This window comes from Paraburkholderia sp. CNPSo 3076, assembly GCF_026343935.1.
Lineage (GTDB): Bacteria > Pseudomonadota > Gammaproteobacteria > Burkholderiales > Burkholderiaceae > Paraburkholderia > Paraburkholderia nodosa.
The window spans coordinates 1-55,559 of record NZ_JAPMAL010000029.1; the positions used below are offsets into that span (position 1 = coordinate 1).

53 protein-coding genes and 2 tRNA genes (1 of these 55 running past the window's edge) are annotated in these 55,559 nt (G+C 66.4%); 23 read left to right on the forward strand and 32 right to left on the reverse strand.

Annotation, left to right across the window (positions count from 1 at the left end):
- Together M3A49_RS29790 and M3A49_RS29795 are read left to right on the forward strand one after the other, a co-directional pair.
- On the forward strand, positions 1-625 hold a 625-nt coding region (locus M3A49_RS29790; RefSeq protein ID WP_266232206.1), incomplete at its 5' end, for an electron transfer flavoprotein subunit alpha/FixB family protein.
- Between the two features lie 132 nt (positions 626-757).
- The gene (locus M3A49_RS29795; protein ID WP_266232207.1) at positions 758-2,545 is read left to right on the forward strand and encodes an acyl-CoA dehydrogenase; all 1,788 of its coding nucleotides are present in this window, start codon (positions 758-760) and stop codon (positions 2,543-2,545) included.
- Between the two features lie 81 nt (positions 2,546-2,626).
- On the opposite strand, the gene M3A49_RS29800 is transcribed toward M3A49_RS29795, so the two are convergent.
- Positions 2,627-3,913: a D-amino acid dehydrogenase gene (locus M3A49_RS29800; protein ID WP_266232208.1), complete on the reverse strand. Its 1,287-nt coding sequence runs from the start codon at positions 3,911-3,913 to the stop codon at positions 2,627-2,629.
- A 177-nt stretch (positions 3,914-4,090) separates the two neighbouring features.
- Between M3A49_RS29800 and M3A49_RS29805 the strand changes: the two genes are divergently transcribed.
- Positions 4,091-4,579, forward strand: a complete 489-nt coding sequence (locus M3A49_RS29805) for an Lrp/AsnC ligand binding domain-containing protein (protein WP_042261052.1) — start codon at positions 4,091-4,093, stop codon at positions 4,577-4,579.
- 129 nt (positions 4,580-4,708) lie between these two features.
- Positions 4,709-5,857 carry a PA0069 family radical SAM protein gene (locus tag M3A49_RS29810; protein WP_266232209.1) on the forward strand — a complete coding sequence of 383 codons (1,149 nt, stop codon included), beginning with the start codon at positions 4,709-4,711 and terminating at the stop codon, positions 5,855-5,857.
- A 15-nt stretch (positions 5,858-5,872) separates the two neighbouring features.
- On the opposite strand, the gene M3A49_RS29815 is transcribed toward M3A49_RS29810, so the two are convergent.
- A complete protein-coding gene (locus tag M3A49_RS29815) occupies positions 5,873-6,346 on the reverse strand; it encodes an NINE protein (protein ID WP_266232210.1) in 474 nt (157 codons plus the stop codon).
- A 153-nt stretch (positions 6,347-6,499) separates the two neighbouring features.
- A complete protein-coding gene (locus tag M3A49_RS29820) occupies positions 6,500-7,579 on the reverse strand; it encodes a PQQ-dependent sugar dehydrogenase (protein WP_266232273.1) in 1,080 nt (359 codons plus the stop codon).
- Positions 7,580-7,888: 309 nt separating this feature from the next.
- Between M3A49_RS29820 and rpsP the strand changes: the two genes are divergently transcribed.
- The 6 genes from rpsP (at position 7,889) to M3A49_RS29850 (ending at position 12,271) form a co-directional block, all read left to right on the forward strand.
- Positions 7,889-8,152: a 30S ribosomal protein S16 gene (rpsP, locus tag M3A49_RS29825; RefSeq protein WP_266232211.1), complete on the forward strand. Its 264-nt coding sequence runs from the start codon at positions 7,889-7,891 to the stop codon at positions 8,150-8,152.
- A 97-nt stretch (positions 8,153-8,249) separates the two neighbouring features.
- On the forward strand, positions 8,250-8,993 hold the full coding sequence (gene rimM / locus M3A49_RS29830) for a ribosome maturation factor RimM (protein WP_266232212.1): 744 nt from the start codon (positions 8,250-8,252) through the stop codon (positions 8,991-8,993).
- Between the two features lie 67 nt (positions 8,994-9,060).
- A complete protein-coding gene (gene trmD / locus M3A49_RS29835) occupies positions 9,061-9,828 on the forward strand; it encodes a tRNA (guanosine(37)-N1)-methyltransferase TrmD (RefSeq protein ID WP_266232213.1) in 768 nt (255 codons plus the stop codon).
- Between the two features lie 149 nt (positions 9,829-9,977).
- Positions 9,978-10,373 carry a 50S ribosomal protein L19 gene (gene rplS, locus M3A49_RS29840; protein ID WP_028206741.1) on the forward strand — a complete coding sequence of 132 codons (396 nt, stop codon included), beginning with the start codon at positions 9,978-9,980 and terminating at the stop codon, positions 10,371-10,373.
- 86 nt (positions 10,374-10,459) lie between these two features.
- The gene (locus tag M3A49_RS29845; RefSeq protein ID WP_266232214.1) at positions 10,460-11,182 is read left to right on the forward strand and encodes a CoA pyrophosphatase; all 723 of its coding nucleotides are present in this window, start codon (positions 10,460-10,462) and stop codon (positions 11,180-11,182) included.
- A 150-nt stretch (positions 11,183-11,332) separates the two neighbouring features.
- On the forward strand, positions 11,333-12,271 hold the full coding sequence (locus tag M3A49_RS29850) for a CobD/CbiB family protein (protein ID WP_266232215.1): 939 nt from the start codon (positions 11,333-11,335) through the stop codon (positions 12,269-12,271).
- 76 nt (positions 12,272-12,347) lie between these two features.
- Here the strand turns inward: M3A49_RS29850 and M3A49_RS29855 are convergent, their stop codons facing one another.
- Genes M3A49_RS29855 through M3A49_RS29865 form a run of 3 tightly spaced genes read right to left on the reverse strand, consistent with a single transcriptional unit; the run spans position 12,348 to position 14,911 of the window.
- On the reverse strand, positions 12,348-12,671 hold the full coding sequence (locus tag M3A49_RS29855) for a DUF2007 domain-containing protein (RefSeq protein WP_028206738.1): 324 nt from the start codon (positions 12,669-12,671) through the stop codon (positions 12,348-12,350).
- 24 nt (positions 12,672-12,695) lie between these two features.
- Positions 12,696-13,637, reverse strand: coding sequence for a ribosome small subunit-dependent GTPase A (gene rsgA / locus M3A49_RS29860; protein WP_266232216.1), 942 nt, complete (start codon positions 13,635-13,637; stop codon positions 12,696-12,698).
- Positions 13,634-14,911: a M48 family metallopeptidase gene (locus M3A49_RS29865; RefSeq protein ID WP_266232217.1), complete on the reverse strand. Its 1,278-nt coding sequence runs from the start codon at positions 14,909-14,911 to the stop codon at positions 13,634-13,636. The genes rsgA and M3A49_RS29865 overlap by 4 nt, the downstream gene beginning before the upstream one ends.
- Positions 14,912-15,023: 112 nt before the next feature.
- On the opposite strand from M3A49_RS29865, the gene orn reads away from it, so the two are divergent.
- Positions 15,024-15,653 (forward strand): oligoribonuclease, encoded by a 630-nt coding sequence (orn, locus tag M3A49_RS29870; protein WP_254358025.1) that lies wholly within the window; start codon positions 15,024-15,026, stop codon positions 15,651-15,653.
- A 65-nt stretch (positions 15,654-15,718) separates the two neighbouring features.
- Here the strand turns inward: orn and mog are convergent, their stop codons facing one another.
- Both mog and yjgA read right to left on the reverse strand, forming a co-directional pair.
- Complete coding sequence (gene mog / locus M3A49_RS29875; protein ID WP_266232218.1) at positions 15,719-16,342, reverse strand: molybdopterin adenylyltransferase; 624 nt, start codon at positions 16,340-16,342, stop codon at positions 15,719-15,721.
- Complete coding sequence (gene yjgA, locus M3A49_RS29880; RefSeq protein ID WP_302057141.1) at positions 16,329-16,943, reverse strand: ribosome biogenesis factor YjgA; 615 nt, start codon at positions 16,941-16,943, stop codon at positions 16,329-16,331. Before yjgA ends, mog begins: the two co-directional genes overlap by 14 nt.
- A gap of 254 nt (positions 16,944-17,197) precedes the next feature.
- On the opposite strand from yjgA, the gene pmbA reads away from it, so the two are divergent.
- A complete protein-coding gene (gene pmbA / locus M3A49_RS29885) occupies positions 17,198-18,568 on the forward strand; it encodes a metalloprotease PmbA (protein WP_266232219.1) in 1,371 nt (456 codons plus the stop codon).
- Between the two features lie 121 nt (positions 18,569-18,689).
- On the opposite strand, the gene M3A49_RS29890 is transcribed toward pmbA, so the two are convergent.
- The 9 genes from M3A49_RS29890 to M3A49_RS29930 all read right to left on the reverse strand — a co-directional run bounded on the left by M3A49_RS29890 (position 18,690) and on the right by M3A49_RS29930 (position 27,565).
- Positions 18,690-19,187, reverse strand: a complete 498-nt coding sequence (locus M3A49_RS29890; RefSeq protein WP_028206731.1) for a dihydrofolate reductase — start codon at positions 19,185-19,187, stop codon at positions 18,690-18,692.
- A 96-nt stretch (positions 19,188-19,283) separates the two neighbouring features.
- The gene (locus tag M3A49_RS29895) at positions 19,284-20,810 is read right to left on the reverse strand and encodes a sigma-54-dependent transcriptional regulator (RefSeq protein ID WP_266232220.1); all 1,527 of its coding nucleotides are present in this window, start codon (positions 20,808-20,810) and stop codon (positions 19,284-19,286) included.
- Between the two features lie 16 nt (positions 20,811-20,826).
- Entirely contained in the window at positions 20,827-22,305 is a 1,479-nt protein-coding gene (locus tag M3A49_RS29900) for a hypothetical protein (RefSeq protein ID WP_416339041.1), read from the reverse strand.
- A 165-nt stretch (positions 22,306-22,470) separates the two neighbouring features.
- Positions 22,471-23,316: a peptidase C39 gene (locus M3A49_RS29905; RefSeq protein ID WP_266232222.1), complete on the reverse strand. Its 846-nt coding sequence runs from the start codon at positions 23,314-23,316 to the stop codon at positions 22,471-22,473.
- 13 nt (positions 23,317-23,329) lie between these two features.
- Positions 23,330-24,052: a C39 family peptidase gene (locus M3A49_RS29910; RefSeq protein ID WP_416339035.1), complete on the reverse strand. Its 723-nt coding sequence runs from the start codon at positions 24,050-24,052 to the stop codon at positions 23,330-23,332.
- A gap of 115 nt (positions 24,053-24,167) precedes the next feature.
- Complete coding sequence (locus tag M3A49_RS29915; protein WP_266232223.1) at positions 24,168-25,745, reverse strand: cell wall anchor protein; 1,578 nt, start codon at positions 25,743-25,745, stop codon at positions 24,168-24,170.
- A 27-nt stretch (positions 25,746-25,772) separates the two neighbouring features.
- Positions 25,773-26,402: a hypothetical protein gene (locus M3A49_RS29920; protein ID WP_266232224.1), complete on the reverse strand. Its 630-nt coding sequence runs from the start codon at positions 26,400-26,402 to the stop codon at positions 25,773-25,775.
- Positions 26,399-26,899: a hypothetical protein gene (locus M3A49_RS29925; protein ID WP_266232225.1), complete on the reverse strand. Its 501-nt coding sequence runs from the start codon at positions 26,897-26,899 to the stop codon at positions 26,399-26,401. Before M3A49_RS29925 ends, M3A49_RS29920 begins: the two co-directional genes overlap by 4 nt.
- Before the next feature lie 120 nt (positions 26,900-27,019).
- Positions 27,020-27,565: a hypothetical protein gene (locus M3A49_RS29930; protein ID WP_266232226.1), complete on the reverse strand. Its 546-nt coding sequence runs from the start codon at positions 27,563-27,565 to the stop codon at positions 27,020-27,022.
- A gap of 547 nt (positions 27,566-28,112) precedes the next feature.
- On the opposite strand from M3A49_RS29930, the gene M3A49_RS29935 reads away from it, so the two are divergent.
- Both M3A49_RS29935 and M3A49_RS29940 read left to right on the forward strand, forming a co-directional pair.
- Positions 28,113-29,498, forward strand: coding sequence for a sigma-54 dependent transcriptional regulator (locus M3A49_RS29935; RefSeq protein ID WP_266232227.1), 1,386 nt, complete (start codon positions 28,113-28,115; stop codon positions 29,496-29,498).
- 311 nt (positions 29,499-29,809) lie between these two features.
- On the forward strand, positions 29,810-30,781 hold the full coding sequence (locus M3A49_RS29940; protein WP_266232228.1) for a thymidylate synthase: 972 nt from the start codon (positions 29,810-29,812) through the stop codon (positions 30,779-30,781).
- A 96-nt stretch (positions 30,782-30,877) separates the two neighbouring features.
- Here the strand turns inward: M3A49_RS29940 and M3A49_RS29945 are convergent, their stop codons facing one another.
- The gene (locus tag M3A49_RS29945; RefSeq protein WP_416339036.1) at positions 30,878-33,472 is read right to left on the reverse strand and encodes a DUF6600 domain-containing protein; all 2,595 of its coding nucleotides are present in this window, start codon (positions 33,470-33,472) and stop codon (positions 30,878-30,880) included.
- Between the two features lie 229 nt (positions 33,473-33,701).
- On the reverse strand, positions 33,702-34,424 hold the full coding sequence (locus M3A49_RS29950; protein WP_254354965.1) for an ArsR/SmtB family transcription factor: 723 nt from the start codon (positions 34,422-34,424) through the stop codon (positions 33,702-33,704).
- Between the two features lie 215 nt (positions 34,425-34,639).
- On the opposite strand from M3A49_RS29950, the gene M3A49_RS29955 reads away from it, so the two are divergent.
- From M3A49_RS29955 to M3A49_RS29965, 3 genes are all read left to right on the forward strand, one after another.
- Positions 34,640-34,786 (forward strand): hypothetical protein, encoded by a 147-nt coding sequence (locus M3A49_RS29955; protein WP_254354964.1) that lies wholly within the window; start codon positions 34,640-34,642, stop codon positions 34,784-34,786.
- Between the two features lie 102 nt (positions 34,787-34,888).
- Positions 34,889-35,926 carry a GlxA family transcriptional regulator gene (locus M3A49_RS29960; protein ID WP_266232230.1) on the forward strand — a complete coding sequence of 346 codons (1,038 nt, stop codon included), beginning with the start codon at positions 34,889-34,891 and terminating at the stop codon, positions 35,924-35,926.
- Positions 35,927-36,052: 126 nt separating this feature from the next.
- Positions 36,053-36,556, forward strand: a complete 504-nt coding sequence (locus M3A49_RS29965; protein ID WP_069262939.1) for an acyl-CoA thioesterase — start codon at positions 36,053-36,055, stop codon at positions 36,554-36,556.
- A gap of 106 nt (positions 36,557-36,662) precedes the next feature.
- Here M3A49_RS29965 and fumC read toward each other — a convergent pair whose 3' ends face one another.
- The 5 genes from fumC to M3A49_RS29990 form a co-directional block, all read right to left on the reverse strand.
- The gene (gene fumC / locus M3A49_RS29970) at positions 36,663-38,072 is read right to left on the reverse strand and encodes a class II fumarate hydratase (RefSeq protein WP_266232231.1); all 1,410 of its coding nucleotides are present in this window, start codon (positions 38,070-38,072) and stop codon (positions 36,663-36,665) included.
- A gap of 238 nt (positions 38,073-38,310) precedes the next feature.
- Positions 38,311-39,933, reverse strand: coding sequence for a phospholipase D family protein (locus M3A49_RS29975; protein ID WP_266232276.1), 1,623 nt, complete (start codon positions 39,931-39,933; stop codon positions 38,311-38,313).
- Positions 39,934-40,167: 234 nt separating this feature from the next.
- On the reverse strand, positions 40,168-41,130 hold the full coding sequence (gene panS / locus M3A49_RS29980) for a ketopantoate/pantoate/pantothenate transporter PanS (protein WP_266232232.1): 963 nt from the start codon (positions 41,128-41,130) through the stop codon (positions 40,168-40,170).
- Positions 41,131-41,489: 359 nt separating this feature from the next.
- A complete protein-coding gene (locus M3A49_RS29985) occupies positions 41,490-42,896 on the reverse strand; it encodes an MATE family efflux transporter (protein WP_266232233.1) in 1,407 nt (468 codons plus the stop codon).
- A gap of 146 nt (positions 42,897-43,042) precedes the next feature.
- Positions 43,043-43,264, reverse strand: a complete 222-nt coding sequence (locus M3A49_RS29990; RefSeq protein WP_028206712.1) for an RNA-binding S4 domain-containing protein — start codon at positions 43,262-43,264, stop codon at positions 43,043-43,045.
- A gap of 309 nt (positions 43,265-43,573) precedes the next feature.
- On the opposite strand from M3A49_RS29990, the gene M3A49_RS29995 reads away from it, so the two are divergent.
- Positions 43,574-44,086, forward strand: a complete 513-nt coding sequence (locus M3A49_RS29995; protein ID WP_266232234.1) for a hypothetical protein — start codon at positions 43,574-43,576, stop codon at positions 44,084-44,086.
- A 168-nt stretch (positions 44,087-44,254) separates the two neighbouring features.
- On the forward strand, positions 44,255-46,513 hold the full coding sequence (locus M3A49_RS30000) for an ATP-dependent helicase (protein WP_266232235.1): 2,259 nt from the start codon (positions 44,255-44,257) through the stop codon (positions 46,511-46,513).
- Between the two features lie 34 nt (positions 46,514-46,547).
- Here M3A49_RS30000 and M3A49_RS30005 read toward each other — a convergent pair whose 3' ends face one another.
- The 8 genes from M3A49_RS30005 to fdxA form a co-directional block, all read right to left on the reverse strand.
- Complete coding sequence (locus tag M3A49_RS30005; protein ID WP_254354957.1) at positions 46,548-47,309, reverse strand: DUF4088 family protein; 762 nt, start codon at positions 47,307-47,309, stop codon at positions 46,548-46,550.
- A gap of 134 nt (positions 47,310-47,443) precedes the next feature.
- Complete coding sequence (locus M3A49_RS30010) at positions 47,444-47,767, reverse strand: AzlD domain-containing protein (protein ID WP_158758285.1); 324 nt, start codon at positions 47,765-47,767, stop codon at positions 47,444-47,446.
- Entirely contained in the window at positions 47,764-48,483 is a 720-nt protein-coding gene (locus M3A49_RS30015; RefSeq protein WP_254354975.1) for an AzlC family ABC transporter permease, read from the reverse strand. Before M3A49_RS30015 ends, M3A49_RS30010 begins: the two co-directional genes overlap by 4 nt.
- 147 nt (positions 48,484-48,630) lie before the next feature.
- Entirely contained in the window at positions 48,631-49,578 is a 948-nt protein-coding gene (locus M3A49_RS30020; protein WP_266232236.1) for an AraC family transcriptional regulator, read from the reverse strand.
- A gap of 28 nt (positions 49,579-49,606) precedes the next feature.
- A complete protein-coding gene (locus M3A49_RS30025) occupies positions 49,607-50,098 on the reverse strand; it encodes a CreA family protein (protein ID WP_028206707.1) in 492 nt (163 codons plus the stop codon).
- Between the two features lie 108 nt (positions 50,099-50,206).
- Positions 50,207-50,282: transfer RNA gene (locus M3A49_RS30030), tRNA-Asn, on the reverse strand.
- Positions 50,283-50,364: 82 nt separating this feature from the next.
- Positions 50,365-50,440 (reverse strand) — tRNA-Asn (locus M3A49_RS30035).
- Between the two features lie 144 nt (positions 50,441-50,584).
- Complete coding sequence (gene fdxA / locus M3A49_RS30040) at positions 50,585-50,908, reverse strand: ferredoxin FdxA (RefSeq protein ID WP_028206706.1); 324 nt, start codon at positions 50,906-50,908, stop codon at positions 50,585-50,587.
- Between the two features lie 326 nt (positions 50,909-51,234).
- Here fdxA and pncB point away from each other — a divergent pair, with 326 nt between their 5' ends.
- The 4 genes from pncB to M3A49_RS30060 form a co-directional block, all read left to right on the forward strand.
- Positions 51,235-52,437, forward strand: a complete 1,203-nt coding sequence (gene pncB, locus M3A49_RS30045) for a nicotinate phosphoribosyltransferase (RefSeq protein ID WP_254354954.1) — start codon at positions 51,235-51,237, stop codon at positions 52,435-52,437.
- A 93-nt stretch (positions 52,438-52,530) separates the two neighbouring features.
- Entirely contained in the window at positions 52,531-53,193 is a 663-nt protein-coding gene (locus tag M3A49_RS30050) for a LutC/YkgG family protein (protein WP_254354953.1), read from the forward strand.
- On the forward strand, positions 53,183-54,619 hold the full coding sequence (locus M3A49_RS30055) for a sodium:proton antiporter (protein ID WP_266232237.1): 1,437 nt from the start codon (positions 53,183-53,185) through the stop codon (positions 54,617-54,619). Before M3A49_RS30050 ends, M3A49_RS30055 begins: the two co-directional genes overlap by 11 nt.
- A 105-nt stretch (positions 54,620-54,724) precedes the next feature.
- Positions 54,725-55,559 carry the 5' portion of a 2-hydroxyacid dehydrogenase gene (locus M3A49_RS30060; RefSeq protein ID WP_266232238.1) on the forward strand. Its footprint extends 155 nt past the window's final position, so the window shows 835 of its 990 coding nt (coding positions 1-835); it begins with the start codon at positions 54,725-54,727; its stop codon lies beyond the right edge, outside the window.

A 55,559-nucleotide genomic window follows, 5' to 3' on the forward strand; every position in this document is an offset into this window, starting at 1 on the left:
GAAGCTCGACGTTGCGCAGATCAGCGATATCACGGCAGTCGACAGCGCCGACACGTTCGAGCGTCCGATCTACGCAGGCAACGCGATCGCAATCGTCCAGTCGAGCGACCCGATCAAGGTGATCACGGTCCGCACGACCGGTTTCGATCCCGTCGCAACCGAAGGCGGCAGCGCAGCCATCGAGAAGATCGAAGCGGCGGCAGACAGCGGCCTCTCGAAGTTCGTGAGCCGTGAAGTGACGAAGCTCGACCGTCCGGAACTCACGAGCGCGAAGGTCATCGTCTCGGGTGGCCGGGGTCTGGGCAGCGGCGAGAATTTCGCGTTGGTTCTGGAACCGCTCGCGGACAAGCTCAACGCCGCACTCGGCGCCTCGCGCGCAGCCGTCGACGCTGGCTACGTGCCGAACGACTATCAGGTCGGTCAAACCGGCAAGATCGTCGCGCCGCAACTGTACGTGGCGGTCGGCATCTCGGGCGCGATCCAGCACCTGGCTGGCATGAAGGACTCGAAGGTCATCGTCGCGATCAACAAGGACGAAGAAGCACCGATCTTCAGCGTGGCCGACTACGGTCTGGTGGGCGACCTGTTCACGGTCGTGCCGGAACTCGTGAAGGAACTCGGCTGAATCCGGCCGGTGTATCCAGCGACGAGCGCCGCGAATCATGATTGAGCGCGCGGCGTGAGACGAAGCAACAAAGGGGCGCCGCGGCGCCCCTTTGTCATTTGAGGAACCGCATACCGACAGGAGGAGACTGAAATGTACCAGGCACCCACGAGCGACATGCTGTTCGTCATGAAGGAACTGGCCGGCCTCGAAGCCATCGCGAAGCTGCCGGGCGGCGAAGACGCCACGCCCGAAACGGTCGAAGCGGTGCTGCACGAAGCCGCGAAGCTATGCGGCGAAGTGCTCGAGCCGCTGAACGCCGAAGGCGACCGCAATCCGAGCCGCTGGGAAAACGGCAACGTGCACGCCACGCCCGGTTTCAAGGCCGCATTCCGGCAATACGTGGAAGGCGGCTGGCAAGGCGTGCAGCATCCTCAGGAATACGAAGGACAGGGCTTGCCGAAGCTCGTCGGCACGCCGTGCGTGGAAATGCTCAACGCGGCAAATCTCTCGTTCGCGCTGTGTCCGCTGCTCACCGACGGCGCCATCGAAGCGCTCCTCACCGCTGGCAGCGAAGCGCAAAAGCAGCGCTTCGTGCCGAAGCTCATTACCGGCGACTGGACCGGCACGATGAACCTCACCGAGCCGCAGGCGGGCTCCGATCTCGCCGCCGTGCGCACGCGCGCCGAGCCGCAAGGCGACGGCACGTACAGGGTGTTCGGCACGAAGATCTTCATCACGTGGGGCGAGCACGACATGGCGGAGAACATCGTCCATCTCGTGCTCGCGCGCACGCCCACGGCGCCCGAAGGCGTGAAGGGCATCTCGCTCTTCATCGTGCCGAAGTTCCTCGTGAACGACGATGGAACGCTGGGCGCGCGCAACGATGTGCACTGCGTGTCAATCGAACACAAGCTCGGCATCAAGGCGAGTCCGACCGCCGTGCTGCAGTTCGGCGACCATGGCGGCGCGATTGGCCAGTTGATCGGCGACGAGAATCGCGGCCTCGAATACATGTTCATCATGATGAACGCGGCGCGTTTCGCGGTGGGCATGCAGGGCGTGGCCATCTCCGATCGCGCGTACCAGAAGGCGCTCGCCTATGCGAAGGAGCGCGTGCAGAGCCGCCCGGTGGACGGTTCCGCGAAAGCGGCGGTGAGCATCATCCATCACCCCGACGTGCGCCGCATGCTCGCCACGATGCGTGCGCTCACCGAAGCCGCGCGTGCGCTCGCTTACGTGGCGGCGGGCGAGAGCGACCGCGCGCATGGCGACCCCGACGAGGCGGCCCGTGCGCGGCATCAGGCGCGCTACGAGTATCTCGTGCCGATCGTGAAGGGCTGGAGCACCGAACTGGCGCTCGAAGTGACGAGCCTCGGCGTGCAGGTGCATGGCGGCATGGGCTTCATCGAGGAAACGGGCGCGGCGCAGTTCTATCGCGACGCGCGCATTCTGCCGATCTACGAGGGCACCACGGCGATCCAGGCGAACGACCTCATCGGGCGCAAGACGTTGCGCGACGGCGGCGCGGCGGCAAAGGCGCTGCTTGCCGATATCGCGCAGACCGTCGACGCGCTAGCCGGACAACAAGGCGCGGCGTTCGAATCGATGCACAAGCATCTCGCGGCAGGCAAGGAGGCGCTGGCGTCGGCCGTGGACTTCGTGCTCGCGAAGGCGAAAAGCGATCCGAACGCGGTGTTCGCGGGCAGCGTGCCGTATCTGAAGCTGGCGGGCATCGTGCTGGGCGGCTGGCAGATGGCGCGCGCCATGCTCGCCTCGCAGCGCCTCATGCAGGCGGACCCGAAGTTTCATGGCGCGAAGATCGCCACGGCGCAGTTCTTCGCGCAACACGTCTTGCCGCAGGCGGTGGCGCTCGAAGCGGCGATCGTCAGCGCAAACGGCAGCGAGGGCGTGCTGGCGCTGGCGGAGGATCAGTTCTGACGCCGCCGCGCGCCAACCTGAGCGAGAAATGAAACACGGCGCCCTGGAGGCGCCGTGTTCGTTCACGCAGCGTGACTGGCTTCAGGCATAAGCCGGGCGATGCGAGCCCTGCGTGTCGCCGAGATAGCGGTGCACCGAAAGATCGTCGGCGCGGATGGCAGGTTGCTTGCCCGAGATCAGGTCGGCGAGCAACTGGCCCGAGCCGCACGACATCGTCCAGCCGAGCGTGCCGTGACCCGTGTTCAGGAACAGGTTCGAGATCGGCGAGCGGCCGACGACCGGCGTGCCGTCCGGCGTCATCGGGCGCAGGCCGGTCCAGAAGGTGGCCTTCGTCGTATCGCCGCCGCCCGGGAACAGGTCGTTGACGCACATTTCGAGCGTTTCGCGGCGCGCTTGCTTGAGCGTCTTGTCGAAGCCGACGATCTCGGCCATGCCGCCCACGCGGATGCGGTCGTCAAAACGCGTGATCGCGATCTTGTAGGTTTCGTCGAGCACGGTCGAAATCGGCGCGGCACTCGCATTCACGATCGGCGCCGTGATCGAATAGCCCTTGAGCGGATAGACCGGAATCTTCATGAGGCCCGCGAGCATCTTCGTCGAGAAGGAGCCGAGTGCGACCACGAACGAATCAGCACGCACCAGCTCGCTGCCGCATTGCACGCCCGCGATACGCTCGCCCTGCATGGCGAGGCCGTCGATCGGCGTGTTGTAGCGGAATTTCACGCCCAGCTGTTCGGCCATCGCGGCAAGACGCGTGGTGAACATCTGGCAATCGCCGGTTTCGTCGCCCGGCAGACGCAGGCCGCCTGTGAGCTTGCCCGACACCGCGGCGAGCGCGGGTTCGGCGCGGCCGAGTTCGGCGGCGGTCAGCAGTTCGTATGGAACGTTCGCGTCTTCGAGCACGGCGATGTCCTTCGCCGCGCCTTCGAACTGCTGCTGCGTGCGGAACACCTGGAGCGTGCCGCCCGTGCGGCCTTCATACTGAATGCCCGTGTCGGCGCGCAGCGCCTGCAGGCAGTCGCGGCTGTATTCCGCGAGGCGCACCATGCGGCCCTTGTTAAGCGCGTAGCGTTCGGGCGTGCAGTTCTGCAGCATCTGCCACATCCACTGCAGCTGGAATTTGGTGCCGTCCAGACGAATGGCGAGCGGCGCGTGCTTCTCGAACATCCACTTGATCGCCTTGAGCGGGACGCCAGGCGCTGCCCACGGCGCGGCGTAGCCCGGCGAAATCTGGCCGGCGTTCGCAAAACTGGTTTCGAGTGCGGGACCGGCCTCGCGGTCGATCACCGTGACTTCGTGGCCCGCGCGGGCGAGATACCAGGCGCTGGCCACCCCGACCACACCACTGCCCAACACGACGACTCGCATAGCTGCTCCATATAGATTCGTTGAGCTACGCCGCGTTGCCGGGACCCTCGAAGCGGGTGTTGTGGCACCCATAGGGGAGAAGGCATGAAAATTCGGCTATAGCCAGTATTTGTAGCTATGCTATTGTTGTCCGTCCAGGTTTTGTTATCGTATTTTTCGGATTTTCGGGAAGAAATCATGAGAACGCAGCGCCAACCGGTCCGCGCGCTCGACCGGCTCGATCACCGCATCCTGAAACTGCTCCAGGAAGACGGCCGCATGGCCATGAAGGACCTCGCGGAGCAGGTCGGGCTCTCGGTCACGCCGTGCATCGAGCGGGTGAAGCGCATGGAGCGCGACGGCGTGATCACGGGCTACTTCGCACGCGTGAATCCCTCGGTGCTGGGCGCGGCGCTGCTCGTGTTCGTGGAGATCACGCTCGACCACAAGAGCGGCAACATGTTCGACCAGTTCCGCCGCGAGGTGCAGAAGATTCCCGAAGTGCTCGAATGCCATCTCGTCTCGGGCGACTTCGACTATCTCATCAAGGCGCGCATTGGCGAGATGGCCGACTACCGCAAGCTGCTCGGCGACATCCTGCTGCAACTGCCAGGCGCTGTGCAGTCGAAGAGCTACGTGGTGATGGAAGAGATCAAGGAGACGCTGACCATCGCCGTGGGTGAATGACCAGGGTCACTGTGGCGGCTGAAAGCGCCCCGTTTTTAGGACTCGACAACGCGGGTCGATACTGTATATTTATACAGTATCGACCCGCGTTTTTCCTGTCCGCGTTTACAAGCCCATTTCGCTCCAGCCGTGACCGACTCCCATCACCCCGATCCCGACGCCTGGTATCCCGTTGCGCCGCCCACGGCGCGCAAGGGGCGCGGTGCGGTCACGAACCTGCAGGGGCGCTACGAAGTCGACCAGCGCGAAGCGTTCGACGACGGCTGGCAACACGTGGACGGCGGCGGGGAAGACCATGGCGATGAACCCGGCGAGCCCAGGCTGCGCACCGAAGTCTTCGAAGAGCGCGCGAAAAGCATCCTCACGCGCAACCAGTCGCCGGACATTCCGTTCAACGTCTCGCTCAATCCTTACCGCGGCTGCGAGCACGGCTGCATCTATTGCTTCGCGCGGCCCACGCACAGCTATCTCGGCCTCTCGCCGGGGCTCGATTTCGAGAGCCGTATCTACGCCAAGGTCAATGCGGCGGAGTTGCTCGCGCGGGAAATCGCCAAGCCGTCGTACGAGCCCGAGCCGATCGCGCTGGGCGTGAACACCGACGCCTGGCAACCGGTGGAGCGCGACCTGCGCATCACGCGCCGCGTGGTCGAAGTGCTGGCCGAGCGGCAGCATCCGTTCGCGGCCATCACGAAATCCTCGCTGATCGAGCGCGATCTCGACTTGCTCGCGCCGATGGCCGCGCGCCAGCAATTCATGGCGGCGATCACGATCACCACACTCGACGCCGAGATCGCCCGCTCGCTCGAACCGCGTGCGGCGACACCCGCGCGGCGGCTGCGCACCATCCGCACGCTGGCCGAAGCCGGCGTGCCAGTGGGCGTGAGCATCGCACCGGTGATTCCGTTCGTGACCGAGCCCGACATGGAGCGCGTGCTCGAAGCCTGCGCCGAGGCCGGTGCGACAAGCGCGAGTTACATCGTGCTGCGCCTGCCATGGGAGGTCGCGCCGCTCTTCCAGGAGTGGCTGGCGGCGCACTTCCCGCAGCGCGCCGAGCGCGTGATGAGCCGCGTGCGCGACATGCGCGGCGGCAAGGACTACGAGTCGACGTTTTCGCAGCGCATGAAGGGCACGGGGCTGTGGGCCGACCTGCTCAAGCAGCGCTTTCACAATGCCGTGCGGCGCCTCGGGCTCAACGAGCGGCGCCACGGCATTCTGGACATGTCGGCGTTCGTGCAGTCGAAGACCGTGCGCGAGAAGCCGCAGCTCGACCTGTTCTGAGCCGTTACGCGCGATTTACTGCGAGAGCGCCTTTGCGGCCTCGACCTGCGACTCGAAGTACGTTTGAAACGAGAGCGCGAGTCCCGTCATCAGCAGGAACGCGCCAATCAGCAGCGAGAAGATCACGACGAAGATCACCGTCCAGCCCGAGCGGCTCGTGCGGCCTTGCTCCACGAACGCGGCGTTGAACTGAGCGTCCCATTTGGCGTCGGGGCGCAGCCCGTAGACGATCGCCGCGAGGAACGCCGAGAAGACCGACACCGCGCCGATCACGGCGAGCACCCAGCCGGGAATCGAGGCGCGTTCGGTTGCGACGAGCAGCATCACGCCAGGAATGCCGATGAGCGTGCCGACCAAATGCGCCCAGCCCCACACATCGCGCGGGCCGTACAGATAGAAGCGGTGCGCGCCGAGGCTGCCAAACAGGAAGGCGAGGGCGGCGGTGAGCGTCTTGGAGCGAAAGCGTGCGAGGTTCTTGTCGTTGGGCATGGGCTCGGGCGGAACGTGGACGTTTGGCCGTCATGGGCGCATCACGTCAAACGCACACGGGCCGCCGGGCATTGTATGCCGCACGCCGGGCTCGCAGCACAAGCGCACGCTTATGCCCGGCACCATGTCTGCAGCTTCAACGTGGCGGTCGCGTCACGGTTTCGTATAAGTCACGCGATAAATCGCGCCCGCATAGTCGTCGCTGACAAGGAGCGATCCGTCGGGCAGCGGCAGCACGTCGGCGGGGCGGCCCCATTGGGTCTCATCGGCGTTGAGCCAGCCCTGCGCGAACACTTCCTGGCGCGCGTTCGTGCCGTCCGGGTTGGCGCTCACGCGCACCACGCGATAGCCGACCTTCTTGCTGCGGTTCCACGAGCCGTGCTCGGCGATGAAAATGCTGTTCCTGTAGTCGGCCGGGAACATCGAACCGGTATAGAAGCGCATGCCGAGCGACGCCACGTGCGCGCCGAGTTTGAGGACCGGCGGCGTGAAGCCGCTGCACGGATGACCTGCGCCGAACTCGGGGTCGGCGACATTGCCGCCGTGACAATAGGGAAAGCCGAAGTCCTCGCCCACATGCGCAAGGCGGTTGAGCTTGTCGTCGGGGATGTCGTCGCCGAGCATGTCGCGGCCGTTGTCGGTGAACCAGAGGTCGTGCGTCTGCGGATGCCACGCGAAGCCGACCGTGTTGCGCACGCCGCGGGCGATGGTCTCGTAGTGCGAACCGTCGGGGTCCATGCGCCCGATCATCGCGAAATGCACGCGCTGCGGGTCGCTGGCCGGCAGGCAGACGTTGCACGGTGCACCTTGCGGCACGTAGAGCTTGCCGTCGGGGCCGAAGGCGATGAACTTCCAGCCGTGGTGGCGCTCAGTGGGCAGCGAATCCGTGACGACGACGGCTTTGGGCGGATCGTCGAGATGACGGTCGATGTCGCCGAGCCGCACGATCGACGACACCGCTGAGATATACAATGCGCCGTTGCGCCAGGCCACGCCCACCGGCATCGTCAGTCCCGAGGCCACGATGTGGCGCTTGATGGCCTTGCCGTCCTTGAGTTCGAGCGCGTAGACGTCACCGCCCATACTCCCTGCATACAGGAGGGTGCCGTTGCCCGACAGCGTCATTTCGCGTGCGCCGGGGACATCGGCGGAGAGCACCTCGATGTGAAAGCCCGGCGGCAGCTTGATGCGGTCGATGGGAAGCGCCGCGTGAGCGAACGGTGCCGCGAGCAGGGCGGCGGCAAAGGCGAGCCACGCCGCTGTGAAGTGTCTGGCCGACTCGCGAGACGCCGGAAAACGGGAGCTGTCACCCACGCCGCCGCTCCCACCGCGACACAGCCATTGCACGAGTCGTCTGAAAGTCGCCACAATTCGCTCCAGGGCCCGCCCACCGTGGGCATGAGCTGCAGTTTGACCGCCGTGTCTTGCCGCTCTTTCTGCGCGCCGGCGCGCAATTTCCCGTTAAGTGTTTGTTATGCCTCCGGTTTCGGGCTATAATCGCACGTTTCAGTAGTCCCGAACCCCGGTTTTCAAGGATTTAGTATGGTCATCATCCGTCTGGCACGCGGCGGCTCGAAGAAGCGCCCGTTCTACAACATCGTCGCAACCGACTCGCGCAACCGTCGCGACGGCCGTTTCATCGAGCGCGTGGGCTTCTACAACCCGGTCGCTTCGAAGGGTGAAACGCTGCGTATCGCTCAAGATCGCGTGACGTACTGGAAGGAAAACGGCGCGCAAATGTCGCCGGCCGTCGAGCGCCTCGTGAAGGAAGCGCAAAAGACCGCCGCCGCTGCGCCGGCTGCTTAAGTCTTTAAGCGTCTTTTCAGTCTGTTGTCTGTGTTTTACCCGCGTACGCGCTGCCTGATCTGCGTGTGCGATATCAAGCTGGTCGCAAGGGGTGCCGATGTCCGCGCATGACGCTAAATCTGCCGTAGAGGCGAACGACGCGTCGGAAAGCGGGGCGCCCGAAGCTGCGACCGGCAAGGCCGCGGCTCGCGGCGCGCCGTCGTTTGGTGCGTTCGTGCGCAAGCCTGCGCGCGAGAGTGCCGCGAAAGCTGCACCCGCAACCGGGAGCCTGCGCGCCGAAACCGAAGCGAGCTGGCCGGCCGACGCCGTTGAAGTCGGCGCCGTGATCGACGCCTATGGCCTCAAGGGCTGGCTGAAGATCGCGCCGCACGCGCAGGGCGGCCGCGCGCTGCTTTCCGCTAAACGCTGGTGGCTCCTCAAGGGCCGCGAGGGTCAGGCGCATCGCGAGCGTCATTCCGCGGTGCGCGTGAGCGCCAAGGTTCATGGTGACAGCGTCGTTGGCGAGCTTTCGGGCCTGGCCGACCGCGATGCCGCGCTGCTATTGCGCGGCGTACGCGTGTACGTGAGCCGGGCCGAATTCCCGGCGCCCGCAGCCGATGAATATTACTGGGTCGACCTGATCGGCCTCGATGTCGCCAGTGAGGCGGGCGTCGAGCTCGGCAAGGTCGCCGACCTGATCGACAATGGCGCGCAATCGGTGTTGCGTGTCACCTATGCGTCCACGGACAAGGATGGCAAGCCGGCCACCGGCGAGCGCCTGATCCCGTTTGTGGGTGTGTTCGTGAAGACGGTGGACCTGGCGGCGAAGCGTATCGTCGTCGACTGGGAAGCCGACTACTAGGCACCGCGGCAACGCTGTGGCAACCCCGCCGCGCGCCTTGATTCAACTTCGCTGAACGGAGAGAGCGATGCAGTTCGATGTCGTCACGCTCTTTCCCGAGATGTTCCGCGCGCTGACCGACTGGGGTATTACCAGCCGGGCGGCGAAGCAGCAGCGTTACACGTTGCGTACGTGGAATCCGCGTGATTTCACGACCGACAACTACCGTACGATCGACGACCGCCCTTACGGCGGCGGCCCCGGCATGGTCATGCTGGCGAGGCCGCTCGAAGCGGCGATCGACGCGGCGAAGGCCGCGCAGGCGCAAGCCGGCGTGAGCACCCCGCGGGTGCTGCTGATGTCGCCGCAAGGCAAGCCGCTCACGCACGAACGCGTCATGCAGTTCGCGCAGGAGCCGGGTCTCGTGATGTTGTGCGGCCGCTACGAAGCGATCGACCAGCGTCTCGTCGACCGCTGCGTGGACGAAGAAGTGAGCCTCGGCGACTTCGTGCTCTCGGGGGGCGAATTGCCCGCGATGGCCTTGATGGACGCCGTGGTGCGCAACCTGCCGGGCGTGCTGGGCGATGCGCTTTCGGCGGTGCAGGACAGCTTCGTCGACGGTTTGCTCGACTGTCCGCATTTCACGCGCCCCGAGGAATACGACGGCGTGCGCGTGCCCGATGTGCTGCTTGGCGGCCATCATGCGGAAATCGAGCAATGGCGTCGCCGCGAGGCGTTGCGCAACACGTGGAACAAGCGGCCCGATCTGATCGCGCGGGCCAGAAAGAACAAGATGTTGAGCCGGGCCGACGAGGCGTGGCTCGCTAGTCTCGCGAAGGGCTCGAACGAAGCGTAAGGCTTCGGGCGTGCGCGACAAGGGGCGCAAAAGGCGGTGCCGCTTCATGCGTGAACGGCGCCAGTTGTGAATCCATCCTCTATCGGGGCCGTAGTGCAGCAACCCTGCACAGGTACGAACGCCGACAAGATGGCATACGGAGTCAATCCATGAATCTGATTGAAAAACTCGAGCAGGAAGAAATCCAGCGCGTGCTGGGCGAGAAGACCATCCCCGAATTCGCTCCCGGCGATACGGTGATCGTCAACGTGAACGTGGTTGAAGGTAACCGCAAGCGCGTTCAGGCATACGAAGGCGTCGTGATCGCGAAGCGTAACCGCGGCCTGAACTCGTCGTTCATCGTGCGCAAGATCTCGTCGGGCGAAGGCGTCGAGCGTACATTCCAGACGTACTCGCCGCTGCTGGCCAGCATCGTGGTGAAGCGCCGCGGCGACGTGCGTCGCGCGAAGCTGTACTACCTGCGCAACCTGTCGGGCAAGAAGGCACGTATCAAGGAAAAGCTGGTGTCGAAAGACCGCGCAGCAGCTCCGGCCGACCAGGCGTAAAAGCTGTAAGAAAGAAGCACCCTCCGGGGTGCTTTTTTCTTTTTGGCCGCAAAATAATCTCGTGTACGTGTAATCCGAGACGCCCGTTGATCCGCCCAGTATTTGAACCCGAAAGCCTGCCCATCGAATCGACGGGCGCAAGCCTTCCGCAGATCGCTGCGGAGCGCCTGACCGCCGCCGGCTTGCGCACGCGCTTCGAGCAGCGCCTGCCGTGGGACCCCGAACCGCAGGAAGCTCGTCTGGCCGAGATGCGCGATCCGCGCGAGGCCGCCGTGCTCATGCCTATCGCCTTGCGCCCGGGCGGTTTGACCGTGCTGCTCACCCAGCGCGCCGACAACCTCAGCAATCACGCGGGCCAGGTGAGCTTTCCCGGCGGCAGCCGCGAACCTTCCGACCCCACGCCCATCGCCGCCGCGCTGCGCGAGGCGCACGAGGAAGTGAACCTCGACCCCGCGCGTGTCGAGGTGCTCGGCGCATTGCCCGAGTACCTCACTGGCACCGGCTTCAGGGTCACGCCCGTGGTCGGTCTCGTGCACGAGCCGTTCAGTCTCGCGGCGGACTCGCTCGAAGTGGCGAGCATCTTCGAGGTGCCGCTCAGCTTTCTCATGAACCCGGTGCATCACCAGGTGCGCGTGCTCCGTTGGGAAGGCGGCGAGCGGCGCTTTTACGCGATGCCGTATCCGGACCGCCATTCACCGGACCTCAACGTGCCCGAGCCCGTCGTCGCTTCCGGCGTCGGGTCCTCGCATTTCATCTGGGGGGCGACGGCGGGGATGCTGCGCAACTTCTACCGTTTCCTGCTCGCGTAACACGTCTGGCGGCGCGTGCAAGCGCCGCCGCGCACTGTTGCGAGTTTGCCGCCCGAATTGCCGGCGATGGTCAGGCACATCTGGCCCTGTGATATCGTTGCAACACTTTCATAAAACCCCTTTCGCAACCCGATCTGCACGGCGCGTCGCATGACCTTCTTTTCCGTATTGCTGGCTCTCGTCATCGAACAGGTGCGGGCGCTGTCGCCCAATAATCCGGTCATGGCGCTCGTGCGCCTCAATGCGGAATGGGCCGCTCACGGCTTCGACGCCGGCAAGCAGAAGCATGGGCTCATCGCCTGGCTCGTGGTCGTGCTGCCGTGGACGCTCGCCACGGCCCTCGTCTACTACGTGCTGTACCACATCAGCTTCGTGCTGGCGTTCCTGTGGAACGTGGTGGTCGTGTACTTCACGCTCGGCTTTCGGCAGTTCAGCCACTATTTCACCGACATCCATCTCGCGCTGAACAACGACGACGTGCCGCGCGCGCGTGAAATCCTCCACGAATGGACCGGCATCGACGCCGTGGACATGCCCGTGAGCGAGATCGTGCGCCACACGCTGATTCACGCGGTGATCGCGTCGCACCGGCACGTGTTCGGCGTGTTCTTCTGGTTTCTCGTGCCGATCGGGCCCGCGGGCGCCGTGCTGTACCGCATCGCCGAATATCTCGCGCGCGAGTGGGCGCGTCCCGACGAGGACCGTACCGAGGCGTTCTCGAACTTCGCACAGCATGTGTTTTTCGTGATTGACTGGGTGCCGGCGCGGCTCACGTCGCTGGGCTTTGCGATCGTCGGCAACTTCGAGGACGCGATCTACTCCTGGCGCAACCATACGAACCAGTGGCCCGACACCAACGAAGGCGTGCTGCTCGCCACCGGCAGCGGCGCGCTGGGCGCGCGGCTTTCGGGCCCGCTCGCCGAGCAGTCCAGCGTCGATGTGCTCGCGCAGCCGGGCGAGGGCGGTCCGTACACGGTTGGCGACGACTGCACGCCGCGCACGCTGCAGTCGGCCGTGGGCCTCGTGTGGCGCGCCGTGATCCTGTGGATGATCCTGCTGCTCATGCTGACGATCGCCGTCTGGCTCTGAGCGCCGCAGCGCTGAGCCGTTTAAATGCAAATGGGCCGATTCTAGCGGCCCATTTACGTTTGGGTCAGCAGCTACGTCACTCGTCGCGCACGTCGCGATCGCGTCCGCAATTCCAGCACACGGTGAACTGCGCTTCGAGCACCTCGCCGCAGCGCGCGCAACGCCACGTGGGCGAGCCCGGCGGCGGGCCGTTCACTGCTTCGTCGATCAAACGCCGGGCGAGCTTCTCGTCGCGCTCGTCCACGAGCCACAGTTCGGGCGCGCACTGCTCGGCCGGAATCTCGCCCATCGCGCCGCTCAGGTAGCGGTTATGCAGCTCGCACGGCACGCCCGCCGTCGCCAGGATGTTCATCCAGTGCTGGGCGATCAGCAGATTCGGCGCGCGCACGAGCTTGAGCATAGGGCGATGGGGGCAGGCGGCGCGTCAGCGCACGATCTGGCTGATCTCGTGCATGAGCTGCGCGTACAGCGCCTGGCGCTCGGGCGCGATGCGGCGGTCGTCGACGGCTTCCAGAATCGCGCAGCCCGGCTCGTGCAGGTGATGGCAGTTGTAGAAGCGGCAGTGCGCGAGCAGCGGACGGAACTCGGGGAACGCGCGCTCGAGCTTGCCTTCGGTGAGGTGATAGAGGCCGAACTCCTGGAAGCCCGGCGAGTCGATCAGCGCGCCGCCCTCGGGGAGCGTGTAGAGCCGCGTGAACGTCGTGGTGTGGCGGCCGCTGTTGAGCGCCGTCGAGATCTCGCGCGTCGCCGCTTCGGCGTCGGGAATCAGCAGGTTCACGAGTGTCGACTTGCCCATGCCCGACTGGCCGAGCAGGATTGTCTGATGGCCATGCAGATGCTCGGCCAGCACCGCGTGTGCCTCCTCGGGGCGGCCCTTCACCGAGACTTCCAGCACCGTATAGCCCAGCGCCCGATAGCGTTCGAGGCGCTGGCGCGCGAGCGGCAGCGCGGCCTCGACGTCGATCTTGTTGAGCACGATGAGCGGCTTGAGGTCGTTGGCCTCGGCGGCCACGAGCGCGCGCCCGAGCAGGTCCTCGCTGAAGTGCGGCTCGGTGGCGAGCACGATCAGCAGCTGGTCGAGGTTTGCCGCGAAGAGCTTCGACTTGAACTGGTCGGAGCGATAGAGCAGGTTGCGCCGCTCACCGATCGCGACGATCACGCCCTGGTCGGCCGAAGTCGACTGATACTCGACGCGGTCGCCCACCGCGACCTCGCTCTTTTTGCCGCGCGGGAAGCATTGCAGGTGCGCGCCGCCGCCGTCGGGCGCGACGAGATAGTGGCGCCCGTGGGCGGCGATCACCACGCCGTGCAGCGTGGCGCCCGCAGCTTTTGCGTTGCCGGCGGCTTTGGTTGCGCGCCGGTTCATGCGTGCGCGAGCAGTCGGTCGATCCGCTGCGAAGCCGGCGGATGCGAGTAGTAGAACGCGGTATAGAGCGGGTCGGGCGTGAGCGTCGACGCGTTGTCCTCGTAGAGCTTCACGAGCGCGTTGACGAGATGCTGCGCGTCGGTTTGCGTGGCGGCGAAGGCGTCCGCCTCGAACTCGTGCTTGCGCGAGGAGAGGCTGCCAAGCGGCGTGACGAAGAACAGGAACACGGGCACGGCGAGGAAGAACAGAACGAGCGCGAGCCCTTCGTTGCCGCCGAGCAGCGATGGCCGCACGCCCAGACCCTCGTAGAACCACACGCGCTGCGAGAGCCAGCCGAGCAGGGCGAGCAGCGCGAGGCTGATCGCGAACGTGACGACCATGCGCTTGATCACGTGACGGCGCTTGAAGTGGCCCAGCTCGTGCGCGAGCACGGCCTCGATCTCGCTGCCGGAGAGGCGCGCGAGCAGCGTATCGAAGAACACGATGCGCTTGGCGGCGCCAAAGCCCGTGAAATAGGCGTTGCCGTGCGCGGAGCGGCGGCTGCCGTCCATCACGAACAGGCCCTTGGCCGCGAAGCCGCAGCGCTGCATGAGCGCCTCGATGCGCGAGCGCAGCGCATCATCGTGCAGCGGTTCGAACTTGTTGAAGAGCGGCGCGATGAAGGTGGGGTAGAGCACCAGCACGAGCATCTGGAAGGCGACCCATACGACCCACGTCCAGAGCCACCAGAGGCTGCCCGCCTGCTTCATGAGCCAGAGCACGACGAAGAGCAGCGGAACGCCGAACGCGGCGCCGATCAGGAGCCCCTTGATGCGGTCCATGATGAAGATGCGCTTCGTCATGCGATTGAAGCCGAAGCGCTCCTCGACCACGAACTGGCGGTAGTAGTCGAGCGGGAGCTCGACCACGCCGGAAATGGCGAGCACGGCCCCGATCAGCGCGATCTGGCCCACATAATCGCGCCCGATCGCATCCGAGATGCCGAGATCGAGCGCCTGCACGCCGCCGAGCAGCGTGAGCGCGATCAGCACCACGGCGCCGAGCACGATCTCGATCATGCCGAGGCGCGTGCGCGCGACCGTATAGTCGGCGGCGCGCTGGTGCGCGGCAAGCGGGATGGTGGCGGTGAACTGCGCGGGCACCGCGCCGCGGTGGGCGGCCACGAAGCGGATCTGGCGCGACGCGAGCCAGAGCTTGGTCGCGACCATGGCGAGCACGCCGACGACGAACAGCACGCTGAAGTACAGCGCAGGGGAGGGGGACAGATTAGGCATCCAGGAAGTCCGTGGTATCTATGCGACAATTATATGTTCTCGCCGGCCGGGCATCGCATCCTGTCGATGCCGCGCACGCGCCGCGCCTCCAACGCTCTCCGGGTTGCCTTTCATGACTGACATTGCCGCTGCCGGCGCGCCGACCATCGAGCGCACCGACATGAACCTGATCTGGCTCGATATGGAAATGACGGGCCTCGATCCCGACAACGACCGCATCATCGAGATCGCCGTGGTGGTGACGAACTCGACGCTCGACAAGCTCGTGGAAGGCCCCGTGCTGGCCATCCATCAGCCGGAGACGGTGCTCGACCGCATGGACGAGTGGAACCGCAACACGCACGGCCGCTCGGGCCTCACCGAGCGCGTGCGGGCTTCGACCGTCACGGAAGAAAGCGCGACCGAGCAGATCATGGCGTTCCTTTCGCAATACGTGCCGCCGGGCAAGTCGCCGATGTGCGGCAACTCGATCTGCCAGGACCGCCGCTTCATGGCGCGCTGGATGCCCACGCTTGAGCGCTTCTTCCACTACCGCAACCTCGACGTGAGCACGCTCAAGGAGCTGTGCCGCCGCTGGCAGCCGACCATCTATAAGGGCTTCCAGAAGCGCGCGATGCACACGGCGCTTGCCGACATCCACGAGTCAATCGACGAGCTCAAGTATTACCGCGAGCACTTCCTCGTTCCGGCGCCGGGCATCGTGCCCGACATGGCGGCGGGCGAGGCTGGTCCGGCGCTCTGAGCGATCGTTGAGACGCGCAGCAGCAGCGGCGCTGCCGCTGCTACGCGATCGTTGAAGTTCGAGTGTTAAGCGCGCGGCGCCCGCTGCGCGCTTTTGGGCCGGAACGCCGCCACGATGTTCGGATCGGTTTCGATATATGGGCCGCCGATCAGGTCGATGCAATACGGCACCGCAGCAAAAATACCGGGCACCTTTACGGCACCCTGATCGTCGCGCAAGCCTTCCAGCGTTTCCTTGATCGACTTCGGCTGCCCCGGCAAGTTGATGATGAGCGCCGCGTGGTCGTCGTTTTCGCGGATCACGGCGACCTGGCGCGACAGAATGGCCGTCGGCACAAAATTCAGGCTGATCTGGCGCATCTGCTCGCCAAAGCCCGGCATTTCCTTCGTCGCCACCGCGAGCGTCGCCTCGGGCGTCACGTCGCGGCGCGCGGGGCCGGTTCCGCCCGTCGTCAACACGAGGTCGCAGCCGAGGCCGTCCACGAGCGCCGTGAGCGTGGCGGAGATCGTCGCCGCGTCGTCGTGGATCAGGCGCGTTTCGGCGCGCCACGGCGTTTTCAGCGCGTTGCCGAGCCACTCCATCAGCGACGGAATGCCCTTGTCCTCGTAGACGCCGCTCGTCGCGCGGTCGCTGACCGACACTAGGCCGATCACGAGTTCGTCAGGATGGCTGCGCTCAGGCTTCGTCATCTTCGCGGTCCTCGTCGGCGCGCTCGTCGTCGTGGTCGTCAGCCTCGTCCGCGCCTTGCGTGCTCGCGTCCTTGATCCACTGGAACAGCTCGCGGAAGGACTTGGGCGGGCGGCTTTGCTCCTGCTCGCGGCGCGCGTTGCGGATCAGCGTGCGGGCTGCCTGCGGGTCGGCGGCGGGGTGCTGGCGGATGAATTCGGTGAGCGCGGCGTCGTCCGCCAGCAGCTTGTCGCGCGTGCGCTCGATCCAGTGCAGGCGCGCCGTGGCAGCCCTGTTCACGCCGCGGTGCTCGTCGAGCTTCGTGCGCAGCGCGGCGACTTCGGCTTCGGTCAGCCCGCGCATCATGCGGCCCACGTACTGGAGCTGGCGGCGACGGCCTTCGTGGTCGGTGATGCGGCGGCACTCGTGGACGGCGTCCGCGAGGTCTTCGGTCATCGGCATGCGCTTGAGCGCGTCCTTGGGCAGTTCCACGAGGGCCTGGCCAAGCTCCTGGAGCGCTTCCATGTCGCGCTTGAGCTGCGATTTGCTCGGGCGATCGTAGCCGTTGTCGTCCTGCTCGGCGACAGCGTCGTTCATCGGTTGAATGCGGGTTTTGCGTTTCATGGGGCGTATTGTAGCGTGCGCGCGCGTGCGGCTCGGGCTGGAAGGCGGCGGACGGCGGCGCCCGCGGCCCGATACTGGTGCGGCAGTTGGTGCGGGCGACAGGCGACGAAAGCGCCTGTGATGCGTGTTCACATACCTTGCTATGATCGCGGGATGCGCTTTGCGAACGCCGCGCGTTCCGAAGCACTCGAATCGACACGAGCGAAACACGACACCAGCGGGCCGCACCGGCCCAGAACCGGACCGTAACGACAATGGCAGCAGACATCGAAGCCCGGCAACGCTTTTTCCCGCACACCCAGGACGAGCTGAAGGAGATCGCCTCAGACATCCTGCGGCACGCCAACGCGCTCGGCGCGAGCGACGCCGCGACCGAGATCTCCGAAGGCGACGGCTTATCTGTCTCGGTGCGGCGCGGCGAGGTCGAGACGATCGAGCACAACCGCGACAAGATGGTCGGCGTGACCGTCTATATCGGCAACAAGCGCGGCAACGCGAGCACCTCTGACTTTTCGCCGCAGGCGCTCAAGGACACGGTGGCGGCCGCGTACAACATCGCGCGCTTCACCGCCGACGACGACTGCGCGGGCCTCGCCGAGCGCGATCTGCTCGAAACCGCACCGCGCGACCTCGACCTCTACCACCCTTGGAATCTCTCCGCCGACGAGGCCGTGGAAATCGCGCGCCGCGCCGAAGACGCCGCGTTCGCCGTCGATCCGCGCGTGAAGAACTCCGAAGGCGCGAGCGTGTCGGCACAGCATTCGCAGTTCGTGCTCGCCACCTCGGGCGGCTTCATGCACGGCTATCCGTACTCGCGCCACTACGTTTCGTGTGCGCCCATCGCGGGCGTCGGCCGCAACATGCAGCGCGACGACTGGTACACATCGCGGCGCAGCGCGGCCGAGCTGGCCTCCCCCGAAGCCGTCGGGCGCTATGCGGCCGAGCGTGCGCTCTCGCGCCTGAACGCGCGCAGCCTCGACACGCGCAAGGTGCCGGTGCTGTTCGAGGCGCCGCTCGCCGCGGGCCTGCTCGGCGCGTTCGTGCAGGCCGTGAGCGGTGGCGCGCTGTATCGCAAGACGTCGTTCCTCGTCGACAGCCTCGGCAAGCCGGTGTTCGCGCCGCACATCCAGATCGTCGAGGACCCGCATGTACCGCGCGCGGCCGGCAGCGCGCCGTTCGACGAAGAGGGCGTGCGCACGCAGCGCCGCGAGGTCGTGAAGGACGGCATCGTGCAGGGCTATTTCCTGTCGTCGTATTCGGCGCGAAAGCTCGGCATGCAGACCACGGGCAATGCCGGCGGCTCGCACAACCTGCAGTTCCGGAGCTCGCTTACGAAGCCTGAGGACGACTTCGAGGAGATGCTGAAAAAGCTCGGCACGGGCCTCTTGCTGACCGAGCTGATGGGGCAGGGCGTGAATTTCGTGACGGGCGACTATTCGCGCGGCGCGTCGGGCTTCTGGGTGGAGAACGGCAAGATCCAGTACCCGGTGGAGGAAATCACGGTGGCGTCCACGCTGCAGGAGATGTTCCACCACATCGTCGCCGTGGGCGCGGATACGCTCGCGCGTGGCACGCGTCAGACCGGCTCGGTGCTGATCGAGCGGATGACGGTGGCGGGGCAGTAAGCGCCTTTTAGCGCCTTCTGCGCTGACTCGATGAAAAACGGCACGCGAGGGCGTGCCGTTTTGCTTTGGTGTGCCGCGCCGCGTGCCGCCTGGGGCACCGGGTTGGGCAGCGCCCGGTCGGTCAATCCCGCCGCACGTACCGCACGAAGGCGAAATCAAAGTCGTTCGGCGCATTCGCATGCAGTGTCTCGCGCGACGTTTCTTGCCACACGTCGGGGTCGGGCGCGGGGAAGGTGGCGTCGCCCTCGAAGTCCGCGGAGATTTCCGTCACCACGAGTTCATGCGCAAGCCCGAGCCCTTCGCCGTAGAGCTGCGCGCCGCCGATCAGGAACGCCGTGGGCGCCTGGTCCTGCGCCGCGAGCGCGAGCGCCTCGTCGAGGCTCGTGGCGGTGTCGCAGCCGGGAAAGCGCTTGCCCGCGTCGCGCGTCACGACAATGTTGCGGCGGCCCGGCAAGGCGCGACCGATCGATTCGTGCGTTTTGCGGCCCATGATGATGGGCGCGCCCATGGTGGTGCGCTTGAAGAACGCGAGGTCTTCGGGGAGCCGCCAGGGCAGCGCGTTGTCGCGGCCGATCACGCCGTTGCGGGCGCGGGCGACGATGAGGGTGAGCGTCGTCATCGAAAGGGTAGAGGTGCGAGGTTGTAAGCTGTTCGCAGCGATTCTACCTGAGCGCGCCGGGCGCCCCGGCGCGCTTCCTCTGCGGCATCGGGTGTTTCAGTCCTGCCCGTCGGGCGGCAATTCCGCCTGGTTCTCCGCTTCGCCGCCGAAAAACGTTTTTTCGTCGCGCAGGCCGTGCGCGCCCATCAGCCGGTAGAGCGTCACGCGCGAGATGCCGAGATCGGCAGCGGCTTCCGTGAGCCGGTGCCGGTGCCGCAGCAACGCCGCCTCGATCGCGCGCCGCTCCGCGGCCTCGCGCGCCTGCGCGAGCGTGACCGTCTGCTGCGCGGTGAAGTGCGCGAGATCGAGATCCTCCGCCGAAATCAGCTTGCTTTCGGCCATGACGATCGCGCGGCGCACGCGGTTGATGAGCTCGCGCACGTTGCCTGGCCAGTTGTAGTTGTACAGGGCCTCAATGGCGTCGGGCGTGAAGCCGCGGATGCGGCGCGCGCTGTCCTGCTTGAACTTGTGCAGCACGTGGTGCGCGAGAATTTCGATGTCCTTGCCGCGCGCGCGCAGCGGCGGCTCGTCCACGCGCAGCACGCACAGGCGGTGAAAGAGGTCGGCGCGAAAGCGTCCCTCGCGCATTGCCGCCTCGAGATCGACGTGCGTGGCCGAGATGATGCGCAAGTCCACGGGAATCTGCTCGCGCCCGCCCAGGCGTTCGATCTTGCCTTCCTGCAAAAAGCGCAGCAGGCTTGCCTGGCTTTCCAGCGGCAGGTCGCCGATTTCGTCGAGAAAGAGCGTCCCGCCGTTGGCCGATTCGACGCGCCCGATCTTGCGCTGGTTCGCGCCCGTGAACGCGCCGCGCTCATAGCCGAACAGTTCGGATTGCAGAAGATGATGCGGGATCGCGCCGCAGTTGATCGGCACGAACGTCGCCTTGCGCCGCGCAGAGCGTTCGTGGATCGCGAGCGCCGTGAGTTCCTTGCCGGTGCCCGATTCGCCCGAGATGAACACGGTGGCGTCGGTGTTGGCCACCTTGCGGATCGTGCGAAAGAGCTGCTGCATCGCTTCGCAGGTGCCGACCATCTCGTCTTCGTCCTGGCTCGCGGCGGCGGCTGGCGTGTCGAGATCGCACAGCGACACCATGCCGAACGCGTGGCCCACGAGGTAGTCGAGCGTCGCATGCGCGACCGGCACATGCACGTAGTCGAAGCAGTAGTGGCGGATCAGGCGCCGCACTTCGGCGTCGGTGAGGCGCGAATCGTCGGTGAGCGCGATCCATCCCACCTGCTGCAGCCGCAGGATCGTCTCGAGGCCCGCGAACTCGCGCGGCGCGAAACCCGTGAGATCGACGATGCCGGCATAGGCCGCCTCCGGTTTCACGAGGCGCGAGGCCTCGTGCACCGTGCGCGCGGTCGCGATTTCCCAGCCGCGGCTCTTGAGGTAGGCGCAGAGCGGCGGGTCGGGCGTGCGCGCGACATACAGCAAGGTGCGCTCGAGCCCCGCCTCGGGCTTCGCATCGCGCGCGCGGCCGGCGTCGGGGACATCGCCGGCAAGCGGTGGCCCGGTCACGGCGAGACGCTGACCGGCTCCGGCGAGCGGTGTCACAGTGGCGCCTAGATGTGAGGATTCGCGCACGATCGGCCTCATGTCATCAGAAGGTATAAGGGAAACGCACGCCGACGACGAAGTTCGGTGCATCGGGCGTGAGCCCGACGGACACCGCGCCGTTGATCGTCAGGTGCTTGTTGACCACGTGATTCAGGCCGAAGTTGAGCACCGAGGCGGTCGTCTCGCTGCCCGGCACGCCGGTCCAGGTGCCGCCCGGCGACTTGGTCTTCGACTGCGGCTCGATGGCCATGGTGTACGAGATGCTCGCCGAGTCCTTGTCCGAGAAGGCGAGCGCGACACCGCCGCCGAACTGGATGATGTCGCCGAGCTTCACTTCGGCAGGCTCGGTTTGCCCGATCACCGAAGAGATGTCGGAGAACGAGCGCGAGATGTTGTACGTGTACGACAAGCTGCCGAACAGCACCACGGGGTCGTAGGTCTTCAGCACTGACAGGCCGGCTGTCACGTTCCAGAAGCCCGTGCCCGTGGGCAGCTTGCTGGGGGCGACGAGATTGGTGTTGTCGGGCGTGATCTGCTGAACCTTGATGCCGAACGGCGAGGTGCCGGTGGCGGTCTTCACGCGCAGGCTGCCGACCACGTCGGGGATGTTGTTGGTTTCCTTCAGGAACTGGTAGTAGATCCCGAAGTTCACGTCACCGATCGCGTTCGAATTGACCGATGCATCCGTGAGCGTGCTGGCCGAGCCGCCCGCGCCACCCACGATGAAGGTGCTGTGCCGGTAGACGTAAGGCACGTCCACATCGATGCTCATGCGGTCGGTGAGGCCGTAGCGCGTGTCCAGGTCGGCGGTGATCGTGTGCGACTTGGTCTGCCCCAGATTGATGTTGCCGAGGAAGATCGCGTCGAGTGCAAGAAAGCCCGAAAGCTGCAGCTGGCGGCGATCGTAGTAACTGTCGCTGATGCCCCAGTCCAACGTCAGCTTGTGGTCGAAGAGCGGCGCGTGCTCGCGCTGCACGACCGCTTCTTCGGCTTGCGTGCGGGACGGCTCAGCGTTCTTCTGCGTCTCGCCAACCGTTGGGCTGCCATTGGGGTTCACGCCGACCGGCGCGCCCTGCTGCGGCCCGCTCGCGGCCGAGGTGCCCGTCGCGCCATTGGTCGTGCCCGCGTCGGGCGAGGGCGGGTTCACCGGCACGCCCGTGGCCGTGCCGGTGAGCGAACCCGGCGCCGTCGCGCCCGGCAGCGCCTGGGCGAGCGGCGGCAGGGGCACAGGCAGACCGTCTGCGCCCGGCTGTTCCGCGACCGTCGCGGCCGACGCGGCGTCGGGCGCACCCGCGCCCGGCATGCCGCGACCGCGTTGCGCCATTTCGAGGTTCGTCACCTGGCGCTCCAGTGACTGGATTTGCCGCTGCTGCTCGTCGACCACGCGCATGAGCGTATTCAGGCGGTCTTCGATCGACTGGCTTTGTAACGCCTGCGCGTGGGCGGACTGCGAGAGCGCGAATAGCAAAACAGCTGCTGGAATGGCGGCCAGCGACATGTGTGGCGCGGCCGCCATGGACATCATCTTCATTGTTCTTCCCCCGGGATCGAATGCGGGCGCCCGGCGGAACCCCCTGGTCCCACGCCCGCGCACGTCGATGCTCCTCATTCAAAGTGCTGCTTCTCGCGCGGGGCCTTGCCCGCGTGGTGGTCTCCTTGGCTGGTACGTCTCGTTATGAGCCCTCGGTTAGTGGAGATTTCGCAGAGCCTGTAATACGCCGGTCTGCCGGATCATTTGCGACGTCATCTGCTGCGTCTGCAGACTCAGTTGCAGCTGGTTGGCGACCTGCTGGTTATTGCCTGCGACCTGGAGCAACTGGGCGATCGCGCCGGCCTGTTGCGCGTTGCCCGGCATGATGTTCTGAGTGGCGATGCCCGCTGGCGTTTGCAGCGTCACGTTGACGCCGTTACTGCCGAACGAGATGCCCGCTTTTATGCTGCCGGCCGCGTTCGATGCCGACGCGCTCGGCTGGTTGGCGGCGCCTGGCAGATTGGCGAGCTGCGGCGCGTTGTTGTCGTAGGAGAGGGTTGCGGCATTGGCGCCCGTATTGCCATTGCCGGCCACCTGGGTGATCTGCGAGACGCCGTTGACCGAAACGTTCTGGCCGCCGGTGGCCGTTGCGTTCGGGTTGGCGCCGCTGTTTGCGCCCGTGGTGCCGCCATGCGTCGGGTCGATCACGGTTGCATACGTCTTCACCTGCGCGCTCACCTGGTTGGCCGCGTTCTGGGCGACCGCGAGCGCGCCTTGCGCGACTGCGGTCGCGCCGTTTGGCAATTGCCATTGAGAAAGCAGGTTCAGAACGAACCCGGAAATCATGTCGCTGCCGGCATATTTGCCGGTCTGATGCGCGAGCACGTCGTCGCCGACGGCTTCGCAGCGGATGCCTTGCGCCTGCGCGTCGGCGTTCGAGAGAAACGCCGGCACCGGCTGCGGCAAGCCGATGCCTTCGGCCGCTAGCGCACCGCTCGAAAAAGCGCAGGCGAGCGCGGAGACGGCTGCCGCGATGCCACACTGTGAGAGGTTGCGTTTCATGATTCTTTGGACTTCAGAACATCACGGCCTTATCGAGGCCGTATTCGAAGAAGGGAGTCGCAGCAGTGCCATTGAGCAAGGCGTTTTCACGCAGCTTGAGCGCGAGCGACTCGTTGTTCTGCAACAGCGGAGAGTCCTCCAGGAACGGCTTGCCGAGCACCGCGAAGACGAGGCCGTTCCATGTCTTCGCGAAGTCGTCTTCGGCGACGATACGGTTGCCGAGCGCGGGGTCCGCAATGAAAATGCGGCCGTTCTCGGCGTGCTTGACGATCACGAAGTGCTCATAGCCATCGATGTTCATGAGCACCAGCACGGGAACCTGCAGGTGGTAGAGCGCGTCGGTGTTGACGCGAAAACCGCGGCCGCGCAAGCCGATCGTCTCGACGAACTTCTTCATGTCGAGCATGGAGAAGCCGTTTTTGACGACCACCTCGGGTGTGGAGAACACCATCATCTGGCGGATCAGCTCAGGTTCAGGGATGTCGATGCCGTAGCCGTACTTGAGCAGTGTGGCGAGTGCGGCGGCGCCGCAGCTGTAGTCATACTGCTGGCTGACGATGCTGCGATAGCGTAGGTCCCGCATCGAGTGGACCGGCAGCTTCACCGGCACGCCGATGAGGTGGGTCGCGTCGAGCGTCGACTGCTGCGCATGCACAGGCACAAGGGCCGCGCTGGCCGAGAGCGTCAGCGCGACGACAAACATCCTTGACGCCGGGGTCGATACGGGCCCGGACATGGTGGTCTCCTACCTTCTGGTTTGCGCGCCGACTGTGGTGGGACAGCCGGCGCGCATTGCTCACTACGTTTTCTGCCTGGGGCGAGCCCAGTTCCTGCAGTGCTGCAGGCCGTGCTTAGTGGCCGTTGTTCATCGCGGCGATTGCCATGCCGTTGTGCTGCAGGTTGCCGATGCCGCCGGCAATGTTCACGCCGATGTTGCCTTGCGCGCCAGTGAGCGTATTGGCGCCGAGGCTGGCCGTACCCTGGAACTGGCCGGTGGCGCCCATCGCTGCGTTCTGCACGTTGTTATCCGTCGCGACCATCGCGACCGTCGAGTAGGCACCCGGCGTTGCCGTCGTCACGGAGCCGGCGAGGCTGTTGTTTTGCGCGTTGCCGATACCCGATGCGACGTTCACGCCGACGTTGCCCGAGACGCCTGCGAGTGAGCCGTCGCCGACCGACGCGTTCAGATTGAAGTTCTTCACCGTGGCGTAGCCGCCGGACGACTGGTTGTTGAAGATCTGCGCGTTGCCGAACACGTTGCCCATGTCGACGGAAGCGAGTGCGACATCGTTGCTTTGCGCGTTGTTGATGCCTTCCGCGATGTTCACGCCGAGGTTGCCCGTCACGTTGGTCGCGGCGCCGTTGCCGGTGTTGGCGTCGAGCGTGCCCGCTGCCTGCGTGTTGTAGTGCTGCGTGATCGAGCCCGTGGTGTGCTCGTCGACCGTGTTGAGCGTGTCGCTGACGTTATAGCCCCAGCCGCTGCTCGAGCTCGAGCTTCTCGACGACGAGTGCTGATGCGAATCCGCGCTCGTGCTCGACGTGCTGTACGTGTGCGCGTACGTGTCCGAAGAATTCTTCGTCTTCGAGCTCGTGCCGTTCACGCTTGCCGAAAGCGCGGCGCTGGCCGTGCCGTCGGCATAAGCCGTATTGGCCGTGGTCGAGCTGTTGCTCGTGTTCTTGTTGTTGTTCACGGCCCACGCTGCGCCGACGTTCGTCGTGTCGCTGTTGTTGTGCGCGTTGGTCTTCGTGTGCGACGTGCTTTCCGAGCCGCTGAGGTTGATGCCGGCCGAGCCGTTATGCGAGTTGCCGCTGTGCGACCATGATGCGTTGGCCTGGAGGCTGCCATTGCCGCTTTGCGACTTCGTGGACGTGTTGTTGCCTACGCTGTTGTAGCTCGTGCCAAGGGCCGCGCTGCCCGTGTCGCTATAGGTGCTCGCGGTCGTGTGGTCGTGCGTGCTGCCGTTGTCGGTCGAGACGTGATAGTCGGCGTTCACGCTGGCGTTGAGCGTCTTGCCGAAGGTCGAACTGCTCGACGAGGCCTTCGTCGTCGACGCATTGACGTCGTGCGTGTGCGACGAACTGCTCGACGAGGACGACATGCTCGAATTGCTCGAGTTCGAATATTTGTAGAACGAGTTCGTGCCGGTGCCCGTCACGCTTGCGTTCGTATTGTTGAACGTCGTCGTGACCTTGCCGCTCACATAGCTCTGTGCTTGCGGAAGAAGCGTGCCGCCGCTCGTGGTTTGCGTGTTGTTGATGACGGCGCCGGCAGTGCTCGAAACCGAGACGCAGCCGAACAGCGTGACAAAGCCTTCGATGCCAACGACGTCATATACGCCCGTGGTGTTGAAAAGTACCGCCGAATTAGCTGCGTGAGCGGAACCTACCGCCGACGCAAGAACTGCCGCTGCTATGAGGGTGCGCTTCATGATTTCGCTCCGATACTGAGTGGTCAGTTAAAAAAGAGTGCCCGCCGGGGGACGGAGCACAAAACTGTTTGCCGTAGCGTTACCGGCGCCGGCCGTCTGGTTCACCTGCACGAGGCCCGTCGCATTCCTGAATGCCGCATTGTCGATGCGTACCTCACGAATGCCCCCTGCCTGGGCCATTTGCCCCTGACCGCCGTTTTGAGCAGCCGCCGCGGACAGTTCTCCGTCCGAGACCGCCACCACACCAATCGCACCACTGCCGATGAGAGCAGTGTTGCGCTGGATATTGCCCACGCCCGCCGACTGATTCACCATCATTGCGCCGTTCGTGTTCGCAAAAGCTCCTGCACCTATCGTCGCGCTCGCGCCCTTGAGCCGCGCCGTGACGGTGGCGAGCTGGTCGTCGCCGTTCACGTTGATCGACACGTTGCCGGTCGTGATCGTCAGCTGGTTGGCCTGCGCGTTGTCGACACCCGCGGTTTCGTTCACCGTGAGCGCGCCGGTCGTCGAGGTGGCGGCGCCCGGGGCGATGCTCGCCGTCGCGCCGACGCTAACCTGGGCCTGCGCGGCGCTCGCGAAGGCGAGCGCTGCGGCGCAGGCAAGCGCGCAGGGAAGCGCCGTGCGCAGCGTGCGTGACGTCTGGATCGAACGGCTCATTTCATGCCTCCCATGGCGCCCGAGAGTGGGGCGAGCGCGCCTGTGATCGTCGAGGAAATTGTGCCGCCGAGGCCGGCGCCGACGCCGCCGCTCGCGCCGGCGCCGGCCGCCACGTTCGAGCCGGTCGCGCTGCCCGTGAGAATGCGCGTGAGCGCCTGGACGCCGGCGGTTTGCGCGCTCAATGCGCCGTTCGCGTTCACGCCGCTCGAGCCGTGCGCGTTGGTGAGATCCGTGTCGGTGACGAGCGTCGCTATTGCCGGGTCGAAGCTGTTCTTGGGAAAGGTCGTGGCGCGCACGAGCACCGGGTCCTGACTCTTCGGCACGTTGTCGAAGGCGCTGCGCGGCGTGATGTCACGTTCGACGATGACGTCGCCGGGGTTCGTGACCTGCTGGGCGGCCACGCCCGCCGTGACGCCCGCGGCGAGGACGCCGCACAGGGCGGCGGCGACCTGGACCGACCGGCGGCTTGTGCCGCGCGTCGAGTTGCGTGCTCTCATGCTGGTCTCCTCCTGGCCGGAGTCGGCCATGGGCGCCTTGTCCGGTCCATTTGTCCTGGCTTCGCGCATTCGCCGCGAACCGGACACCGCGCCGCAAGCGGCACGGGTGCTATCTCATCGTTACTTTCTCGTGTAGCTCGCGAGGTTGCCCTGCGCGTTCTGGGTGGCGTCGACGGGGATCGGCAGCGGTGCAGGCGGCGCGATTTCGTCCCAGAGCGTCACGTTGTTGTTGCCGCGCATCAGTTGCGGCGTGGCAGCCACCATCACCATGCCGACGGCGCCGCCGCGCTGGCGCGAAAGCGTCTGGTCGTCGAGAGAGCCGATGCCCGCGAATACGCCGTCGTTGCCAAAGGCAACGGGGTCGGCCGGGGCGTTGGCGCTAGCGGCCGTGGTGCTGGCCGGGTCGGCGGTGGTCGAGGTGGCGTCGCCGGTCGGCGCGCTCACTGCGAGCGTGGCGGGAACGAGTGCCACAGGTGTTGCAGGAACGACATCCGGGGCGGCATTGGCGACGCTGGCAACTGCGCCTGGCGCGGCAGGCGCATCGTCCACTGACTGTGCGCGAGCACCGGGCGAGAGGACGAGGAGGGCGGCGGGAACGAGCATGGCGGCGCATGCACTGCCGTAGCCGATGACACTGCGCCGGACCTGCTGGATGTTGAGTCGCATGGCGTATCTCCTGGTGCGAGACATTTAGCGAAACGTGTGCCATCGCCCGCAATCCATTGATACGCTTCGAACCGCACTATTCTCTGCAAATTTTGAATGGCGGATATTCGCCAAAATGTTTCAGCGCTGAAACGTGAGGCCGTTTAAACCCGTTTGGAATGCGATAGGGTTTCAAAGGAGAACGTTTGCGCGCCGGACGCTTAACTATTGAGAGAAAGGAAACATCCGTAATTATTTCTGCACTGACAAAATACCGGGAAACCGGTGGAAACATTTCCATCGGTCCCTTATCCATTCCCATTGCATAAATTCTATCCAAGTGCCACGAGGCTATAGTAAGCTTCAGAAAAAGCCGTAATGCCTAAAAGAAAACGCCCGCAACTGGGCAAGTTGACACACACGCCACAACTCGGGGATTCACTGTCAGCAAAAGCATGCGCGTTCACTGTTTTTTCAGGTACGCGAAAGTCGCTTTTTGCTGCGTGTCTGTACATTCAGGTGCGTGCCGTCATTCCCAAACGATGGTGTTGGCAAGAGGATCTGAATAATGGAACCTGCAACGCGGCAATTGGTGTACGTGACGCGAAAACCGGTCGAAGCGTTGAACGAACGGTTCCACGAGCGTGGCTGGCAGGTGGAGATCGTCGGCAACGCACGGGACGCGCGGCGCGCCCTCCGCGCGGGTATGCCCGCGGGCGGCCTGCTCGATCTCTCAAGCGAATTTCATCTGCATGAAATCGGCTCGTTCGAGCCGTGCCTCACGCTGCCCAACGTCGGCTGGGTCGCGGCGACCACGACGGGGCAGCTGCAGGACGCAACGCTGCGCCGTCTGGTGCGCGATTACTGTTTCGATTACGTAACGGTCCCCTGGAACGGCGACCGCATCGTCGATTCCGTCGGCCACGCGTATGGCATGGTTTCGCTCGGCGAAGTCGCCTCGAACGACACCACGGGGGGCAGCGAAGGCGAAATGGTCGGCTCGTGCGAGGCGATGCTGGCGCTGTTCCGCTCGATCCGCAAGGTCGCGCTGACCGATGCGCCGGTCTTCATCTCGGGCGAATCGGGCACGGGCAAGGAGCTCACGGCTGTCGCGATCCACGAGCGCTCGGTGCGCCGCAGCGCGCCGTTCGTGCCGATCAACTGCGGCGCCATTCCCCCGCATCTGCTGCAGTCCGAGCTGTTCGGCTACGAGCGCGGCGCGTTCACGGGCGCGAGCCAGCGCAAGGTCGGCCGGGTCGAATCGGCCAACGGCGGCACGCTCTTTCTCGACGAAATCGGCGACCTGCCCCTGGAAAGCCAGGCGAGCCTGCTGCGCTTCCTGCAGGAAGGCAAGATCGAGCGCCTGGGCGGTCATCAGTCGATTCCCGTGGACGTGCGCATCATCTCGGCCACCCACGTCGACATGCGCGCGGCGATGGTGGAAGGGCGCTTTCGCCAGGACTTGTATCACCGTCTGTGCGTGCTGCAGATCGACGAGCCGCCGCTGCGGGCGCGCGGCAAGGACATCGAGTTGCTCGCGCGGCACATGCTCGAGCGCTTCAAGAAGGACGGCAGCCGGCGCCTGCGAGGCTTTTCGCCCGACGCCATCGCGGCCCTGCACAACTACAGCTGGCCTGGCAACGTGCGCGAGCTGATCAACCGTGTGCGGCGCGCCATCGTGATGTCGGAGGGCCGTGCGATCACGGCGCGCGATCTCGAGCTCGGCGACTACGTCGAGGTGGTGCCGGTCTCGCTCGCCCAGGCGCGCGAAGCCGCCGAGCGCCAGGCCATCGAACTCGCGCTGCTGCGCCACCGCGGCCGCCTGGGCGACGCCGCCCAGGAACTCGGCATCTCGCGCGTGACCCTGTACCGGCTCTTGTGTGCGCATGGCATGCGCCATATGGAAAGCGAGCCGCTTGCGCCGCATCCGGGCGGCCTGGCTTCCGGCGCTTGAGGCGGGGTGGGTCTGCTTGAGGTTGATTGACGTCGATTAAGACCGGCGCTTTCGTGCTCCGCGCATTGACCGCGCGCCGTCGCTTTTGCCGGGCGATTGCCATGGCGTTTCATCTCGCCGCGCCTTGTTGCGCCGCGAGCCTTTCCCCGGGCTCGTCGTAGCCCGTCCTGTGGGCGTTCTGCCCTTGTCCCCGTTGTGTGATGGGCTCGCGCTTTCGGCGCGGCCGACCCGGGACGCGCGCGCCGGGTAAAATCCTCCTTTTCCATCCTGAATCCGAACCGGGCGCCACGTGCCCGAAGAGGGAACCGCGCATGAAACAGTATCTCGAGCTCGTCCGCTCGATTCTCGACACCGGCACCTGGCAGGAAAACCGCACCGGCATCCGCACGATCAGCCAGCCGGGCGCCATGCTGCGCTTCGACCTGCAGGAGGGCTTTCCGGCGGTGACGACGAAGAAGCTGGCGTTCAAGTCGGCGGTGGGCGAACTGATCGGGTTTTTGCGCGCTTCGCGCAGCGCAGCCGACTTCCGGGCGCTTGGCTGCAAGGTCTGGGACGCCAACGCGAACGAGAACGCCCAGTGGCTTGCCAACCCGTACCGCCAGGGCACGGACGATCTGGGCGACGTGTATGGCGTGCAATGGCGGCGCTGGCCAGCTTACAAGGTGCTCGACGCCGATGCCGCCGCACAGCTCGCCGATGCGCGATCGCGCGGCTACGCGCTCGTGGCAGAATTTACCGAGGATGGCCGTCCCAAGGTGCTGCTCTACAAGGCGGTGGATCAGCTGCGCCAGTGCCTCGATACGATCATGAGCAATCCGGCCGACCGACGAATTTTGTTTCATGGCTGGAATCCGGCCGTGCTCGAAGAGATCGCGCTGCCGGCTTGCCACCTGCTCTACCAGTTCCTGCCGAACCCGACGAAGCGCGAGATCTCACTGTGCCTCTATATCCGCAGCAACGATGTGGGCCTCGGCACGCCGTTCAACCTGACCGAAGGAGCGGTGCTGCTGCACCTCGTGGGCCGGCTGACGGGCTATACGCCGCGCTGGTTCACGTACTTCATCGGCGACGCGCATATTTACGAGAACCAGCTCGATATGCTCAACGAGCAGCTGCGCCGGGAGCCTTACGCGAGCCCGCGTCTGGCTATCTCCGAGCGCGTGCCCGAGTACGCGAAGACGGGCGCCTACGAGCCGGAATGGCTCGAAAAGGTCGAGCCGTCCGACTTCTCGCTCGTCGACTACCGGCATCACGAGCCGCTTACCGCGCCGATGGCGGTGTGAGGCGCTTGCGTTCACGTTAGTCGCTGGTATGCCCGCGCCATGAAAAAAGCCCGCGAACGGCGACGTTCGCGGGCTTTTTCGTTGGCGGCGCGGCGATCAGCCGTGGTGGTGATCGTCGTGGCTGTTGCCGCTTGCGCGCTCTTGCGGATGAGGCGCGGGCTGTGGCTGCGGACGCGGTTGGGGCTGCGGCTGCGGACGGGCCTCCGCGTGCTGCTGCGGTTGGGGCTGCGGCTGCGGACGGGCCTCCGCGTGCTGCTGCGGCTGGGGCTGCGGCTGCGGACGGACCTCAGCGCGCTGCTGCGGCTGGGGCTGCGGCTGCGGACGGACCTCAGCGCGCTGCTGCGGCTGCGGTTGCGGCTGCGGGTGGAATTCCGGACGCGGCTGGGGCTGCGGTTGCGGACGGACCTCAGCACGCTGTTGGGGCTGGGGCTGGGGCTGCGGCTGCGGACGGGCCTCAGCACGCTGTTGCGGCTGCGGTTGAGCTTGCACCTGTGGATGGGCCTCGGGGCGCGCCGCGGGCTGCTGCGCCGGCCGCGCCTCGGCTTGCGGCGGCATCTGCGGGCCATGTTGCGCAGCGGCCGGCTCGGGCATCCGTTGCTGCGGCTGCGGCTGGCCACGCGCCGCGTTGCGCGGCTCCTGCATCGCGACGGCGGCCGGCCTGCCCGCCTCGTTCGCGCCCGGCTGGCCACGCGTGGCCATCGGCGCGTGCGGCTGCGTCCAGGCAGGCTGATGGGCTTCACCGCGCGCCGCATTGGCCGCGTTCATGGCGCCAGGACCAGGCTGGCCGGCTGCGGGCGCGCCGCCTTCGGGCCGGGCCGCAAACTGCGGCGGACGCGGCACGCCGTGTTCCTGCGCGGCAGCGGGCGGCACGCCCGGCTGGCCATGCTCGGGGCCACGCGGCATGGCGTTGGCGGCCGCGGCGCCTGCTTGGGGCGCGCCGCCAGGCATACCCGGACGGCCGGCTTGCGATTGCGGGCCTGCAGGCCTGCCGGTCGCGCCGAGCACCGGTGAATGCGGCGGCACGATGCGCACGTTCTGTGCTGGCCACGCGCCATGAGCCGCCGGAGCAAACGGCGAGGAGGGCGCATGCGACGGCGCCGAGACGCGCACCACGGGCGCGCCCGCACCCGGCACTGTGCCGCCGGCGTGGGCGAAGCGCTGCGCGAGGTTGTCGTGGAACGCGGGCGGGGCGACCGGCGCGCGCGTGGCCACGACCTGGCGCTGATTGAGCGTCGCGGGCGGCCGGTAGTCGGCGCGACGCATGTTGGGCCCGAAACTGCCCTTCACAGGCGCGATGCCGGGCGTGCCCGGGTCGATGCGCGCATTGCGCCATTGCTGCGGATCGACACGTTGCGCGAACCGCGAGACCGGCTGACCGTGGACGAACGCCGTGGCCGGCACAGCCGTCACCGCACCCGGCGCGCGATAGTTCACGTAGGTGTTGTGAACGTTGATATTCGTGATGTTGACGTCGCGCCGGTAATTGTTGACGACGACAGTCTGGTTCACGCGCTCGTAGTAGTGCGGGCTCCAGCCGCCCCAGTGCGGATGCCACGGCTCACCCGGCCCGAGCGCGAACCACGCGACGCCCGCGGCCGCGACGCCGCCTACCGCGAGGTTGACGCCCCAGTCCGTGCCACCGTCGCCGCCGCCCACGAACGCGACCAACGCCGGCGCATAGACGGGCGGCGCGCTCTCGACGATCGGACCCGGTACCCACGCCCACGAATCGTCGACGTAAGCCCAGCGCCCGTAGTGGTACGGCGCGAAGCCCCAGGGCGCGTCATCGACCCACGTCCAGCCCCACGGCGCCTGCCACACCCAGTGGCCGTCGTGATACGGCGCCCAGCCGGTGGGCACCGAGCTCGGCGTCCAGACTTCGCCGTACTGCGGATCGTTGCGCCACGTGCCGTTGTTGTCGAGGTCCTGGTAGCCCGGGACGTCGCGCGAGACATAGCGCGCCGAGACCGAGCGCTCCTCGGCGGCGTCGCGCGCGAGCGACCACTGGTCGAAGGCGTCCGGCGGCGGCGCCTGGTCGCTCGCTACCTGCTGCAGGTCGGTGCCGGCGAAGCGGATCTGCTGGCCGGCCGTCATCGGCGTCTGACCGTTTTCGCCGTACACGGTCACGCTCCCGCTGCGCACGGTGACGGTCGTGCTGCTGCCGTCGGGCGCCACATCCACGCGATAGTCGCCGGGGCTCGTCACGCCGAGTGCGAGGTTCGGCGTGTCGATTTCATACGAGCTGCCGGACGGCACTTCGCGCACACGCGTCGAGAGCGTGCCTTGCGCGACCTTGAGCTGCGCGGTTTGATCGTCGAGATTGAGGACGTCGAGGCTCGTTTGCGCGCCGAGGCGCACCGCCGTCGAGCCGATGTGCAGTTCCGAGCGTCCATTGGCGTCGTTCCAGAGCTGGTCGCCGGTCGTGAGCGGGCGGTTGAGCTGCGCGTACGACCAGTCGCTCGCGCCGGCCGGCTCGGTGGTCACGGCGCCGGCCATGTAGTCCAGACGCGCGACGCGGCTCGGCGGATCGCCGCCCGTGGCGGCGGGGGCGGTCGCGCCTTCAGGCGGCGCCGCCTGCGCGAAGACCGCGGGTGCGGCGGCGAGGTTCAGCGCCGCGAGCGCGGCCAGCGCAAACAGCGTGCGGCGCGAGGTGCGGCGAAACTCGGTGATCGTAGGTGTGCGCGTCGTCATCATTGTTCTCCTGTCGATGGGATTTGGCGCTTTCATGCCGTAGCGTTTAGCGCCGTCCCATGCAGGGCACTGTATCCGGCGGGCTTGTTTCCATGCTCACGGATTTGTTAAGGCTTATGCACCAGATGTAACAGAACGTGTGACCGCGGGCGAAACGCGCATTTTTGCACGTGAAATCGGCGATCTTGTCGGGTATTTGTCAGCCAATCAGGCGCGCGCACCCAGTGTTTCAGGCGCCGGCGAGCGCGTCGAACTCGCGCTGACCCTTGGGCGTGATGCGCAACACGCGCGGGCGGCTCGTGCGCTCGATCCAGCCGTCGTGCGTCCACGAATCGAGCAGCGCCGCACCGAGTGCGCCGCCCAGGTGCGGCCTGCGCTCGCTCCAGTCGAGGCAGGTGCAGGCGAAGCGCCGCCGCCGCGCGCGCAGTGCCGCCACGTCCACGCCCCAGGCCGCGAGACGCGTCGCGCCCTCGGGCGTGGCTTCGAGCGTGTCGCCGTCGCGCACCAGCAGGCCGCCGTCCACGAGGCGCTCGAACACCTGTACGGCCACTTCGCCGGCCATGTGGTCGTAGCAGGTGCGTGCATGGCGCATCTCGAGCGGCACCGTGCGCGCGGGGCGCGGCGCCGGGCGCTGCGAGGTGACGACGTTGGACACCTGTGCGACGTTCATGAGCGCCTCGATCGCCGCGGCGATCTCGGGCGTGGCGATCCGGTAGTAGCGGTGGCGGCCGCGCACGTCGAGCGCGAGGAGCCCGCCGTCGGTCAGGCGCGCGAGGTGGCCGCTCGCCGCCGACGGCGACAGACCCGCGATCATCGTGAGCTCGCCCGCGGGCCGCGCGCTGCCGTCCATCAGGGCCCAGAGCATGGCGGCGCGGCCGGGATCGGCGAGCAGTGCGGCAACGCGTGCGAGGCCCGGGAAGTGGCTCGATTCGTCGGTCGCGGGGAGGTTCATGGTGGCTCCTTCGTGGGGTGCGATGGCGGCTGACGTCGCCCATACCGTTACTCTAGCGAAATTACGCATTCGACGTTTCAGTCTACGGTGAAGTGTCGATTGCAGCCATTCGATGCTCCGCGATGGGGCCAAAGCATTGGCTGCGGCGGTGCGTACGGCGGCGCGCAGGAGCCCCGCGCTAAAATCGTTTATTCACGCAAATGGCTTCTCCTTTTATGAAACGCTTCCTGGCTCTTGTTGCCGCCGCCGCGCTCGCCGCGTTGTGCACCGCCTGTGCCGGCGGCTCCGCGCCGTCGTCGAGCGGCGCGAGCGGCATCACGATGTACGGCACGATCGACGAGGGCGTCACATTCCACAAGTGAGCGGCCAGGCGTCATCTGGCAGTATTTGATGTCACTTTGACCTGACTGCCAAACGCGCGCGTGCGATGATGCGCAGACATCGTCAGCATCGAGTTCGCCGCCATGCCGTCTCACCCGCCGTCCCATGCCGCCGCACGCCATGTCGTGTTCGCCGTCGCGCCCGAGCTCGTGCTGCTCGACGCCTGTGGCCCCGTCGAGGCGTTCTGGCGTGCCGAGCTGGCGATGCGCGCCGCGAACGGCACCAGCGGCACCGGGCCCTGCGCCTACCGCACGACGCTCGCCTCGGTCGCTGGCGGCGTGCTGCCCACCTTCGCGGGCATGCCCATCGTCACTGAGCGGCTCGACACGCTCGACCCCGCCACGATCGACACGCTGATCGTGCCCGGCGTCCCTGTCTACGACACTGCGGACGACACCAGCGCACTGCAACCCGAACTCGTCGCCTGGATCGCGGCGGCCGCGCCGCACGCGCGCCGCGTCGCGTCGGTCTGCACGGGCGCGTTCTATCTCGCCGCGGCAGGCCTGCTCGACGGCCGCCGCGCCGCCACGCACTGGCGCAACGCCGCCCAGCTCGGGCGGCGCTTTCCCCACGTCGAAGTCGATCCCGAGCCGATTTTTATCCGCGACGAGCGCGACGGCCGCGTGGTGTGGACGTCGGCGGGTGTCACGGCGGGTATCGATCTCGCGCTCGCGCTGATCGAGGAGGACTGCGGCCATGCGGTCGCGATGCAGGCGGCGCGCCGCCTCGTCGTGTTCATGAAGCGGCCCGGCGGCCAGTCGCAGTTCAGCGAGGCGCTCGCGGCTCAGGCCAGCGCGGGTGCGGAGTTCGACGCGCTGCACGGCTGGATGGCCGCCAACCTGCACGGCGAGCTGAGCGTCGAGCGCCTGGCCGAAGAAGCGCGCATGAGCCCGCGCACGTTCGCGCGCCGCTATGTCGATGCGGTGGGGCGCACCCCGGCGCGCACGGTCGCGGCGATGCGCGTGGAGGCCGCCGCGCACGCGCTCGTGCAGTCGCGCCGGCCGCTCAAGCGCATTGCGGCCGACTGCGGTTTCGGTAGCGAGCAGAATCTGCGGCGCGCGTTCGAGAGGTCCTACGGCGTGCTGCCGCTCGATTACCGGGCGCGGTTCGCGGCGAGCTAAAAACGCCGCAGATGGCGTTTCGCAAGCGGCTGCGACCGTCTGTCTTATTGCGCTCGTATAATCGACGCCTCCTTACCCCACCATACGAGCCGCAGTACGCGGCTTTTCGCCATGAGCCAAGCCGAGATGAAGACGCCTACCCAGCCGCTGGACCGTTCGGAAACGACGTTCCGGTTCCTCGCCGAGCCGACTTCGGTGAACTTCGGCGGCAAAGTGCACGGCGGTGCGCTGATGAAGTGGATCGACGAGACGGCCTATGCGTGCGCCGCGGTCTGGTCCGGCCGCTATTGCGTGACGGTGAGCGTGGGCAATATCCGTTTTCGCAGGCCGATTCTCGTCGGCAACATGGTCGAGCTGCGCGCGCGCGTGGTCGCCACGGGCCGCACGTCGATGCATATTCACATCACCGTGCACGCCGGCGACCCGAAGAGCGGCCAGCTGCGCCTCACCACGGACTGCCTGATCGTGTTCGTGGCCGTCGACGAAAACGGCAATCCGATTCCCGTGCCGACCTACGTGCCGGAAACGGACGAGCAGAAGCGCCTCGCGAAGTACGCGCTCGACGTGAAGGAAGCGCTCGACGCGATCGTCGAACTCAAGCCCGAGGAAGTGGCGAAAGGGCAGGTTTGAGCAGGTTTGATACGCAGGCAGGCGGTTGCGGCAGCATGAAAAAGCGGGCGGCGAAGGTGAACTGAACCACGCCGCCCGTTTTGCATTTCAGCCCTGCAAATAACGCTTATATCTTCGCGTTGCCCACCATCTCGCCAGGCTTCACCCACTCGTCGAATTGCTGCTCGGTCACGTGTCCCAGCGCGAGCGCGGCGGCCTTGAGCGTGGTGCCTTCCTTGTGCGCCTTCTTGGCGATCTGCGCGGCCTTGTCGTAGCCGATGTGCGGATTGAGCGCCGTCACGAGCATGAGCGATTCGTTGAGCAGCGTGTCGATGCGCGAGCGGTTCGGTTCGATCCCCACCGCGCAATGATCGTTGAAGCTGAGCGCGCCGTCGGCGAGCATGCGGATGGACTGCAGCACGTTGTGCGCGATCATCGGGCGGAACACGTTCAGCTCGAAGTTGCCGCTCGCGCCGCCCATGTTCACGGCGACGTCGTTGCCGAACACCTGGCAGCAGAGCATCGTCACGGCTTCCGACTGCGTAGGGTTCACCTTGCCCGGCATGATCGAGCTGCCCGGTTCGTTCTCGGGAATCGACAGTTCGCCCAGGCCGCAGCGCGGACCGCTCGCGAGCCAGCGAATGTCGTTGGCGATCTTCATGAGGCTCGCCGCCACGGTCTTGAGCGCGCCGTGCGCGAACACGAGCGCGTCGGCGGCGGCCATCACTTCGAACTTGTTGGGCGCCGTGACGAAGGGTATGCCCGTGAGCTTCGCAATGCTTTCCGCCACCTTGTGCGCGAACTGCGGATGCGCGTTCAGGCCGGTGCCGACGGCCGTGCCGCCCTGCGCGAGCTCGTAGAGATGCGGCAATGACGATTCCACGTGCTTGATGCCGTGATCGAGCTGCGCGACGTAGCCCGAGAACTCCTGGCCGAGCGTAAGCGGCGTGGCGTCCTGCAGGTGCGTGCGGCCGATCTTCACGATGTCGGCAAAGGCCCTGGCCTTCGTGTCGAGCGTATCGCGCAGCGTCTTGAGCGCCGGCAGCAGATGCTTGACGATGCCGTAGGCGGCGGCCACGTGCATCGCGGTCGGGAACACGTCGTTGGACGACTGGCCGCGATTGACGTCGTCGTTCGGATGCACCTTGCGCGCCTCGCCGCGCTCGCCGCCCAGAATCTCGCTGGCGCGGTTCGCGATCACCTCGTTGAGGTTCATGTTGGTTTGCGTGCCGGAGCCCGTTTGCCAGACCGCGAGCGGGAATTCACCCGGATGCTTGCCCGCGATGATCTCGTCGGCGGCCTGCATGATCGCGTGCGCCTTGGTCTCGTCGAGCACGCCTAGCGAAAGATTTACTTCGGCTGCGGCGCGCTTGATTGTCGCGAGCGCGGTGATGAGTTCCGGCGACTGCTTTTCGGTGGAGATGCGGAAGTTCTGCAGCGATCGTTGCGTCTGCGCGCCCCAAAGCTGCTGGGCGGGTACGGCGATCTCGCCGAACGTGTCGCGCTCCATGCGGACGTTTTCGTTGCTTGCGGTCATTTGATACTCCGGTGATTGAGGGGGCGCCTTGTGCTCGCGTGGCTTGCGCGACGGAGGAGGGCGCCGCCTTCGTGACGGGTTCGGATCCGCGTGGTGGCTGGGCTGCGGCGGCGCTGCGCGTCTCGCGCGACAAATGTGACGCAAGCGGCTTCGCGGCTGGCTCGACGGCGGACTGGACGACGTAAGTTAAGCGCTCTACGTTTTGCGCGCCCGATAGCGGCGTGCGCTCAAAGCCGCTTCACAGCTGGCTATCGACCGGCAAGAGCAAGAATAGCCCGGTTAGGACATTTCTGTAGAAACCCGCACCAGGATCGAGGTTGTAGGTGCGGATCATGCCGTTCTCCTCGTCGGTCCAGACGAGCGGCGAGTTGACCGTCGTGCCTTTGAGCAGCGCCAGTTGCGCGGGCGTCGCGAGCGTCACGTGGTAGCTCACCTGGGGCGAGGTCGCACGCTTGAACAGGTCGGCGACTTCATGCGCGATCGTCGGACTCTCGACGGTGAGCGCAAGCTCGGTGTTCAGGCGCGCCGAGCGCGGATCGAGATTGAGCGAGCCGATCACGAGCGTGCTTTCGTCGATCACGTAGGCCTTGGCGTGCAAGCTCGCGCGCGAGCGCGACCCGACCACGCCGAAGCGCCGCTCGTCCGCGTGCTCGCCTTGCTGCGGTTTGAACTCGTAGAGCTCGACGCCGGCCTCGAGCAGCGGTACGCGGTAGGGGCTGTAGCCGGCCTGCACCGCCACGGCGTCGGTGGCGGCGAGCGAATTGGTGAGGATCGCCACGCGCACGCCGTGCGCGGTGAGCGTGCGGATGGTCTGCACGCCCGTGTCGTGCGGCACGAAGTACGGCGAGAACACCAGCACGCTGCTGTGCGCCTGATGGATGCGATCGAGCAGCGCGCGCATGGCGTCGCCCAGCTCGCCTTTCTCGGCGCCCGCGATCTTGCCGGGCGAGTCGGCCACGAACGCCCATTTCGCCCAGACGAGCCCGAGCGTGTTGCCCGTGATCTGCTGCGCGAGCGGCGTGGCGTTGAGCGGCTTCGCGTTGTAAGGTTCGGCGCTCTCGCGCCAGTGGCGGCGCAGGTCGTCGCGTGCGGTGTCCAGATCGTGTGCGTCGAACTTCTGATGATTGAGCACGCGCAAGGGGTAAGAGATCGAGCTATTCCAGTACTCGTCGAAGCTTGCCGAGACGCTTTGCGCGACAGGGCCCGCCGTGAGCACGTCGAGGTCGCGGAAGTCGATCGTCGGGCTTGCGTTGAAATACTCGTCGCCGAGATTGCGGCCGCCGACGATCGCCATTTCGTTGTCGACAATCGTCGCCTTGTTGTGCATGCGGCGCGTGAACTGGTCGACGTTCGTGAAGAAGTTGCGCGTGCGCAGGTACATAGATTCGCTCGTGCTGCCGTATGGATTGAACACGCGGATCTGGATGTTCGGATGGCTGTTGAGCGCGGCCATCAGGCGGTCGATGTCGTGAAAATTCAGGTCGTCGACCAGCATGCGCACGCGTACGCCGCGATCGGCCGCATAGAGCGCCGAGCCGAGCAGCAGCTTGCCGGTAGTGTCCTCGTTGGCGATGTAGTACTGCATGTCGAGCGTTTTCGTCGCCGCGCGTGCGAGCGCGACGCGCATCTGCAGCGAGTCGGTGCCGGTGGCGAGCAGGCGGAAGCCCGATTCATCCGGGTGAGCGGCGACGGGCGCGGCGAGCGCGGCGCCAAGCGGCGTGGAGCTGGCCTGCTGGGCCGGTAGCGCCGCGCTCGTCTCGCGCGGGTAGTCGGTGGCGGGCGGCCGCGTCGCGCAACCGGCGACTAGCGCGAGGCAAACGAGCGCGAAGAAGGCTTGCAGCGAGGCGTAAGGCGCGGTCATGCGCTGCGTAACGGCTTCGGATGGGGCGGGATGCGCGGGCAAGCGGATTCTCCATGGCGGCGCGCCGCGTGATGGTTCGTTTTCGTTGCACGGCTTCACGAAGATTCTACGGGAAGCGGCCCGCCTGGCATGCGGCCGCGGACACGCTGCGTTTGCAATTTCCGGGCCGCATGCCACCGACGTTTCAACGCGGCCGGAAACGTCCTCGGGACTTGTGCCCGGCCACCGCGTTGATCAACCGCGCTCGGGCGACGCGTTCGTAGCGCCTTGCGCAGCGCGCGTGCTGCCGCGCGCCGGCTTGCCTGCCCAGTAGCCGGCGAGCACCGAGCCCGAGAGGTTGTGCCACACCGAGAAGAGCGCGCCCGGCAGGGCGGCGAGCGGCGAGAAGTAGAGCTTGCCGAGCGTCGCGGCGAGGCCCGAGTTCTGCATGCCCACTTCGATGGCCAGCGTGCGGCACACCGACTCGTCGAAGCCGAGCAGGCGGCCGCCCCAGTAGCCGCCGAGCAGGCCGATGCCGTTATGCAGCACCACCCCGAGCGCAACGAGCGGGCCGACCGTGGCGATGCTTGCGTGCGTGCCGCCCACCACGGCGGCGATGATCGCGAGGATCGACACCATGGAGACGAGCGGCAGCACCGGTTCGACGCGGCGCACGAGCGAGCCCGCGAGACGGTTTACGACGAGGCCGATGGCGATCGGCAGGCCGACGATCTGCAGGATGCTCATGAGCATCCCGTGCACGTCGACGACGATCGAGGCGTCGACGTAAAGGCGCGTCAGCAGTGGCGTCGCGAATACGCCGACCAGGGTCGAGAGCGCGCTGATCGTCACCGAAAGCGCGACGTCGCCGCGCGCGAGATAGATCATCACATTGGATGCCGTGCCGCTCGCCACGCTGCCCACGAGCACCATGCCCGCGGTGAGATCGGGCGGCATGTGCAGCACTTTGGCGATCGCCCAGGCGGCGAGCGGCATGACGAGGTAGTGCAGGAAGATGCCCGCCGCGACCGGCGCGGGCCGCGTGAAGACGCGCTGGAAGTCGGCGAACGAGAGCGTGACGCCCATCGCCAGCATGATGATCATCAGGAGCGTCGTGACGTGCGGCGCGATCGGCGCGACGAGGCCCGGATCGAAGTAGGCCAGCAAGGAAACGAGGACGGCCCAGAGCGGGAAGAGTCGGGTAATCGGGGCAAGCATGAAGGGGGGGCCGTGAGTGGGTTCGTTATGCGTCGGCGCACGGCAAGCGGTGCCGGGGTGGCCGGCGGCGCTCGCGGGGCGCGGCTGTCTCCTGTGTCGACTGGAGTTGGCGCTTTAGCGCCTTACTCCAGTCCCATGCAAAGCTCGACTGGAGTTGCCGCTTTAGCTGCCGGCCGGAGTTAGTGCTTCAGCACTGACTCCAGTCCCATGCAAAGCTCGGCGGAACGTGGCGCTTTAGCGCTTGGTCCCGCCCCATGCAGCGCACTGTTCTTGCCCTCGTGGGACGGACGCCGCTTGCGGCGCCAGGCGCGTATTTTAACCGGTCGAGCCGGTGCGGCCCGGCCGGTTAAGTAAACGCTTCAGCCCGCGCGGCTCGCCGTGGCGTGAGCCTGCGAGCGCAGGCTCATCCGGTGAAAGCGCCACGTCATCAGCACGGCGACAGTGGTGAGCCCGGCCGCCAGCCCCCACCAGAGCCCGAGCGCACCGAGGCCGAAGCGAAACGCGAGCGCGTAGCCGAGCGGAAAGCCGATGCCCCAGTAGCCGAGCGTGGCCGCGAGCATCGGCACGCGCGTGTCCTTCAGACCGCGCAGGCAGCCCGAACCCACGGTCTGCGCGCCGTCGACGATCTGGAAGATGGCCGCGACGCCGAGCAGCGTGGCGGCCAGCGAGACCGTGTGCGCGTTGGCCGGGTCGTCGAGATGCAGGTAGAGCCCGACGATCCAGTGCGGTGCCAGCACCATCACGAGCGCCGAGAGCGACATGAAGCCGACGCCGAGTCCGAGCGCGACGAAGCCTGCATGGCGCGCCGCGCGCGGCACACCCGCACCGGACCAGTAGCCCACGCGTACATTGGCGGCCTGACCGATCGCGAGCGGCACCATGAACGTGACGGACGCCACGTTCAGGGCGATCTGGTGCGCCGCGAGCGGCGTCTCGCCGAGCAGGCCCGCGAGCAGGCCGGTGGCGAGAAAGAGCGTCGCCTCGACCGCATAGGTGATCGCAACCGGCCAGCCGATCGTGAAGAGTTCGCCCATCAGCGGTGCCGTCGGCCGGCGCGCGACGACGAAATGCTGGTGCGAAGGCCGCAGGTGCAGCAGCGCCATCAGCACGAACGCGGTGAGCCACACGGTGATGGTCGTCGCCACCGCCGAGCCGAGAAAGCCGAGGCGCGGCAGGCCCCACGCGCCGTGGATCAGCCCGTAGTTGAGAAAGCCGTTGATGAACACGCAGGCAATCGACACCCACAGGAGGCGCCGCGCCGCGCCGATGGCGGGCAGGAACGAGCGCATGAGACCCACGCCGATGAGGCTGGCGGGCGCGCCCCAGCGCAGCACGGCCGTGTATTCGCCGATGTGATGCGCGAGCAGCGTCGGCTCCCCGAGGGCGCGCAGGATCGGCTCGGCGAACGAGAGCAACGCGAACGCCGGCACCGAGAGCAGCAGGGACAGTGCGAAACCGGTCCAGTAGATGTGCGGCACGTGGCTTTCGTTGTCGGCGCCGCGCGCCTGCGCGACGCTCACGCTCACCGAGGTGAGTACGCCTTGCAGCACGGTCACCACCACGAAGAACATGTTGGCGCCGAGGCCGCCTGCGGCGAGCGCGTCGGCGCCGAGCGAGCCGAGCAGGACCGTGTCGGTCACGCTCATCGCCATCTGCGAGAGTTGGGCGATCGCGAGCGGCCCGGCCAGGCGGGCGGTATCGGCGGCATGGCGGCGCAGTGTGGGCGGCGCGGAAACGGCGCGGCGGGAAAGCGTGATTCGAGTCATGAAAAACAAGCGGCGCGAGATAAGCGCGCCGCGTGGCAGGGTTCGTCTGTCAAAACTGAAAGCTTATTGCGAGACAGCAACCTTGTCGATCCAGATGCTCAAATCTGGTGCATGGCTTGGCGCCTGCTGGCAAATTCCGGCGGGGTTCACTCGCTCGCCTTGATGGCAATGCGCGTATCGCCGAGCAGCACGGCCTGGCCCGCGCGGATCTTGCACGTCTTGCGCAGCTCGACTTCGCCGTCCACCTTCACCGCGCCGGAGGCGACGATCTGCTTGGCCGAGCCGCCGCTGTCGGCGAGTCCGGTGATCTTCAGGAGGTTGTGCAGTTCGACGTAGTCGCCGGTCAGCGTGAAATCGAGGTTAGGCATGGCAGATTCAAATTCGAAAGGCGTGCGGCAAGCGCGCGAAGGGTGAGCATCATAAGCGATGGCGGGTTCGCGGCAGTGCCTGTCACCGCAGTCGGGACATCCAGGGGCCAGATGTTATGAATTCGTCAGTAAATGAAACGTTGAGTAACGTCGCGGGACCCCACGGCGATCTTCATACCAAAATGGCTTCACCCGGATCGACAGCGCCGCCCAGGTTTTTCCTACGCGGCTCCATCGAGCGGGGGCGCGATTGCGGCGGGCTTGCCCACCGCAAAAGCGCCTTCGGAACCACTGCAAAGAGGATACGCCATGACCCAGATCGCCAAGCTGCTCACTGCTACCGCCGCTTTTGCCACCGTGACCACTGCCGCCGTATTCGCGCAGGGCGCGTATGCCCAAAACGCGACCCAGGGCGCGACACAGGCCGGCGAAGCCCCAACGATGGCGCCTTCCGGCGCACCGGCCATGGCGCCGGGTGCCGCCCCGGGCCAGATGACCGGCCATGCGCCGAGCCAGGCGCCGGCGGCCGCGGGCATCGCGCAACCCGCGCCCGCGCCGCAGGCCCTGACCGCACCGCAGTCCGCCGACCCGCTGGTGCAAAAGCGCGACGCGAATGCGGCGGCGAATGCCGATTACCGCAGCGCGAAGAAGTCCGCGAACGCCGAGTACAGCGACGCGAAGAAGCAGGCGAAGTCGCAGTACAAGGCGCAGGTGAAGGACGCGAAGATCAACCACAAGGCCGACCGTCAGGCCAACGACTCGGAAATGAAGGATCAGATGAACGGCATGTCGGCCCAGCAGCAGGGCGGCCAGTCGCAGTAACGACCGGCTGATGCCGATGGCGCCCGCGCCGTCTGGGGCGCCGGCCTATACCAGAGCTTGTAAGCGGCGGCGTCCGGCAACGGGCGCCGCCGCTTCGTTTGGTGGCTCCTTGGCGATGATGGCGGCAAAACGCGCCGCGGCGTTGTCGTTAAATCCCGCCAGATCGCCATGGAATCAGGCGCTTGCGGATGCGGGGTGTATGGATATACAGTATGCGTCGCTCCTTCCCGATTCGCCACGTTCATCGTCCCAGCGCCCGCCGTGTCCACCGTTTCCGTTGCCGATTCCTCCGCCTCCGATGCCAGCCAGGCGCGCGCCGAAGCGGCCAATGCCGTTACCGCGTGGCTCGCGAAACTCAACGATGCGCAGCGCGAGGCCGTCGAGCACGGCGGCGAGGCGGGCTATGCGCCGGGTTCGGCGCTGCCGGGCCCGCTGCTCGTGATCGCGGGCGCCGGGTCGGGCAAGACGAATACACTCGCTCATCGCGTCGCGCATCTGATCGCGGGCGGCGCCGACCCGCACCGCATTCTGCTGCTCACGTTCTCGCGGCGCGCCGCGCAGGAAATGACGCGGCGCGTGGCGCGCATCGCCGCCAGCGCCCCCGGCGCGGCCGCCGTGCTTGCGCAGGGGCTCACCTGGGCGGGGACCTTTCACGGCGTGGGCGCGCGCTTGTTGCGCGAGTACGCGGATCACATCGGCCTGTCGCCGGCGTTCACGATCAACGACCGCGAGGATTCCGCGGATCTCATGAATCTGGTGCGCCACGAACTGGGTTTCTCGGCGAAGGAAAAGCGCTTCCCCTCGAAATCGACTTGCCTTGCGATCTATTCGCGCGCGGTCAACACGGGCGATTCGCTCGCGAACGTCCTCAACCGTTCGTTCTCGTGGTGCCTCGAGTGGGAGTCGCAGCTACGCGCGCTGTTCGCGTCGTACGTGGACGCCAAGCAGAAGCAGAACGTCCTCGACTACGACGACCTGCTGCTCTACTGGGCGCACATGGCCGCGGAGCCGGCCATTGCCGCCGATCTCGCGGGCCGCTTCGACCATATCCTCGTCGACGAATACCAGGACACCAACCGCCTGCAGGCCTCGATCCTGCTCGCGCTCAAGCCCAATGGCCGCGGCCTCACCGTGGTCGGCGACGACGCCCAGGCAATCTATTCGTTTCGCGGCGCGACCGTGCGCAACATTCTCGACTTCCCGGCGCAGTTCGACCCGCCCGCGCGTCAGGTGACGCTCGAGCGCAACTACCGTTCGACGGCGCCGATCCTCGCCGCCTCGAACGCCGTGATCGACGCCGCCGCCGAGCGCTTCACCAAGAACCTGTGGACCGAGCGCCCCTCGCAGCAGCGCCCGCGCCTCGTCACCGTGGCCGACGAGGCAACCCAGGCGCGCTACGTCGTCGAGCAGGTTCTCGAGGCGCGTGAAGCGGGCATGAAACTCAAACAGCAGGCCGTGCTGTTTCGCGCGGCGCACCACAGCGCGACGCTCGAAATCGAACTGGCGCGGCGCAATATCCCGTTCGTGAAGTTCGGCGGACTGCGTTTTCTCGACGCCGCACACGTGAAAGACGTGCTGGCGGTGCTGCGCTGGGCCGAGAATCCGCTCGACCGTGTGGCGGGGTTTCGCGTGACGCAATTGCTGCCGGGCGTCGGGCCCGCCAACGCCGCGCGCCTGCTCGACCAGGTGGCCGCGTGCACGGGCGCGTATCGCGCCGCCGAGGCGCTCGCGGCTTTCGCGCCGCCGCCGCGCGCGGCCGAGGACTGGCCCGCGTTTGCGTCGCTCATCGACAGCCTCTCGATGCGCTCGACGCCGTGGCCCGCCGAATTCGAGCGCGTGCGGCGCTGGTACGAGCCGCATCTCGAGCGCAATCACGAAGACGCCCAGGTGCGTCTCGCCGACTTGCTGCAGATGGAGAGCATTGCGAGCACCTACGCCTCGCGCGAGCGTTTTCTCACCGAACTCACGCTCGATCCGCCGGACGCGACGAGCGCCGAATCCGCCGATCCGCTGCTCGACGAGGACTATCTGATCCTCTCGACGATCCATTCGGCGAAAGGTCAGGAGTGGCGCAACGTGTTCGTGCTCAACGGCGTGGACGGCTGCATTCCTTCCGATCTCGGCGCGGGCAGCGACGAGGAGCTGGAGGAGGAGCGGCGGCTGCTCTATGTCGCGATGACGCGCGCGAAGGAGGATCTGCACATCGTCGTGCCGCAGCGCTTTTATGTGCACAACCAGGTGGCGTCGGGCGACCGGCACGTGTGGGCCTCGCGCACGCGCTTCATCGCCACGCCCATGCTGCCGCTGTTCGAATCCCGCGCGTGGCCGCCCGCGCCCGTGGCGAGCGCGCCGAGCGCGGCGGGACTCGCCGCTGCCGCGCAGGCGAAGGTCGAGATCGCCGCGAAGCTCAGGAAGATGTGGGATTAGGGGCGCGCGCCGTTTTCAGGCGGCGCGCCATTGCTTAGCGCCGTTGCTCGCGCGCGGTGCTGCGCTGCGGCGGCATGAAGAAGTTGCGCATCCACGCGGCAAGGCGCGTGAACACGTCGTCGGGTTCCTCGACGAAAATCTCGGGCTTGAGCAGGCGCAGATACTCCATGATCTGTTGCGCTTCCTGCTTCTGGAAGACGCCGTGCGTGACGCCGAGCCTCAGCAGCCCGCGCAGTTCGCCCAGACGCTCGCGCGCCGCGCTGCCGCTAGCCTGTTCACAGCCGATCTTCGCTTCGTACACACGCTGACGCAGCGACTCGGTGAGGCGCCACGCGGGCGTCTGCATCGACTCTTCGAGCGCCTGGATATCCTGCACGCCCGACTTGATCTGCGCGGCCAGCGGATCGACCAGCGTGTCGTCGCCCTGGGCTTCGCTCACGATGGCCGCCGCCCAGTCGCGGCACTGCTTCGAGAGTTCGTCGGGCGTCCACTCGGGCCGCGACGCGAAGCCGAAACCGAATTCGCCGGCCTGACGCATCAGGATCGAGACGACCTCGGGGAATTCCTTGTCGAGCGTGCGCTTGGCCCACGCGTACTGGCCGCCTTGCAGGAGCCGCTGCACGGCGTGCTCCGTGAGCGGCGTCATGTTGTCGAGCAGCTTCGCGCGCAGGTAATCCTCGAATTCCGGCGTGGCGAACTGCGGGTCGAGTTTGAGCGAGACGCGCAGGAACGCGTCGAAATCCTTGCGCAGCGACGCAAGCGTTTCGTCCTTCAGGTTGAGGGTGATATGCCCCATTGTGGTTGCCCCGGTGTAATCCTTATCGCTTCTCGCGTGCTCTCGCCGTTCGAGCAGTGGCCTGCCAAAGCAGGCCTTGTCGGGTTTAACGGCGCTCCGGGGTGAAACTTGAGCGTAAGGGGCGAGAGGCGGCTCTAGCGCAGGACGACGCCTTGCCAGAGGAAGAACACGCCGAGCCCGACCGCGATGGTGAGGAGCGGGCGCTTCGTGAGCGCGCTGACGACGATCGCCGCGAGCGCGCCGACGAGCTGCGGGTTGCGCCAGGTCAGCTCGGCGCCCTGTCCGTGGGGCGACACCGCCATCGGCACGATGATCGCCGTGAGCACGGTGACGGGCACGAAGCCGAGCGCGGTGCGCACGAGCGGTGGGAACACGAGCCGGTCGCCGAGCACGAACACCGCGGTGCGAATGACCAGGGTGATGAGGGCCATGCCGAGAATCAGGACGACGTAGTTCATTGCCCGGCTCCTGCGGTGCGCTGGACGTTGGGGGACTTGCGGGGGGACTCGCTGGCGGCGCGGGCGCCGCGCGAGGAACCCGGGCGCGAGAGCACGACACCCACGACCACGCCGGCGAGCACGGCGCCGAGCAGCCCGAGCTTGTACGGCCAGCCCTGCCAGAAAAAGGCGAGCGCGCCCGCAGTCGCGGCGGCGGCGAGGTAGCGCAAGGCAACGAGCTGCGGCACGACGATGGCGATGAAGGTCGCGACCATGGCGAAGTCGAGGCCGAGCGACTGCAGCCCCGGGAACGCCGCGCCGAACAGCAGGCCGGCCGCGGTCCAGAGCTGCCAGTTCAGGTACATCGAGAGCCCCGAACCGAGGAAATGCCACGGCGAAACGTCGTCGCCGGGCGGATGGCGGCGGAAATGCGTCCACGCGACAGCGAAGACCTCGTCGGTGAGCAGGCCGCCGAGCACGAGACGCCAGCGCAGCGGCAGGTGCGAGACATAAGGCGCGAGCGTCGCGCTGTAGAGCACGTGCCGCAGGTTCACGATGAACGTGGTGGCGAGAATCACCGCGAAGCTCGCGTGCGAGGCGATCAGCCCGAGCGCGATGAACTGCGCGGAGCCTGCGAACACGGCGAGCGACATGAACTGGCCGTGCCAGAGCGAAAGCGGGCCCGAGGTGACGAGCGTGCCGAAGATCACGCCGAAGGGCGCGGCGCCGATCATCATGGGGATCGTGTCGCGCGCGCCGGCGATGAATTCGGCAAGGCGGTTGGGATGCGTGGTCAAGCTGTCCTCCTGATACAAGGGGACAGCATAGCGGGTGGCCTTACGCGTGGCTTGTACGTTCTTGCGGCGGAACGCGGGCTCGCGCGTTCAGGACGATTGCCAGCGCCCCGGCGGCACGCCGAACATGCGCCGAAAGTGCCGCGTGAAATGGCTCTGGTCGGTGAAACCGCTCGCCGCCGCGACTTCGGCGACCGTGGCGCCGTCGCGCAGCGGGGCGAGGGCGCGTTGCAGGCGCAGCTGGGTGCGCCAGGCGTGCGGCGGCAGTCCGGTCGCCTGCGTGAAGAGCCGCGTGGCGTGAAACGGCGAGAGGCCGACCGCCTGGGCGAGATCGGCCACGCGCAGCGGCGTGGCGAGATCGGCGGCGAGGAGCGCCTTCATCGTTTCCACGCGCGGATCGTTCGGACCGTGCCTGAGCGCCGCCTCGCGCGTGCGGCCGTAGCGCGTGAGCAGCGTCGAGAGCGCGTCGAGCAGCGAGCCTTCCACGGCGAGCAGATCGGCACACGGCGTCGAAGGCGGTGCGGCATGCGGTGTGCCGGAAGGCGCGGGGAGCGCCGTCACGCCAGCCAAACTGGCGCTCGTGGCGGATTCCGGCACGGCCGCGGCGCGCCGCCAGTCGGCGTCGGCTTCCAGCAGCCGGTGAGCGCGCGAGAGCCGATGCGCGAGATCGAGATCGTGGATCACCTCGGCGTCGAACCACGGCAGCGGCTGCGTGCGCCCGGCGATTTCGCCGGCGAGCTCGTGCAGGAAGTCGATCGGCACGTACATCACCCGATAGCTCCAGCCTTCTTCGACGGCGCGCGAACCCGTGTGCAGCTCACCCGGATTGATCACCGGTACGCTGCCCGTCGCGGCGACATGCTGCGTGCCGCGATAGCGAAAGCATTCCGCGCCGCCCTCGATCACGGGGATCGTGTAGGCCTCGTGCCAGTGCGGCGCGAACGTATGTTCGTTGTATTCGGCCGTGACGAGATCCGCGCCGGGCAGAAGCGGCGTGCGCCAGTAGCGGGCGGAGTCTCGAAAACGGGAATCGGTCATGGTGGAGGATCCTGCACGAATCCCCAGTTTAGCGCAGCGGAATCGTCGTGCCCGCGGGCACCGGCACGGCCGTGACACTGTTCTTGGCGCTGCCGCTCACCACGCGGTCGCTGTAGGTCAGATACACGAGCGCGTTGCGCTTCGCGTCGACCACGCGCACGACGTGCAACGTCTTGAAGAGGAGCGACATGCGCTCGTTGAAGACGTCGGCCTGCTGTTTGAGCGGGCCAGCGAACGAGATCGGCCCGACCTGCCGGCACGCGATCGACGCCTCCGTCGGATCTTCCGCAATGCCGAGCGTGCCCTTCACGCCGCCCGTGCGTGCGCGCGAGACATAGCAGGTAATGCCTGGCACCTGCGGATCGTCGTAGGCCTCGACCACGACCTTGTCCGAGCCGGTTACGCGGAAGTTGGTGTTCACGCTGCCGATCTGCTCGGCGTGGGCGGCGGCGCAGGCGACGAGGCTCGCGCAGGCGAGCAGCGGGCGCGCGAGGCGAGCGGCAAGGCGGGTGGATTTCATGCGGATTCCCGAAGATGACGAAGCGACATTATCGGGGAGGGCGGGGTGCGCCACGCGCGCACCAAAAGAAAAAGGGGTTGCGTGCAAACACGCAACCCCTCGATATCTTGGCTCCCCGACCTGGGCTCGAACCAGGGACCTACGGATTAACAGTCCGGCGCTCTACCGACTGAGCTATCGGGGAACAGCAGTACAGCTACAACGCTTTACGTCATAAAAAAACCCGTTGTGCGTTGTGATCAACACGAACGGGCTTTTGCGAATCTTGGCTCCCCGACCTGGGCTCGAACCAGGGACCTACGGATTAACAGTCCGGCGCTCTACCGACTGAGCTATCGGGGATCAACAAAAGCAGAGAACGAGATTCTATGGGGTCTGGCTGGGCCTGTCAATACCCTGTCGCGATCTGTTTAGGGCAATCCGCTGCGCGAGGGACTGTCCACACAGGTGACGGGGCGACACCCCGAACAAGCGATCAGCGCGCGATTAGCGTGCGAGCAGCGCGAGCTTGTCCTTCACGTCCTTGAATTCGTCGGCTTCCGGCAGCGGGGCCTTGGTCTTGGTGATGCTCGGCCAGCCCTTCGCGAGGTCGGCGTTCAGCTCGATGAACGATTGCTGGTCGCCAGGCACGTCTTCCTCGGCGTAAATGGCGTTCACCGGGCACTCGGCAACGCATACGGCGCAGTCGATGCACTCGTCCGGGTCGATCGCGAGGAAGTTGGGACCTTCGCGAAAGCAGTCCACCGGGCACACATCGACGCAGTCGGTATAGCGGCACTTGATGCAGCTCTCGGTCACAACGTGAGTCATTCAGGCAGCTCCTGCAAGCTTTTTGTATCGGGGGATGGCGGTTCGCCAAAAGCGGTATTGTAACTGATGAGGAATTACCCCAACCACAGGCCCGCGACCGTCCTTAGATCGTTTCGTGATTAGTTTATATGCCACGGTGATCCGCAACGTTTTACCCCTTGCGCGCGAGGGGGCGTGCCGGCGGGCACGCGGCGCGCGCAGGCATTCGGGTAACATGGACGCACCGCTGGCGCCTGCAGCCCGGAACCGCTGCGGGGCATCTGCCCGGCAGCGTATCCGGTTCCCGCTTCGCGGGCGCTATCCGATTGCAGTCCGGCTGGCCCATCATGATCATTACTTCGCTGCTCGATACCGATCTCTACAAATTCACCATGATGCAGGTGGTGCTGCATCATTTCCCCGCGGCCAATGTGGAATATCGTTTCCGCTGCCGCACGCCGAACGTCGATCTTGTGCCCTACGTCGACGAGATCCGCAGCGAGATCCAGAAGCTGTGCAGGCTGCGTTTCGCCGAGACCGAGCTCGACTACCTGCGCAAGATGCGCTTCATCAAGAGCGACTTCATCGACTTTCTCGCGCTCTTTCACCTCAACGAAAAATACATCTCGGTCACGCCGTCGCCCAAGGCCAACGGCGAGATCGACATCGAGATCAAGGGGCCGTGGCTGCACACGATCCTCTTCGAGATCCCGGTGCTCGCCATCGTCAACGAGGTGTATTTCCGCAACACGCAGCATCATCCGCAGTACGAGGAGGGGCGCGAGCGCCTGCGCCACAAGATCGAGCTGCTCGGCGCGAAGCCCGAATTCGCCGACTGCAAGATCGCCGATTACGGCACGCGCCGCCGCTTCTCGAAGCGCTGGCACGAGGAGGTGATCCTCACGCTCAAGGACGATCTCGGCGAGCAGTTCACCGGCACGAGCAACGTCTACTACGCGATGAAGCACAACCTCACGCCGCTCGGCACAATGGCGCACGAGTATCTGCAGGCGTGCCAGGCGCTCGGGCCGCGTCTGCGCGACTCACAGATCTTCGGCTTCGAGATGTGGGCGAAGGAGTACCGCGGCGACCTGGGTATTGCGCTCTCGGACGTCTACGGCATGCGGGCCTTTCTGCGCGACTTCGACATGTACTTCTGCAAGCTCTTCGACGGCGCACGGCACGACTCGGGCGATCCGTTCGAGTGGGGCGAGCGCCTGCTCAAGCACTACGAGGACAACCGCTGCGATCCCCGCACGAAGACGATGATCTTCTCGGACGCGCTCGACATTCCCAAGGTGCTGCGCCTGTACGAGCGTTTCGGCGAGCGCTGCCGCCTCGCGTTCGGCGTGGGCACGAACCTCACCAACGACCTCGGCTACCAGCCGCTGCAGATCGTCATCAAGATGGTCCGCTGCAATGGTCAGCCCGTTGCCAAGCTCTCCGATTCGCCGGGCAAGAACATGTGCGACGACAAGGCGTATCTCGCCTATCTGCGCCAGGTGTTCGGTATCGAGCAGCCCGTGGAAGAAGAGTGCGCGGGCAAATAAGCGGCTGAAAAACGCACCCCCGCGACCCGCAGATCGCAGGCGACGCCCCGGTATAATCGGCGCGTCGCTTTTCTTCATCTGACGAGGACGTTCATGGACACGACGGCCGCCCGCCGCAGCATACTCGCGCGCATTCGCGCGGCGCAGGGACGCGAGGCTACGCCCGCGCCGCAAGAGCGGGAAGCCGTGGCCGACTACCTCGCGCGTCATCCCGAAGGTCCGCGGCCGCCGCTGGAAGGCGATCTCGTCGCGCGCTTCGTTGGCGAGGCGCGCAAGATGTCGAGCACGGTCGACGAAGTCCAGCAGCTCGCTGACGCGCCCGCCGCCGCGCAACGCTATCTCGCGGAGCGCAGCCTGCCGATGCAGGCCGTCGCGTGGCAGACGCTCGAAACATTCGACTGGGCCGGCGCGGGTCTCGCCGTTCAGTTCCGCAAGCCCGAAGATCGCGATCTCGTCGGCCTCACCGGCTGCTTCTGCGCCACGGCCGAAACCGGCACGTTGGTCCTGCTCTCCAGCCCCCAGACGTGGGCCTCGGGCGCGCTGCTGCCCGAAACGCACATCGCCGTCGTGCCCGCTTCGCGCATCGTCGCGGGCCACGAAGACGCCTTCGCGCTCATGCGCGCCGAACGCGGAGAGCTGCCGCGTGCGGTCAACTTCGTATCGGGGCCTTCGCGCACCGGCGACATCGAGCAGACCATCGTCCTTGGCGCACACGGGCCGTATCGCGTGCATGTGATCGTCGTACATGGCGCGTAAGCGCAACACGGCGAGCCCTTGTGCGGGGACGCTCTTCGCCGCGCTGACGCTCTTCAGCACGAACGCCCACGCGGCGGCCTTGGACAGCGCATCGCTCAGCGCCGCCTGGGCGCTGCCGTTCGCCGGCATGCTGCTGTCGATCGCGTTCTTCCCGATGTTCGCGGCCACGTTCTGGCATCACCACTTCGGCAAGATTTCGGCGGGATGGGCGCTCGCGTTCCTGCTGCCGTTCGCGGCCACGCATGGTGTCGGCGTGACGTATCCGCTTTTCGTGCACGCCGTCGTCGACGAATATCTGCCCTTCATCGTGTTGCTCGGCGCGCTCTATACGATTGCGGGCGGCATCTGCGTGTACGGGAATCTGCGCGGTTCGCCGCGCATGAACACGGCAATTCTCGCGCTCGGCACCGTGCTCGCGAGCGTGATGGGCACGACGGGTGCGGCGATGCTGTTGATCCGCCCGCTCCTGCGCGCGAACGACAACCGCCGGCACAACGTGCACGTGGTCGTGTTCTTCATCTTTCTCGTCGCGAACGCGGGCGGCCTGCTCACGCCGCTCGGCGATCCGCCGCTGTTCCTCGGCTTTCTCAACGGCGTTGGATTCTTCTGGACTGCGCAGCATCTCGCGTTGCCGATGCTGTTCGTGTGCGGCGTGCTGCTCGCGGTGTTCTACGCGCTCGACAGCTGGTACTTCCTCCGCGCCGGGGAAGCGCGCGCCGCTTCGCTCGACCCGACGCCGGACACAGACGCGCTCTCCATCGGCGGTAAGACAAATTTCGTGCTGCTCGCCCTGCTCATCGCGCTCGTGCTGATGAGCGGCGTGTGGCGTCCGGGTATCGTTTTCGAGGTCGCGGGCGCGCACCTGCAGTTGCAGAACCTCCTGCGCGATGGGGGACTCGTTGCGCTCGCACTCATTTCGCTCGCGTTCACGTCGAAAACGGCGCGCGCCGACAACGGTTTCGAGTGGGCGCCGATCGTCGAGGTGGCCAAGCTGTTCGCGGGCATTTTCGTGACGATCACGCCGGTCATCGCGATGCTGCGCGCGGGCGAGGCGGGCGCGTTCGCCGCACTGATCCGCTTCGTGAACGACGCACCGGGCCGCCCGAACGAAGCGATGTACTTCTGGGCGACGGGTCTCCTCTCGTCGTTTCTCGACAACGCGCCCACCTACCTCGTGTTCTTCAATCTCGCAGGCGGCGACGCCAACGCGCTCATGTCCGGCGGCGCGAAAACGCTCGCCGCGATCTCGGCGGGCGCGGTGTGGATGGGCGCGCTCACCTATATCGGCAACGCGCCGAACTTCATGGTGAAGGCGATCGCGCAGTCGCGCGGCGTGCGCATGCCGGGCTTCTTCGGCTATCTTGGCTGGTCGGGCGTGCTGCTCGCGCCGGTCTTTCTCGCGGCCACCTGGCTCTTTTTCGTCTAGCCGCAAGCCGCTTGCGAGCCGGCCTGCAAAAAGCGCGCAAGACTTCCCTGAGCGCCCCGTCGCGCGCAACAATGACGGACATCGACTGAAGTGTGGAGAGCAACGATGCAAAAGATTCTCGTGGCGCGCCCGATCTTTCCCGACGTGATCGACCGGCTGAAGCAGTATTTCGAGGTGGACTGGAACAACGGCGAGGCGCTTTCGCCCGAGGCACTGCACCAGCGTCTCGCCGACAAGGACGGCGCGCTCACCGCGGGCGACCCGATCGGCGCCGCAACGCTCGCCGCGGCGCCGCGCCTGCGCGTGGTGTCGAACATGGCCGTGGGCTACAACAACTTCGACATGGCCGCCTTCAACGCAGCCAATGTGCTCGGCACCAACACCCCCGACGTGCTCAACGAAACCACGGCCGACTTCGGCTGGGCGCTGATGATGGCGGCCGCGCGCCGCGTGACGGAATCGGAGCACTTCCTGCGCGCGGGCAAGTGGGACAAGTGGTCGTTCGACGCGTTTCTCGGCTCGGACATTCATGGCGCCACGCTCGGTGTGATCGGCATGGGCCGTATCGGCCAGGCGCTTGCGCGCCGTGCGCGCGGCTTCAACATGCGCGTGGTGTATCACAACCGTTCGCGCGTCGCGCCTGAGATCGAGCGCGAGCTGAACGCGGACTATCTGTCGAAGGAAGACCTGCTCAGGCAGGCCGACCACGTCGTGCTCGTGCTGCCGTACACGGCGCAAAACCATCACACGATCGGCGCAGCGGAACTCGCGCTGATGAAACCCACGGCCACGCTCACCAACATCGCGCGCGGCGGCATCGTCGACGACGCGGCGCTCGCGCACGCGCTGCGCACGCGCCAGATCGCGGCGGCGGGCCTCGACGTGTTCGAGGGCGAGCCGCGCGTGCATCCGGCGTTGCTCGAAGTGGAGAACGTCGTGC

What these genes read in the sequence shown, in the direction of transcription:
- M3A49_RS29795 (WP_266232207.1), top strand. Translation starts at nt 758, where the DNA reads ATGTACCAGGCACCCACGAGCGACATGCTGTTCGTCATGAAGGAACTG.
- M3A49_RS29800 (WP_266232208.1), bottom strand. Translation starts at nt 3,913, where the DNA reads ATGCGAGTCGTCGTGTTGGGCAGTGGTGTGGTCGGGGTGGCCAGCGCC.
- M3A49_RS29805 (WP_042261052.1), top strand. Translation starts at nt 4,091, where the DNA reads ATGAGAACGCAGCGCCAACCGGTCCGCGCGCTCGACCGGCTCGATCAC.
- M3A49_RS29815 (WP_266232210.1), bottom strand. Translation starts at nt 6,346, where the DNA reads ATGCCCAACGACAAGAACCTCGCACGCTTTCGCTCCAAGACGCTCACC.
- rpsP (WP_266232211.1), top strand. Translation starts at nt 7,889, where the DNA reads ATGGTCATCATCCGTCTGGCACGCGGCGGCTCGAAGAAGCGCCCGTTC.
- rimM (WP_266232212.1), top strand. Translation starts at nt 8,250, where the DNA reads ATGTCCGCGCATGACGCTAAATCTGCCGTAGAGGCGAACGACGCGTCG.
- trmD (WP_266232213.1), top strand. Translation starts at nt 9,061, where the DNA reads ATGCAGTTCGATGTCGTCACGCTCTTTCCCGAGATGTTCCGCGCGCTG.
- rplS (WP_028206741.1), top strand. Translation starts at nt 9,978, where the DNA reads ATGAATCTGATTGAAAAACTCGAGCAGGAAGAAATCCAGCGCGTGCTG.
- M3A49_RS29850 (WP_266232215.1), top strand. Translation starts at nt 11,333, where the DNA reads ATGACCTTCTTTTCCGTATTGCTGGCTCTCGTCATCGAACAGGTGCGG.
- M3A49_RS29855 (WP_028206738.1), bottom strand. Translation starts at nt 12,671, where the DNA reads ATGCTCAAGCTCGTGCGCGCGCCGAATCTGCTGATCGCCCAGCACTGG.
- rsgA (WP_266232216.1), bottom strand. Translation starts at nt 13,637, where the DNA reads ATGAACCGGCGCGCAACCAAAGCCGCCGGCAACGCAAAAGCTGCGGGC.
- M3A49_RS29865 (WP_266232217.1), bottom strand. Translation starts at nt 14,911, where the DNA reads ATGCCTAATCTGTCCCCCTCCCCTGCGCTGTACTTCAGCGTGCTGTTC.
- orn (WP_254358025.1), top strand. Translation starts at nt 15,024, where the DNA reads ATGACTGACATTGCCGCTGCCGGCGCGCCGACCATCGAGCGCACCGAC.
- mog (WP_266232218.1), bottom strand. Translation starts at nt 16,342, where the DNA reads ATGACGAAGCCTGAGCGCAGCCATCCTGACGAACTCGTGATCGGCCTA.
- yjgA (WP_302057141.1), bottom strand. Translation starts at nt 16,943, where the DNA reads ATGAAACGCAAAACCCGCATTCAACCGATGAACGACGCTGTCGCCGAG.
- pmbA (WP_266232219.1), top strand. Translation starts at nt 17,198, where the DNA reads ATGGCAGCAGACATCGAAGCCCGGCAACGCTTTTTCCCGCACACCCAG.
- M3A49_RS29890 (WP_028206731.1), bottom strand. Translation starts at nt 19,187, where the DNA reads ATGACGACGCTCACCCTCATCGTCGCCCGCGCCCGCAACGGCGTGATC.
- M3A49_RS29900 (WP_416339041.1), bottom strand. Translation starts at nt 22,305, where the DNA reads ATGTCCATGGCGGCCGCGCCACACATGTCGCTGGCCGCCATTCCAGCA.
- M3A49_RS29905 (WP_266232222.1), bottom strand. Translation starts at nt 23,316, where the DNA reads ATGAAACGCAACCTCTCACAGTGTGGCATCGCGGCAGCCGTCTCCGCG.
- M3A49_RS29910 (WP_416339035.1), bottom strand. Translation starts at nt 24,052, where the DNA reads ATGTCCGGGCCCGTATCGACCCCGGCGTCAAGGATGTTTGTCGTCGCG.
- M3A49_RS29915 (WP_266232223.1), bottom strand. Translation starts at nt 25,745, where the DNA reads ATGAAGCGCACCCTCATAGCAGCGGCAGTTCTTGCGTCGGCGGTAGGT.
- M3A49_RS29920 (WP_266232224.1), bottom strand. Translation starts at nt 26,402, where the DNA reads ATGAGCCGTTCGATCCAGACGTCACGCACGCTGCGCACGGCGCTTCCC.
- M3A49_RS29925 (WP_266232225.1), bottom strand. Translation starts at nt 26,899, where the DNA reads ATGAGAGCACGCAACTCGACGCGCGGCACAAGCCGCCGGTCGGTCCAG.
- M3A49_RS29930 (WP_266232226.1), bottom strand. Translation starts at nt 27,565, where the DNA reads ATGCGACTCAACATCCAGCAGGTCCGGCGCAGTGTCATCGGCTACGGC.
- M3A49_RS29935 (WP_266232227.1), top strand. Translation starts at nt 28,113, where the DNA reads ATGGAACCTGCAACGCGGCAATTGGTGTACGTGACGCGAAAACCGGTC.
- M3A49_RS29940 (WP_266232228.1), top strand. Translation starts at nt 29,810, where the DNA reads ATGAAACAGTATCTCGAGCTCGTCCGCTCGATTCTCGACACCGGCACC.
- M3A49_RS29945 (WP_416339036.1), bottom strand. Translation starts at nt 33,472, where the DNA reads ATGACGACGCGCACACCTACGATCACCGAGTTTCGCCGCACCTCGCGC.
- M3A49_RS29950 (WP_254354965.1), bottom strand. Translation starts at nt 34,424, where the DNA reads ATGAACCTCCCCGCGACCGACGAATCGAGCCACTTCCCGGGCCTCGCA.
- M3A49_RS29955 (WP_254354964.1), top strand. Translation starts at nt 34,640, where the DNA reads ATGAAACGCTTCCTGGCTCTTGTTGCCGCCGCCGCGCTCGCCGCGTTG.
- M3A49_RS29960 (WP_266232230.1), top strand. Translation starts at nt 34,889, where the DNA reads ATGCCGTCTCACCCGCCGTCCCATGCCGCCGCACGCCATGTCGTGTTC.
- M3A49_RS29965 (WP_069262939.1), top strand. Translation starts at nt 36,053, where the DNA reads ATGAAGACGCCTACCCAGCCGCTGGACCGTTCGGAAACGACGTTCCGG.
- fumC (WP_266232231.1), bottom strand. Translation starts at nt 38,072, where the DNA reads ATGACCGCAAGCAACGAAAACGTCCGCATGGAGCGCGACACGTTCGGC.
- M3A49_RS29975 (WP_266232276.1), bottom strand. Translation starts at nt 39,933, where the DNA reads ATGACCGCGCCTTACGCCTCGCTGCAAGCCTTCTTCGCGCTCGTTTGC.
- panS (WP_266232232.1), bottom strand. Translation starts at nt 41,130, where the DNA reads ATGCTTGCCCCGATTACCCGACTCTTCCCGCTCTGGGCCGTCCTCGTT.
- M3A49_RS29985 (WP_266232233.1), bottom strand. Translation starts at nt 42,896, where the DNA reads ATGACTCGAATCACGCTTTCCCGCCGCGCCGTTTCCGCGCCGCCCACA.
- M3A49_RS29990 (WP_028206712.1), bottom strand. Translation starts at nt 43,264, where the DNA reads ATGCCTAACCTCGATTTCACGCTGACCGGCGACTACGTCGAACTGCAC.
- M3A49_RS29995 (WP_266232234.1), top strand. Translation starts at nt 43,574, where the DNA reads ATGACCCAGATCGCCAAGCTGCTCACTGCTACCGCCGCTTTTGCCACC.
- M3A49_RS30000 (WP_266232235.1), top strand. Translation starts at nt 44,255, where the DNA reads ATGGAATCAGGCGCTTGCGGATGCGGGGTGTATGGATATACAGTATGC.
- M3A49_RS30005 (WP_254354957.1), bottom strand. Translation starts at nt 47,309, where the DNA reads ATGGGGCATATCACCCTCAACCTGAAGGACGAAACGCTTGCGTCGCTG.
- M3A49_RS30010 (WP_158758285.1), bottom strand. Translation starts at nt 47,767, where the DNA reads ATGAACTACGTCGTCCTGATTCTCGGCATGGCCCTCATCACCCTGGTC.
- M3A49_RS30015 (WP_254354975.1), bottom strand. Translation starts at nt 48,483, where the DNA reads ATGATGATCGGCGCCGCGCCCTTCGGCGTGATCTTCGGCACGCTCGTC.
- M3A49_RS30020 (WP_266232236.1), bottom strand. Translation starts at nt 49,578, where the DNA reads ATGACCGATTCCCGTTTTCGAGACTCCGCCCGCTACTGGCGCACGCCG.
- M3A49_RS30025 (WP_028206707.1), bottom strand. Translation starts at nt 50,098, where the DNA reads ATGAAATCCACCCGCCTTGCCGCTCGCCTCGCGCGCCCGCTGCTCGCC.
- fdxA (WP_028206706.1), bottom strand. Translation starts at nt 50,908, where the DNA reads ATGACTCACGTTGTGACCGAGAGCTGCATCAAGTGCCGCTATACCGAC.
- pncB (WP_254354954.1), top strand. Translation starts at nt 51,235, where the DNA reads ATGATCATTACTTCGCTGCTCGATACCGATCTCTACAAATTCACCATG.
- M3A49_RS30050 (WP_254354953.1), top strand. Translation starts at nt 52,531, where the DNA reads ATGGACACGACGGCCGCCCGCCGCAGCATACTCGCGCGCATTCGCGCG.
- M3A49_RS30055 (WP_266232237.1), top strand. Translation starts at nt 53,183, where the DNA reads ATGGCGCGTAAGCGCAACACGGCGAGCCCTTGTGCGGGGACGCTCTTC.